Source organism: Pseudomonas sp. UBA6562 (genome assembly GCF_002434265.1).
Lineage (GTDB): Bacteria > Pseudomonadota > Gammaproteobacteria > Pseudomonadales > Pseudomonadaceae > Aquipseudomonas.
This window is the reverse complement of the sequence record NZ_DJJS01000006.1, coordinates 573,654-631,149: the sequence shown is the minus strand read 5'-3', so window position 1 is coordinate 631,149 and position 57,496 is coordinate 573,654. Positions and strand designations below refer to the sequence as shown.

General features: G+C 67.6%; 44 protein-coding genes (1 of these 44 running past the window's edge). 25 read left to right on the top strand and 19 right to left on the bottom strand.

Features of this window, described 5'->3' with window-relative positions; translation table 11 throughout:
• The first annotated feature begins 150 nt into the window (after nucleotides 1-150).
• From B4M43_RS10290 to B4M43_RS10275, 4 genes are all read left to right on the top strand, one after another.
• Nucleotides 151-1,548, top strand: a complete 1,398-nt coding sequence (locus tag B4M43_RS10290) for an FAD-binding oxidoreductase (protein ID WP_296266666.1) — start codon at nucleotides 151-153, stop codon at nucleotides 1,546-1,548.
• A gap of 22 nt (nucleotides 1,549-1,570) precedes the next feature.
• Nucleotides 1,571-2,236 (top strand): fumarylacetoacetate hydrolase family protein, encoded by a 666-nt coding sequence (locus B4M43_RS10285; RefSeq protein WP_296266664.1) that lies wholly within the window; start codon nucleotides 1,571-1,573, stop codon nucleotides 2,234-2,236.
• Between the two features lie 138 nt (nucleotides 2,237-2,374).
• Nucleotides 2,375-3,304: an SdiA-regulated domain-containing protein gene (locus B4M43_RS10280; RefSeq protein ID WP_296266662.1), complete on the top strand. Its 930-nt coding sequence runs from the start codon at nucleotides 2,375-2,377 to the stop codon at nucleotides 3,302-3,304.
• A gap of 91 nt (nucleotides 3,305-3,395) precedes the next feature.
• Nucleotides 3,396-4,307 carry an SdiA-regulated domain-containing protein gene (locus B4M43_RS10275; RefSeq protein ID WP_296266661.1) on the top strand — a complete coding sequence of 304 codons (912 nt, stop codon included), beginning with the start codon at nucleotides 3,396-3,398 and terminating at the stop codon, nucleotides 4,305-4,307.
• A 21-nt stretch (nucleotides 4,308-4,328) separates the two neighbouring features.
• Here B4M43_RS10275 and rpiA read toward each other — a convergent pair whose 3' ends face one another.
• A complete protein-coding gene (gene rpiA, locus B4M43_RS10270) occupies nucleotides 4,329-5,003 on the bottom strand; it encodes a ribose-5-phosphate isomerase RpiA (RefSeq protein ID WP_296266659.1) in 675 nt (224 codons plus the stop codon).
• A gap of 133 nt (nucleotides 5,004-5,136) precedes the next feature.
• Here rpiA and ilvA point away from each other — a divergent pair, with 133 nt between their 5' ends.
• From ilvA to ptsP, 4 genes are all read left to right on the top strand, one after another.
• The gene (ilvA, locus tag B4M43_RS10265) at nucleotides 5,137-6,651 is read left to right on the top strand and encodes a threonine ammonia-lyase, biosynthetic (RefSeq protein WP_296266657.1); all 1,515 of its coding nucleotides are present in this window, start codon (nucleotides 5,137-5,139) and stop codon (nucleotides 6,649-6,651) included.
• Nucleotides 6,652-6,665: 14 nt separating this feature from the next.
• The gene (locus B4M43_RS10260) at nucleotides 6,666-7,070 is read left to right on the top strand and encodes a DUF2269 family protein (RefSeq protein WP_296266655.1); all 405 of its coding nucleotides are present in this window, start codon (nucleotides 6,666-6,668) and stop codon (nucleotides 7,068-7,070) included.
• 205 nt (nucleotides 7,071-7,275) lie between these two features.
• The gene (locus B4M43_RS10255) at nucleotides 7,276-7,755 is read left to right on the top strand and encodes an RNA pyrophosphohydrolase (protein ID WP_296267315.1); all 480 of its coding nucleotides are present in this window, start codon (nucleotides 7,276-7,278) and stop codon (nucleotides 7,753-7,755) included.
• 22 nt (nucleotides 7,756-7,777) lie between these two features.
• A complete protein-coding gene (ptsP, locus tag B4M43_RS10250; RefSeq protein WP_296266653.1) occupies nucleotides 7,778-10,057 on the top strand; it encodes a phosphoenolpyruvate--protein phosphotransferase in 2,280 nt (759 codons plus the stop codon).
• 181 nt (nucleotides 10,058-10,238) lie between these two features.
• On the opposite strand, the gene B4M43_RS10245 is transcribed toward ptsP, so the two are convergent.
• Nucleotides 10,239-11,018: an NRDE family protein gene (locus tag B4M43_RS10245; protein WP_296266652.1), complete on the bottom strand. Its 780-nt coding sequence runs from the start codon at nucleotides 11,016-11,018 to the stop codon at nucleotides 10,239-10,241.
• A gap of 245 nt (nucleotides 11,019-11,263) precedes the next feature.
• On the opposite strand from B4M43_RS10245, the gene lgt reads away from it, so the two are divergent.
• Nucleotides 11,264-12,073 (top strand): prolipoprotein diacylglyceryl transferase, encoded by an 810-nt coding sequence (gene lgt / locus B4M43_RS10240; protein ID WP_296266651.1) that lies wholly within the window; start codon nucleotides 11,264-11,266, stop codon nucleotides 12,071-12,073.
• Between the two features lie 47 nt (nucleotides 12,074-12,120).
• Entirely contained in the window at nucleotides 12,121-13,092 is a 972-nt protein-coding gene (locus tag B4M43_RS10235) for a thymidylate synthase (protein ID WP_296266650.1), read from the top strand.
• Nucleotides 13,093-13,246: 154 nt separating this feature from the next.
• Here B4M43_RS10235 and cadR read toward each other — a convergent pair whose 3' ends face one another.
• The gene (cadR, locus tag B4M43_RS10230) at nucleotides 13,247-13,690 is read right to left on the bottom strand and encodes a Cd(II)/Pb(II)-responsive transcriptional regulator (RefSeq protein ID WP_296266649.1); all 444 of its coding nucleotides are present in this window, start codon (nucleotides 13,688-13,690) and stop codon (nucleotides 13,247-13,249) included.
• A 79-nt stretch (nucleotides 13,691-13,769) separates the two neighbouring features.
• Between cadR and B4M43_RS10225 the strand changes: the two genes are divergently transcribed.
• Nucleotides 13,770-16,073, top strand: coding sequence for a heavy metal translocating P-type ATPase (locus B4M43_RS10225; protein WP_296266647.1), 2,304 nt, complete (start codon nucleotides 13,770-13,772; stop codon nucleotides 16,071-16,073).
• Nucleotides 16,074-16,091: 18 nt separating this feature from the next.
• Here the strand turns inward: B4M43_RS10225 and yrfG are convergent, their stop codons facing one another.
• Complete coding sequence (gene yrfG / locus B4M43_RS10220; RefSeq protein ID WP_296266646.1) at nucleotides 16,092-16,754, bottom strand: GMP/IMP nucleotidase; 663 nt, start codon at nucleotides 16,752-16,754, stop codon at nucleotides 16,092-16,094.
• A gap of 63 nt (nucleotides 16,755-16,817) precedes the next feature.
• Here yrfG and nudE point away from each other — a divergent pair, with 63 nt between their 5' ends.
• On the top strand, nucleotides 16,818-17,384 hold the full coding sequence (gene nudE / locus B4M43_RS10215) for an ADP compounds hydrolase NudE (RefSeq protein WP_296266644.1): 567 nt from the start codon (nucleotides 16,818-16,820) through the stop codon (nucleotides 17,382-17,384).
• Nucleotides 17,381-18,208, top strand: coding sequence for a 3'(2'),5'-bisphosphate nucleotidase CysQ (gene cysQ, locus B4M43_RS10210; protein WP_296266642.1), 828 nt, complete (start codon nucleotides 17,381-17,383; stop codon nucleotides 18,206-18,208). Before nudE ends, cysQ begins: the two co-directional genes overlap by 4 nt.
• 99 nt (nucleotides 18,209-18,307) lie before the next feature.
• Here the strand turns inward: cysQ and B4M43_RS10205 are convergent, their stop codons facing one another.
• From B4M43_RS10205 to B4M43_RS10195, 3 genes are read right to left on the bottom strand one after another with little or no spacing between them, the layout of a single operon-like run.
• Nucleotides 18,308-18,763 (bottom strand): YiiD C-terminal domain-containing protein, encoded by a 456-nt coding sequence (locus B4M43_RS10205; protein WP_296266640.1) that lies wholly within the window; start codon nucleotides 18,761-18,763, stop codon nucleotides 18,308-18,310.
• Complete coding sequence (locus B4M43_RS10200; RefSeq protein WP_296266638.1) at nucleotides 18,760-20,160, bottom strand: sigma-54-dependent transcriptional regulator; 1,401 nt, start codon at nucleotides 20,158-20,160, stop codon at nucleotides 18,760-18,762. The genes B4M43_RS10205 and B4M43_RS10200 overlap by 4 nt, the downstream gene beginning before the upstream one ends.
• Complete coding sequence (locus B4M43_RS10195) at nucleotides 20,157-21,971, bottom strand: sensor histidine kinase (protein ID WP_296266636.1); 1,815 nt, start codon at nucleotides 21,969-21,971, stop codon at nucleotides 20,157-20,159. The genes B4M43_RS10200 and B4M43_RS10195 overlap by 4 nt, the downstream gene beginning before the upstream one ends.
• Before the next feature lie 328 nt (nucleotides 21,972-22,299).
• Here B4M43_RS10195 and aguA point away from each other — a divergent pair, with 328 nt between their 5' ends.
• Both aguA and B4M43_RS10185 read left to right on the top strand, forming a co-directional pair.
• The gene (gene aguA / locus B4M43_RS10190; protein WP_296266634.1) at nucleotides 22,300-23,406 is read left to right on the top strand and encodes an agmatine deiminase; all 1,107 of its coding nucleotides are present in this window, start codon (nucleotides 22,300-22,302) and stop codon (nucleotides 23,404-23,406) included.
• A 487-nt stretch (nucleotides 23,407-23,893) separates the two neighbouring features.
• Nucleotides 23,894-25,183 (top strand): OprD family porin, encoded by a 1,290-nt coding sequence (locus B4M43_RS10185; protein ID WP_296266633.1) that lies wholly within the window; start codon nucleotides 23,894-23,896, stop codon nucleotides 25,181-25,183.
• Nucleotides 25,184-25,256: 73 nt separating this feature from the next.
• Here B4M43_RS10185 and B4M43_RS10180 read toward each other — a convergent pair whose 3' ends face one another.
• The 12 genes from B4M43_RS10180 to tssA form a co-directional block, all read right to left on the bottom strand.
• Nucleotides 25,257-25,922 (bottom strand): hypothetical protein, encoded by a 666-nt coding sequence (locus tag B4M43_RS10180; protein WP_296266631.1) that lies wholly within the window; start codon nucleotides 25,920-25,922, stop codon nucleotides 25,257-25,259.
• Between the two features lie 2 nt (nucleotides 25,923-25,924).
• Nucleotides 25,925-30,304, bottom strand: a complete 4,380-nt coding sequence (locus tag B4M43_RS10175; RefSeq protein ID WP_296266629.1) for an RHS repeat-associated core domain-containing protein — start codon at nucleotides 30,302-30,304, stop codon at nucleotides 25,925-25,927.
• Nucleotides 30,305-30,316: 12 nt separating this feature from the next.
• On the bottom strand, nucleotides 30,317-30,751 hold the full coding sequence (locus B4M43_RS10170) for a DcrB-related protein (RefSeq protein ID WP_296266627.1): 435 nt from the start codon (nucleotides 30,749-30,751) through the stop codon (nucleotides 30,317-30,319).
• Between the two features lie 11 nt (nucleotides 30,752-30,762).
• Nucleotides 30,763-32,700 (bottom strand): type VI secretion system tip protein VgrG, encoded by a 1,938-nt coding sequence (locus B4M43_RS10165; protein ID WP_296266626.1) that lies wholly within the window; start codon nucleotides 32,698-32,700, stop codon nucleotides 30,763-30,765.
• 43 nt (nucleotides 32,701-32,743) lie between these two features.
• Nucleotides 32,744-35,401: a type VI secretion system ATPase TssH gene (tssH, locus tag B4M43_RS10160; protein WP_296266624.1), complete on the bottom strand. Its 2,658-nt coding sequence runs from the start codon at nucleotides 35,399-35,401 to the stop codon at nucleotides 32,744-32,746.
• The gene (gene tssG / locus B4M43_RS10155; protein ID WP_414707835.1) at nucleotides 35,394-36,470 is read right to left on the bottom strand and encodes a type VI secretion system baseplate subunit TssG; all 1,077 of its coding nucleotides are present in this window, start codon (nucleotides 36,468-36,470) and stop codon (nucleotides 35,394-35,396) included. Before tssG ends, tssH begins: the two co-directional genes overlap by 8 nt.
• On the bottom strand, nucleotides 36,434-38,296 hold the full coding sequence (tssF, locus tag B4M43_RS10150; protein WP_296266622.1) for a type VI secretion system baseplate subunit TssF: 1,863 nt from the start codon (nucleotides 38,294-38,296) through the stop codon (nucleotides 36,434-36,436). The genes tssG and tssF overlap by 37 nt, the downstream gene beginning before the upstream one ends.
• A complete protein-coding gene (gene tssE, locus B4M43_RS10145) occupies nucleotides 38,293-38,808 on the bottom strand; it encodes a type VI secretion system baseplate subunit TssE (RefSeq protein ID WP_296266620.1) in 516 nt (171 codons plus the stop codon). The genes tssF and tssE overlap by 4 nt, the downstream gene beginning before the upstream one ends.
• 108 nt (nucleotides 38,809-38,916) lie before the next feature.
• Nucleotides 38,917-39,405 carry an Hcp family type VI secretion system effector gene (locus B4M43_RS10140; RefSeq protein ID WP_296266619.1) on the bottom strand — a complete coding sequence of 163 codons (489 nt, stop codon included), beginning with the start codon at nucleotides 39,403-39,405 and terminating at the stop codon, nucleotides 38,917-38,919.
• A 72-nt stretch (nucleotides 39,406-39,477) separates the two neighbouring features.
• Entirely contained in the window at nucleotides 39,478-40,971 is a 1,494-nt protein-coding gene (gene tssC, locus B4M43_RS10135) for a type VI secretion system contractile sheath large subunit (protein WP_296266616.1), read from the bottom strand.
• An 11-nt stretch (nucleotides 40,972-40,982) separates the two neighbouring features.
• Complete coding sequence (gene tssB / locus B4M43_RS10130) at nucleotides 40,983-41,498, bottom strand: type VI secretion system contractile sheath small subunit (protein ID WP_296266614.1); 516 nt, start codon at nucleotides 41,496-41,498, stop codon at nucleotides 40,983-40,985.
• Nucleotides 41,499-41,569: 71 nt separating this feature from the next.
• Entirely contained in the window at nucleotides 41,570-42,604 is a 1,035-nt protein-coding gene (gene tssA / locus B4M43_RS10125) for a type VI secretion system protein TssA (RefSeq protein WP_296266612.1), read from the bottom strand.
• 382 nt (nucleotides 42,605-42,986) lie between these two features.
• Between tssA and tagH the strand changes: the two genes are divergently transcribed.
• The 10 genes in view from tagH to B4M43_RS10075 are tightly spaced (at most 47 nt apart) and all read left to right on the top strand, a layout consistent with a single transcriptional unit that may run on beyond the window.
• Entirely contained in the window at nucleotides 42,987-44,579 is a 1,593-nt protein-coding gene (gene tagH / locus B4M43_RS10120; protein WP_296266610.1) for a type VI secretion system-associated FHA domain protein TagH, read from the top strand.
• 47 nt (nucleotides 44,580-44,626) lie between these two features.
• A complete protein-coding gene (tssJ, locus tag B4M43_RS10115) occupies nucleotides 44,627-45,118 on the top strand; it encodes a type VI secretion system lipoprotein TssJ (RefSeq protein WP_296267311.1) in 492 nt (163 codons plus the stop codon).
• Between the two features lie 15 nt (nucleotides 45,119-45,133).
• Complete coding sequence (tssK, locus tag B4M43_RS10110) at nucleotides 45,134-46,468, top strand: type VI secretion system baseplate subunit TssK (protein WP_296266608.1); 1,335 nt, start codon at nucleotides 45,134-45,136, stop codon at nucleotides 46,466-46,468.
• A gap of 6 nt (nucleotides 46,469-46,474) precedes the next feature.
• Nucleotides 46,475-47,776, top strand: a complete 1,302-nt coding sequence (locus B4M43_RS10105; protein ID WP_296266606.1) for a DotU family type VI secretion system protein — start codon at nucleotides 46,475-46,477, stop codon at nucleotides 47,774-47,776.
• Entirely contained in the window at nucleotides 47,773-51,279 is a 3,507-nt protein-coding gene (gene tssM / locus B4M43_RS10100) for a type VI secretion system membrane subunit TssM (protein ID WP_296266605.1), read from the top strand. The genes B4M43_RS10105 and tssM overlap by 4 nt, the downstream gene beginning before the upstream one ends.
• Nucleotides 51,276-51,935 carry a type VI secretion system-associated protein TagF gene (gene tagF, locus B4M43_RS10095; RefSeq protein WP_296266603.1) on the top strand — a complete coding sequence of 220 codons (660 nt, stop codon included), beginning with the start codon at nucleotides 51,276-51,278 and terminating at the stop codon, nucleotides 51,933-51,935. Before tssM ends, tagF begins: the two co-directional genes overlap by 4 nt.
• On the top strand, nucleotides 51,932-52,660 hold the full coding sequence (locus tag B4M43_RS10090) for a PP2C family protein-serine/threonine phosphatase (protein ID WP_296266601.1): 729 nt from the start codon (nucleotides 51,932-51,934) through the stop codon (nucleotides 52,658-52,660). Before tagF ends, B4M43_RS10090 begins: the two co-directional genes overlap by 4 nt.
• On the top strand, nucleotides 52,657-55,815 hold the full coding sequence (locus tag B4M43_RS10085) for a serine/threonine-protein kinase (protein ID WP_296266599.1): 3,159 nt from the start codon (nucleotides 52,657-52,659) through the stop codon (nucleotides 55,813-55,815). Before B4M43_RS10090 ends, B4M43_RS10085 begins: the two co-directional genes overlap by 4 nt.
• Nucleotides 55,812-56,528 (top strand): ABC transporter ATP-binding protein, encoded by a 717-nt coding sequence (locus B4M43_RS10080; protein WP_296266597.1) that lies wholly within the window; start codon nucleotides 55,812-55,814, stop codon nucleotides 56,526-56,528. Before B4M43_RS10085 ends, B4M43_RS10080 begins: the two co-directional genes overlap by 4 nt.
• A protein-coding gene (locus B4M43_RS10075; protein WP_296266595.1) for an FtsX-like permease family protein crosses the window boundary here: on the top strand, nucleotides 56,525-57,496 show its 5' portion. Its footprint extends 234 nt past the window's final position; the window shows 972 of its 1,206 coding nt (coding positions 1-972); it begins with the start codon at nucleotides 56,525-56,527; its stop codon lies off the right edge, out of view. The genes B4M43_RS10080 and B4M43_RS10075 overlap by 4 nt, the downstream gene beginning before the upstream one ends.

Sequence of the window (57,496 nt, the reverse complement as noted above, 5' to 3'; positions counted from 1 at the left end):
GAGCGTTGCGGCGGCGCGGCGACGGGGCCCTTCAGGCGGTGCCTAGCACGGACAACGGGGGCCAGATGCTACCATACGCGACACGCTAGGAACTGAACGCGCCACATGAAGCGTGCTCAGGGTGACCATGAATAGTTCGAGTGATCCGCCATGACCGATGCCGCAGCCCTCACGGAACTGACCGCCCTGGTCGCTCCCGCCCACGTGCTCACCGACCCTGCCTCGCTACAGGCCTATGGCAAGGACTGGACCCACCATTACGCCCCCGCGCCCAGCGCCGTGGTGCTGCCCAGAACCGTCGAACAGGTGCAGGCCATCGTGCGCTGGGCCAACCGCCATCGGGTGGCGTTGGTGCCCTCGGGCGGGCGCACCGGCCTGTCGGCGGCTGCCGTGGCGGCCCGGGGCGAAGTGGTGGTGGCCTTCGACCAGATGAACCGGATCCTCGCCTTCGATGGCGTGGACCGCAGCGTGGTGTGCCAGCCCGGCGTCGTCACCCAGCAGTTGCAGCGCTTCGCCGAAGAGCAGGGGCTGTATTACCCGGTGGATTTCGCCTCGTCCGGCTCCAGCCAGCTGGGCGGCAACATCGGCACCAATGCCGGCGGCATCAAGGTGATCCGCTACGGCATGACGCGCAATTGGGTCGCCGGCCTGAAGGTGGTCACCGGCACGGGCGAACTGCTGGACCTGAACAAAGGCCTGGTGAAGAACGCCACCGGCTACGACCTGCGCCACCTGTTCATCGGTGCAGAGGGCACGCTGGGGTTCGTGGTCGAAGCGACCATGCGCCTGGAACGCGCGCCGCGCAACCTCACGGCCATGGTCCTGGGCACGCCGGACTTCGATTCCATCATGCCGGTGCTGCACGCCTTCCAAGGCCAACTCGACCTCACCGCGTTCGAGTTCTTTTCCGACAAAGGCCTGGCGCACATTCTTGCCCGTGGCGACGTACCGGCGCCGTTCGCCAGCAGTTGCCCCTTCTATGCCCTGCTGGAGTTCGAGGCCAGCACCGAGGCAGTGTCCGAACAGGCGCTGGCCACCTTCGAGCACTGCGTGGAGCAGGGTTGGGTGCTCGACGGGGTGATGAGCCAGAGCGAAACCCAGCTGCGCAACCTGTGGAAGCTGCGCGAGTACCTGTCGGAAACCATCTCGCATTTCACGCCCTACAAGAACGACGTCTCGGTGACGGTGGCCAAGGTGCCGGCCTTCCTGCGCGAGATCGACGCCGTGGTCGCGCAGCACTACCCCGATCTGGAAGTGGTCTGGTACGGGCACATCGGCGACGGCAACCTGCACCTGAACATCCTCAAGCCTGCGGCCATGGACAAGGACGCGTTCTTCGCCCGCTGCGCCAAGGTCAACCAGTGGGTGTTCGAGATCGTCGAACGCTTCCAGGGCTCGATTTCCGCCGAGCACGGCGTGGGCATGACCAAACGCGACTACCTGCACTACAGCCGTTCCCCCGAGGAGATCGCCTGCATGAAGGCCATCAAGGCGGTATTCGACCCGAACGGCATTCTGAATCCGGGTAAGATCTTCGCTCCCGAATGACAATCAGCAAACGGAGTCGGCCATGAGTTACCAGCATCAGTACGTAGACGGCACGCGCAGCCACTTTCCCCTGGGCAAGGTGGTGTGCGTGGGGCGCAATTACGCCGAGCACGCCAAGGAGCTGAACAACCCGATTCCCAGCGAACCATTGCTGTTCATCAAACCGGGCAGTTGCGTGGTGCCGGCCGAGGGCGGTTTCAAGATTCCCGAAGGCCGTGGCTCGGTGCATTACGAGGCGGAAATCGCCGTGCTGCTGGGTAAGCCTCTGTCGGCCGGGGCCAGCCCCGAGCAGGTACTCGATGCCATTTCCGGCTTCGCGCCGGCCCTCGACCTGACCTTGCGCGACCTGCAAGGCACGCTCAAGGACAAGGGCCTGCCCTGGGAACTGGCCAAGTGCTTCGACGGCGCCTGCGTGCTGCCGCCTTTCGTCTCGCCGGGCACCTTCGCCGACGTCAACGATATCCCGATCCGCCTGACCATCAACGGCGAAGTGCGCCAGGACGGCAACAGCGCCATGATGCTCAACCCCATCGTGGCGATCATCCAGCACATGGCCGCGCAGTTTTCCCTGCAAGCGGGCGACGTGATCCTGACCGGTACGCCGGCCGGTGTCGGGCCGTTCGAGTCGGGCGACGAGCTGGTACTGGAACTGCCGGGCGTCAGCCGCTTCGAAACCCGCGTGCTGTAAGCCGAGAGCGCTTTACCCTTTTTTCACAATCGTTGTGGATAATCGCCGAGTCCTTTCCCAGGCGCTCCATGGCAGTGCGGGGGCCGTCGTACGGCCTTCGCGTTCGCAGGAGTGCGCACGTTTCAGGTGATTGCAGCCATGCCCAGCGCTTCCTCCCTTCCGCATGCCCCGTCCCAACCCAGCCGCGCCCCCTGGCGCCGTTGGCCGTTCTGGCTGGCGGTGACGGTCGTGCTCGGCGCCGGCCTGGCCGTGGCCATGCACTGGGACGACCGCGCCCTGCTATGGATGCAGGAGAGCCTGCAAAGCTCGGCCGAGCGTCAGGAGAGCGTATGGTTGCCCGACTACGTGGCCGACATCGACGCCAAGGTGCTCGAGGGCATTGGCGACGACGAAGCTTCGGACCTGGCCTTCAATCCCACCACGCGCACGCTGTTTTCGGTGATGGGCAAGCACCCGTTCCTGGTCGAGCTCAGCCTCGACGGCGACGTGCTGCGCAAGATCCCCCTGCTTGGTTGGAGCAACCCCGAAGGCGTGGCGGTGATGGAAAACGGCCAGCTCGCCATCGTCGACGAGCGCCAGCACGACCTGGTGCTGGTCAAGGTCGATGCGCAGACCCGCGAGCTCGACCGTGCCAATTTCCCCGCCTACGACCTCGGCGTCTCGCCCGAGGGCAACAAAGGCTTCGAAGCCGTCGCCTGGGACGCCCAGCGCAAGCGCCTGGTGATCGGCGAGGAACGCCCGCCGCAGCTGTACGCCTGGGACACCGACGGGCACGGCCCATTGCGCGGGGCCAAATACCCATTGCCCAGCGACCAGCTGGATTTGCGCAACCTGTCGGCGGTCGGGGTGGACCCGCGTACGCAGCATCTGCTGGCCCTGTCGGCCGACTCGCACATGCTGCTGGAGCTGGACGAAGAGGGCGAGCAGGTCAGTTTCATGACCTTGCTGGGCGGCTTCAACGGCTTGGCGTCGCACATCCCGCGTGCCGAGGGCGTGGCGATGGACGACGAGGGCACGCTGTACATGGTCAGCGAACCGGATCTGTTCTACCGCTTCAAGAAGAACTGATCGCTTTTGTTGAGTTTTCCTACGCAATACTTAAGCCCTGCTTCAGCTGTTCGTGATTAGATTCGTCACCTTTTCCGTCGAGTCGTCGTTCATGCGTCGTTTTTTCTGTTTGCCTGTGCTGTTGTCGGTCGTCGGGCTGTGCCTGCTGCTGGGGTTGGGCGCGGCCGCCCAGGAGTTCCGCCTGTTCGAGCGTGGCTGGTTCAACGTCAAGACCTGGTGGCAGCCGGCCCCGGAAGGCATCGCCCTGCAGCGCTACCGCGCCACGGTCCAGGCGCAGCCCATCGAAGGTCTGGAAGACGACGTCTCGGCGTTGACCTACGACCCCGAGCGCAAGACCCTCTTCACCGTCACCAATGCCCGCTCCGAGCTCATCGAATTGTCGCTCGACGGCCGCATCCTGCGGCGCGTGGCATTGGTCGGCTTCGGCGACCCGGAAGCGGTCGAGTACGTCGGCCCCGACCGTTTCGTCATCACCGACGAGCGCCAGCAGCGGCTGATCCTGGTGCATCTGGACGCGCACACCACCACGCTCGACGCCGCCAACGCCGAACAACTGACCCTGGGCATCGGCCTCAACGGCAATAAAGGTTTCGAAGGCCTGGCCTACGATTCGCTGGGCAAGCGCCTGTTCGTGGCCAAGGAACGCGACCCGATGGTGATCTACGAGGTGCGCGGCTTCCCCAACCAGAACCCTGAGCAGCCTTACGCGGTGCACGTGGTGCAGGACCGCGAGCGCGATTCGCGGCTGTTCGTGCGCGACCTGTCGAGCTTGCAGTTCGACGAGCGCAGCGGCCACTTGTTGGCGCTGTCGGACGAGTCGCGTCTGGTGCTGGAGCTGAGCGTCGAAGGAAAGCCGCTCAGCACGCTGTCGCTGCGCAAGGGCTATAACGGCTTGAAACGCACCGTGCCGCAGGCAGAAGGCCTGGCGATGGATGCGGCGGGGACGATCTACCTGGTCAGCGAGCCCAACCTGTTCTACGTGTTCGAGCCGCAGGCGGACTGAGCGCGGCTCGAAACGTCGGGCTTACTCGGCCTTGAGGGTCTGCACGCCGTGCTCGGTGCCGAGCAGCAGCACATCGGCCGGGCGGGCAGCGAACAGGCCGTTGGTGACGACGCCGACGATGGCGTTGATCTGGGTTTCCAGCAGGCGCGGGTCGGTGATCTCGAAGTTGTGCACATCGAGGATCAGGTTGCCGTTGTCGGTCACCACGCCTTCGCGGTAGACCGGGTCGCCGCCCAGCTTGACCAGCTCGCGCGCCACATGGCTGCGAGCCATGGGAATGACTTCGACCGGCAGCGGGAAGGCGCCCAGTACCGGCACCAGCTTGCTGGCGTCGGCAATGCAGACGAAGGTGCGCGCCACAGCGGCGACGATCTTCTCGCGGGTCAGGGCCGCGCCACCGCCCTTGATCAGGTTCAGGTGCCGGTCGCTCTCGTCGGCGCCGTCGACGTAGAACTCCAGGGCATCGACGCTGTTGAGCTCGTACACCGGGATGCCATGGTTCTTCAGGCGCACGGCGGTGGCTTCGGAGCTGGCCACGGCGCCGTCGAAGGCGGTCTTGTGCTGAGCCAGGGCATCGATGAAGAAGTTGGCCGTGGAACCGGTGCCGACACCGACTACGCTGCGCGCGTCCAGTTTGGGCAGGATGAGGTCGACGGCGGCCTGGGCGACGGCCTGTTTGAGTTGGTCCTGGGTCATGCGGGCTCCGTGAGGGGCGGGGGTGGGTTCGAAGGCCGGCAGTATAACGACTTGCCGACCGTTGCTGTGGTCGCCCGACAGGACGCTGCGGTAGACTCCTAGGCCCCGCCCCGCCGACCAGTGTGCTTCCCCGATGCTCGAACAGTACGTCAAGAAGATCCTCACCTCGCGCGTCTACGACGTTGCGGTCGAAACCCCGCTGCACAGCGCCGGGCAGCTCAGCCGCCGCTTGGGCAACCAGATTCTGCTCAAGCGCGAAGACTTGCAGCCGGTGTTCTCCTTCAAGATTCGCGGCGCCTACAACAAGCTGGCGCAGCTGGCCCCCGAAGAACTGGCGCGTGGCGTGGTCACAGCTTCGGCCGGCAACCATGCCCAAGGCCTGGCCCTGGCGGCGCGCGAGCTGGGCATCAAAGCCACCATCGTCATGCCCAAGACCACCCCGGAGATCAAGATCGAAGGCGTGCGCTCGCGCGGCGGCAAAGTCGTGCTGCACGGCGACTCGTTTCCCGAGGCGCTGGCCTTCTCGCTGAAACTGGTCGAAGAAAAGGGCTTCGTCTACATCCATCCCTACGACGACCCGCACACCATCGCCGGGCAGGGCACCGTGGCCATGGAAATCCTGCGCCAACACCCGGGCCGGCTCGATGCGATCTTCGTGCCGGTCGGCGGCGGCGGGCTGATCGCCGGCATCGCCGCGTACGTGAAGTACCTGCGCCCGGAGATCAAGATCATTGGCGTCGAGCCGGACGACTCCAACTGCCTGCAAGCGGCCATGGCCGCCGGCGAGCGCGTGGTGCTGCCGCAGGTGGGGCTGTTCGCCGACGGCGTGGCAGTGGCGCAGATCGGCCAACACACCTTCGACATCTGCCGGCTGCACGTCGACGAAGTGCTGACGGTGAGCACCGACGAGATCTGTGCGGCGATCAAGGACATCTACGACGATACCCGCTCGATCACCGAACCCGCCGGCGCCTTGGGCGTGGCAGGGATCAAGAAGTACGTCGAGACCATGGGCCTCACCGGCCACACCTTCGTGGCCATCGATTCGGGCGCCAACGTCAACTTCGACCGCTTGCGCCACGTGGCCGAACGCGCCGAGCTGGGCGAGAAGCGCGAGGCGATCATCGCCGTCACCATTCCCGAACGGCCGGGCAGCTTCAGGGCGTTCTGCGAGGCGGTCGGCAAACGCCAGATCACCGAGTTCAACTACCGCAAGCACACCGCGGACGAGGCGCACATCTTCGTCGGCGTGCAGACCCATCCCGACACCGACCCCCGTGCGGCGCTGGTTCAGCACCTGCGCGACCAGGGCTTCCCGGTCACCGACCTGACCGACAACGAACTGGCCAAGCTGCACATCCGCCATATGGTCGGCGGGCATTCGGCCAAGGCCCACGATGAAATCGTGCTGCGCTTCGAATTCCCCGAGCGGCCGGGCGCGCTGTTCAACTTCCTCACCAAACTGGGCGGGCGCTGGAACATTTCCATGTTCCACTACCGCAACCATGGCGCGGCCGACGGCCGGGTGGTCGCCGGCCTGCAGGTGCCCGAAGACGAGCGCCACCTGGTGCCTGCGGCGCTGGCCAAGATCGGCTACCCGTACTGGGACGAGACCGACAACCCGGCCTACCGGCTGTTCCTGGGCTAGAGGGCGGGCTTGCCATGGAGCACCTGAGCACGATCAAGGCCCTGCACTTGCTGGCCGCGCTGCTGACCCTGGGCATCGCCTTGGGCCTGGCGGTGTGGGCCTGGCGCGTCCCTGTGCCGGCACCCGCCCCGGCACTGCGCAGGCCGCAGTGGTGGGCAGGCTTGGGGATGGGGCTGTGCCTGCTCAGCCTGCCGGTCAGCGGCTGGTGGCTGGTGCACTTGATCGGCTGGCCACTGGGGCAGACCTGGTTGCTGGCTTCCAGCGTGCTCTATGGCCTGGCCCTGGTCGCCTTGGCCTGGCTCGTGCTGCGTCTGCGCCGCGTCCAAGCCCGCCGGTCGCGCCTGACCGTGGCGCTGGCCGTCTTCGGCGGCGCCTGCCTATTGGGCATCGCCGCACTGATGGGCATCAAGCCGCTCTGAGGCGTTGTCATCGGGCGTTCATCGTCAGGGGCTATAGATGTACCGCAGCCCCGCTCGACGGGTTGCCGCCCGACGCGCGCAAGCCGGCGCACAGGCCTCCAATCGCTTGCCATCGAGCTTGCCGCAGATAAGCGCAGCGGGCGCGTTGCTGCGCTCGCAAGCTTTGTGGAACAATGCGGCGACATGCGTTTTCGAGGTTGCGGCCGTGATCGACCCGGATGGTTTTCGTCCCAATGTCGGGATCATTCTTACGAATGATGTCGGACAGGTGTTATGGGCTCGGCGGATCAACCAGGATGCCTGGCAATTTCCTCAGGGCGGCATCAACCCTGACGAAACGCCGGAAGATGCCCTGTACCGCGAGCTGAATGAAGAAGTCGGCCTGGACCGTGATGACGTGGAAATCCTTGCCTGCACGCGCGGCTGGCTGCGTTATCGTCTACCGCAACGTCTGGTGCGGACCCACAGCCAACCGCTGTGCATCGGCCAGAAGCAGAAATGGTTCCTGCTGCGCTTGGTCACCAACGAGCAGCGGGTGCGCATGGACCTGACCGGAAAACCGGAGTTCGACGGCTGGCGCTGGGTCAGCTACTGGTATCCGCTGGGCCAGGTGGTGACATTCAAGCGCGAGGTCTACCGCCGCGCGTTAAAAGAGCTTGCCCCGCGCTTGCTGATGCGCGACTGACCACGGAGTCCGACCCCGAGCCATGCTCAATACGCTGCGCAAGATCGTCCAGGAAGTGAACTCCGCCAAAGATCTCAAGACGGCGCTGGGTATCATCGTCTTGCGCGTCAAGGAAGCCATGGCCAGCCAGGTCTGCTCGGTGTACCTGCTCGACCCGGATAGCAACCGTTTCGTGCTGATGGCCACCGAGGGCCTGAACAAGCGCTCCATCGGCAAGGTCAGCATGGCGCCCAACGAGGGCCTGGTCGGCCTGGTCGGCACCCGCGAGGAGCCGCTCAACCTCGAAGACGCCGCCGCACATCCGCGCTACCGCTATTTCGCCGAAACCGGCGAAGAGCGTTTCGCCTCCTTCCTCGGTACGCCGATCATCCACCATCGCCGGGTGGTCGGCGTGCTGGTCATCCAGCAGAAGGAGCGCCGCCAGTTCGACGAGGGCGAAGAGGCCTTCCTGGTCACCATGAGCGCGCAACTGGCCGGGGTCATCGCCCATGCCGAGGCCACCGGTTCGATCCGCGGCCTGGGGCGCCAGGGCAAGGGCATCCAGGAAGCGCGCTTCGTCGGCGTGCCGGGCTCGCCCGGTGCCGCGGTCGGCCGCGCTGTGGTGATGCTGCCGCCAGCGGACCTGGACGTCGTGCCGGACAAAACCGTCGAAGACATCGACGCCGAGCTGGCCCTGTTCAGCAACGCGCTCGAAGGTGTGCGCGCCGACATGCGCAAGCTCTCGGCCAAGCTCGCCACCCAGTTGCGCCCCGAAGAGCGGGCGCTGTTCGACGTGTACCTGATGATGCTCGAAGACGCCGCCCTCGGCGGCGAAGTGGTCGCCGTCATCAAGTCAGGGCAGTGGGCCCAGGGCGCGCTGCGCCAGGTGGTCACCGAGCACGTCAACCGCTTCGAACTGATGGACGACGACTACCTGCGCGAGCGCGCCTCCGACGTCAAGGACCTCGGTCGACGCCTGCTGGCCTATCTGCAGGAGGCGCGTTCGCTGTCGCTGGTGTACGCCGACAACACCATCCTGGTCAGCGAGGAGCTGACCCCGGCCATGCTCGGCGAGGTGCCCGAGGGCAAGCTGGTCGGGCTGGTGTCGGTGCTGGGCTCGGGCAACTCCCATGTGGCGATCCTGGCGCGGGCCATGGGCATCCCAACGGTCATGGGCCTGGTCGACCTGCCGTACTCGAAGGTCGACGGCATCGAGCTGATCGTCGACGGCTACAAGGGCGAAGTCTTCACCAACCCCAGCGAAGTGCTGCGCAAGCAGTACAGCGAGGTGGTGGAGGAGGAGCGGCAACTGGCCCAGGGCCTCGACGCCCTGCGCGAACTGCCCTGCGTGACCCCTGACGGCCACCGCATGCCGCTGTGGGTCAACACCGGCCTGCTGGCCGACGTGGCCCGCGCCCAGCAGCGCGGCGCCGAAGGGGTGGGGCTGTACCGCACCGAAGTGCCGTTCATGATCAACCAGCGCTTCCCCAGCGAGAAGGAGCAACTGGCGATCTACCGCGAGCAGCTGCAGGCCTTCCACCCGCTGCCGGTGACCATGCGCACCCTCGACATCGGCGGTGACAAGGCGCTGTCGTACTTCCCCATCAAGGAAGAGAACCCCTTCCTCGGCTGGCGCGGCATCCGCGTCACCCTCGACCACCCGGAAATCTTCCTGGTGCAGACCCGCGCCATGCTCAAGGCCAGCGAAGGCCTGAACAACCTGCGCATCCTGCTGCCGATGATCTCCGGCATCCACGAGCTGGAAGAGGCGCTGCACCTTATCCACAGGGCTTGGGGCGAGGTGCGCGACGAAGGCACCGACGTGCCGATGCCGCCGGTAGGCGTGATGGTCGAGATTCCGGCCGCCGTGTACCAGACCCGCGAGCTGGCGCGCCAGGTCGATTTCCTCTCGGTCGGTTCCAACGATCTGACCCAGTACCTGCTGGCGGTGGACCGCAACAACCCGCGCGTCGCCGACCTCTACGACTACCTGCACCCGGCGGTGTTGCAGGCCTTGCAGACGGTGGTGCGCGACGCCCACGGCGAAGGCCGCCCGGTGAGCATCTGCGGCGAGATGGCGGGCGACCCGGCGGCGGCCATCCTGCTCATGGCCATGGGCTTCGACAGCCTGTCGATGAACGCCACCAACCTGCCCAAGGTGAAGTGGATGCTGCGCCAGGTCAGCCTGGAAAAGGCCCGCGAACTGCTGGCCGACGCCATGAGCCACGACAACCCGCAGCTGACCCACAGCGCCTTGCAACTGGCGCTGAAGAACCTGGGCCTGTCACGCATGATCGGGCCGGGGGCGAAGACGCCGCTGTAGGCGCCCCCTATCGATCGCCGGTCAGAAGGTTGGGCGCAGGCTAATGCCGGTCAAACAAGCAGTCGGGGCCGCTGGGCCGCCCCAACAGAGTGTGGGAGCGGCTTCAGCCGCGATGGGCTGCAAAGCAGCCCCAATCAACGCTGCCTCGGTTTAACTGATAGGCACCGTGACGCAGAGCGTCTTAGTCGCTGCGCCCAGCCAAACTCAAGCCCCCGCCCAGCTCCAATACGACATCCCCCAAATGCCCGCCACAAGGCCCGAAACTGCGCTCGACCATGCGCCGGTTGCCCTGCGCGTCGACGATCAGCACGGTGCTGGCGCGGGTGCCGTAATGCGCGCTGGCGATGAACACGCTCGACAGCAGGCGCTCGGTGTCCAACCCCACGCCCGTTTCCGGCAATTCCCCGTCGCTCGCCACCCGCGCGTCCGCCAGCAGCGCCAGTAGTTGCGCCGGGTCGGGGGCGTGCAGTTGAGCGCGTAAACGTTCGCGCGCTTTGGTCAGCTTGGGCCAGGGCGTGTCCAGGCGCGCGTTGGACAGGCCATATACGCCCGGTTCCAATAGTTGCGGCTGCGCCTGCTGCGCGTTGAGGTAGCCCAGATGCTGCCCATCGCCCAGTAGCAGGTTGAACCCCGCATATTCACGGTGCTGTTCGGCCGACCGCGCCAGGGCGTTGGGCACCGGGTCATGGCCACGCAGAAAGCCCGCCACCAGTTCGCCCCGCGAGCGCAGCCCGGGAGGCTGGTCAGGGTCGCGGATGTTGGTCAGCGCGGCGAAGCGGCCACCGGGCCCCACGCCCAGCCAACTGCCGCCGGCTTGCAGGTCGCGCCCGGCGTACACCCCCGGCGCGTCGCGCCAGGCGGCCAGCGGTTGGGTAGGGCGGGCGTAGAATTCGTCGCGGTTGGCCGCCACGATCAACGGTAGGGCATGGCCCGGCCGCCAGGCGAATACGATCAGGCACATGGGTCGCCTCCAGGGTTTGCGCCACTCTACCCAGCCTGCCGCCCGCCGACCATCTCGCACGCCGACACATTTCCCCCCAGGCTGGAGCGGCAGGCCCGCCTTCCGCTACCATGCCGCACTGACTCAACCCAGGGAACGCCGTTTGGCGTTCGTACTCTACGTGCTGTGCTGTCCAGTGGCGGCCTTGCCGCCATGCCGAGCCTTCGTCGGCGTCGGCTTTCCGATTTGAATCAAGAGGAATCACCATGCTGCCTTACCCGCAGATCGACCCCGTGGCCCTGGCCATCGGGCCGCTGAAAATCCACTGGTACGGCTTGATGTACCTGGTGGGCATCGGCGGCGCCTGGCTACTGGCCGCGAGCCGACTGAACCGCTTCGACCCCACCTGGAGCCGCGAAAAGCTTTCCGACCTGGTGTTCTGGCTGTCGATGGGCGTGATCGTCGGTGGGCGGCTCGGCTATGTGCTGTTCTACGACCTGGAAGCCTACATTGCCAATCCGCTGTTGATCTTCGAGGTGTGGAAGGGCGGCATGTCGTTCCACGGTGGTTTCATCGGCGTGATGCTCGCCGCGCTGTGGTTCGGCAAACGGCACAACAAGTCGTTCTTCGAACTGATGGACTTCGTCGCGCCCATGGTGCCGATCGGTCTGGGCGCCGGGCGCATCGGCAACTTCATCAACGCCGAGCTGTGGGGCAAACCCAGCGACGTGCCATGGGCCATGGTCTTCCCGCCCTACAGCGACCCGGCGCAATTGCCGCGCCACCCTTCGCAGCTGTACCAGTTCGCCCTCGAAGGCGTGGCGCTGTTCGCCATCCTCTGGCTGTATTCGCGCAAGCCGCGCCCGACCATGGCCGTCTCCGGCATGTTCGCGCTGTTCTACGGCATCTTCCGCTTCATCGTCGAATTCGTGCGCGTGCCCGACGCCCAGCTCGGCTACCTCGCATTCGGTTGGCTGACCATGGGTCAGGTGCTGTGCGTGCCGATGATCGTCGGCGGCCTGGGGCTGATCTGGTGGGCGTATAATCGCCAGCCCACGGCAACGGCCGTCAAATGATTCCCGCGGCCGGGGCCATGTCTCGGCCGCCTTGTTACAGGTAAGCCATGAAACAGTACCTAGACCTGGTGCGTGACGTCATCGACAACGGCACGCTGCAGGAAAACCGCACCGGCACCCGCACCATCAGCCGCCCCGGCGCCATGCTGCGCTTCGATCTGCAGCAAGGTTTCCCCGCCATCACCACCCGCCGCCTGGCCTTCAAATCGGCCATCGGCGAGATGGTCGGCTTTCTGCGCGGCGTGAAGAACGCCGGTCAGTTCCGCGACCTGGGCTGCAAGGTCTGGGACCAGAACGCCAACGAGAACGCGCAATGGTTGGCCAATCCGTTCCGTCAGGGCGAAGACGACCTTGGGGAGATCTACGGCGTGCAATGGCGGCAATGGCCGGGTTACAAGCGCATCGCGCTGGGCAACCCCGAGGCCATCGCCATGGCCGAGCAGCAAGGCTACCGCCGGATCGCCCAGGACGAAGAAGACGGCCAGGCGTTCGTCATCCTCTACAAGGCCATCGACCAGGTGCGCCAATGCCTGGACACCATCGTCAACGACCCCGGCAGCCGGCGCATTCTGTTCCACGGCTGGAACTGCGCGCAGCTCGACGAGATGGCTCTGCCGCCATGCCACCTGCTGTACCAGTTCCACCCGGACGTGGCGAAGCGCGAGCTCTCGCTGACCTTGTACATCCGCTCGAACGATCTGGGCCTGGGCACACCCTTCAACCTCACCGAAGGCGCGGCGCTGCTGTCGCTGTTCGGTCGCCTGACCGGTTACACGCCGCGCTGGTTCACCTATTTCATCGGCGATGCGCACGTCTATGAAAACCACCTGGACATGCTCAACGAGCAGTTCACCCGCGAACCGCTGCCGGCCCCGACGCTACGCATCAGCGACCGCGTGCCGGCGTTCGCCGAGACGGGCAAGTACGAGCCTGAGTGGCTGGAGAAGATCGAGCCGAGCGACTTCACCCTCGAAGGCTACGAGCACCATCCGCCGCTGACGGCGCCGATGGCGGTCTGACCCATACCCTGTACCTCAGTCAGGAGCGCCCCCGTCGGCGCTCCGACGAGTCCCAAAGGGCGCTGACCCGATAGCTTTTCGCTCTTCCCACGACGCCCCATGGCATACGTTGCAGCGCAGACAGCCACCTTACCCGAGGTCGTTGATCCGGCCCTCAATGCCCATGGCTACGGCCCACATGGGAAGGCTCCCCCTCCGGCGCCGTCACCGCGCCGGTGACCTCCAAGCGCTGCAGGATCGCGCATTCCGCCCCTTGCTCGCGACAGCGCTGGCGCAGTTCCACCAACTGCCGCTGTAGCGCCTGCAACCCATCGATGCGCGCCTGCACATGCTCGATGTGCTCGTCGATCAGCGCATTGACGCTGCCGCACTGGCCCTCGGGGCTGTCACGCAGGTTCAGCAGGCTGCGGATTTCGTCGAGGGTCATGTCCAGGGTGCGGCAGTTGCGGATGAAGGTCAGGCGCTCGGCGTGGGCCTGGGTGTATTGCCGGTAGTTGCCTTCGCTGCGCGCGGGTTCGGGGAGCAGACGCTCGCGCTCGTAGTAGCGGATGGTTTCGACCGCGCACTCGGTCAGCTTGGCCAGTTCACCGATCTTCATCGTCATTCTCCAGGAAAGCTTGACCCTATAGTGGCTACAGGGTGTTCACTTGGCAACAAGCGCCCTCGAGGACCCTTGAATGAACCTGCCCACCCAGCCCCAGCATCGCCACGATCACGATCACGATCACGATCACGATCACGATCACGATCACGATCACGATCACGATCACGATCACGAGCATGCCGAATCCAACCATGGCCATGCCCACCAAGCAGACACCTGCTGCAGTGCCCAGCCAGCCCCCGCCCAGGTTCGCTTCACCGAGCGCGCCAGCAGCGACGCCCAGCTCAGCCGTTTCCGCATCGAAGCCATGGACTGCCCCACCGAACAGACCCTGATCCAGGACAAGCTCGCCAAGCTGCCCGGCGTCGAACAACTGGAGTTCAACCTGATCAACCGCATCCTCGGCGTGCGCCACACCCTGGCCGGAACGGCCGCCATCGAGAGCGTCATCGCCAGCCTGGGCATGCACGCCGAACCCCTGGCGGACAGCGACGACAGCGCCGCCGTGAGCCCGGCGTCGCGCACCCGCTGGTGGCCGCTGGCGCTGTCGGGCATAGCGGCCCTGGCGGCGGAGCTGGTGCACTTCAGCGGTGCCGGTCCCGAATGGTTGGTGGCACTGCTGGCGTTGGCGGCGATCCTCGGCTGTGGTCTGGGCACTTACAAGAAGGGCTGGATCGCCCTGAAGAACCGCAACCTGAACATCAACGCGCTGATGAGCATCGCCGTCACCGGCGCGGTGCTGATCGGGCAATGGCCGGAAGCGGCCATGGTCATGGTGCTGTTCAGCGTCGCCGAGCTGATCGAGGCGCGCTCGCTGGACCGCGCGCGCAACGCCATCGGCGGTTTGATGCAACTGAGCCCCGACCGCGCTACGGTGCAGCAGGCCGACGGCCAATGGCGCGAGGTGGACGTGCGTGAGGTGGCGCTCGAGGCGCGGGTGCGGGTCAAGCCCGGCGAGCGCATCGGCCTGGACGGCCAGGTGCTCAGCGGTCAGTCGAGCGTCGACCAGGCGCCGATCACCGGCGAAAGCCTGCCGGTGGAGAAGGGCGTGGGCGATGCGCTGTTCGCCGGCACCATCAACCAGGCCGGCGCGCTGGAGTACCGGGTCACGGCACTGGCTGGGCAGTCGACCCTGGCGCGCATCATCAAGGCGGTCGAGCAGGCCCAGGGCAGCCGTGCGCCGACCCAGCGCTTCGTCGACCGCTTCTCGCGGGTATACACCCCGGTGGTGTTTGCCTTGGCGCTGGCAATCGCCGTGCTGCCGCCGCTGTTCACCGGCGCGGCCTGGTTCGACTGGGTCTACCGCGCGCTGGTGCTGTTGGTGGTGGCCTGCCCGTGCGCCCTGGTGATCTCCACCCCGGTGACCATCGTCAGCGGCCTGGCCGCGGCGGCGCGCAAGGGCATCCTGATCAAGGGCGGGGTCTACCTCGAAGGCGGGCGCACGCTCGATGTGCTGGCGCTGGACAAGACCGGAACGCTGACCCATGGCAAGCCGGTGCAGACCGACTTCCAAGTGCTCGACCCGGCCTTCGAACACCAGGCCCAGGCACTCGCGGCCAGTCTCGGCGCACGTTCCGACCACCCGGTGTCGCGCGCCATCGCCCAGTTCGGCGCGCAGCAGGGCCTGGCCGTGCAGGACGTGGCGCAGTTCGAAGCCTTGGGCGGGCGCGGTGTACGCGGCGAGATCGGCGGCCGGCGCTACCACCTGGGCAACCATCGCCTGGTGGAAGAGCTGGGCCTGTGCTCGCCGGCGCTGGAGGCGACCCTCGACGGCCTGGAGCGCCAGGGCAAGACCGTGGTGCTGCTGCTCGACGAGCGCGGCCCGCTGGCCCTGTTCGCCGTGGCCGACACGGTCAAGCCCAGCAGCCGCGAGGCGATCGCCGAGCTGCATGCGCTGGGCATCAAGACCCTCATGCTGACCGGCGACAACCCGCACACCGCCGAGGCCATCGCCGCCCAGGTGGGCATCGACCGTGCCGAGGGCAACCTGCTGCCGGAAGACAAATTGAAGGCCATCGAAGGGCTGTACGCCCAAGGGCATCGCGTCGGTATGGTCGGCGACGGCATCAACGATGCCCCGGCCCTGGCCCGCGCCGAAATCGGCTTCGCCATGGCCGCGGCGGGCAGCGACAGCGCCATCGAAACCGCCGACGTGGCGCTGATGGACGACGACCTGCGCAAGATTCCGGCGTTCGTGCGGCTGTCGCGCCAGGCCCGTGCGATCCTGGTGCAGAACATCGTCCTGGCCCTGGGCATCAAGGCGATCTTCCTGGCGATCACCTTCGCCGGGCTGGCGACCTTGTGGATGGCGGTGTTCGCCGACATGGGCGTGAGTTTGCTGGTGGTGTTCAACGGCTTGCGCTTGTTGCGCAAGTAGGCGCGCGGGCCTGCGCGGTCACAGACCCTGCAACAGGGTGTGGTAATCGTCCACCGCAGCGAATTCCTGGGTGTCGCGCACCGCCGCTTTGCTGTCGGGCCTGAGCACCGCCAGCAGGTGCGCCACGCCGAAGCGCCGCGCGCTGCGCAGGATTGCCAGGGTGTCGTCGATGAACAGGCTGCGCGCCGGGTCGAAATTCAAATCGGCGCGCAGCGCGTCCCAGAACTGCGGGCTTTCCTTGGGGAAGCCATAGTCGTGGGAGCTGATCAGCCGCTCGAAATACGGCGCCAGCTCGACCCGCTCCAGTTTCAACGACAGCGAATCGCGGTGCGCGTTGGTGATCAGCACCACGCGCTTGCCGGCGTCGCGGATCGCCGTCAGGAACGCCGGAGCATCGGGGCGCAGGGCGATCAGCTCGGCCAGTTCCTGCTTCAGCTCGCGGATCGGCAGCTTCAGTTCGCGGCTCCAGAAGTCCAGGCAGTACCAGTTCAAGGTGCCGGCATTGCGCTCGAACAACGGTTGCAGCTCCAGTTCGGCCATCGCCCGGCTCACCCCGTGCAGCTCGGCATAGCGTTGCGGCAGGTGCTGCAACCAGAAGTGGTTGTCGTAGTGCAGGTCGAGCAGGGTGCCGTCCATGTCGAGCAGCACGGTGTCGATGTCGGACCAGGGAAGAAGTGCCATGGGAAACTCTCGTAGGGTAGGCCAGCCACGGTATAGTAACCCGTTCATGTCAAGGAGCCTCCCATGCGCCAGAAACCCACCGTCCTGAGCCGCGAGATCGTCGCCAGCAGCCGCCTGTTCCGTGTCGAATCCGTAGAGTTGCGTTTCAGCAACGGCGTCGAGCGCACATATGAGCGCTTGGTCGGCAGCGGCACCGGCCGTGGCGCGGTGATGATCGTGGCCATGCTCGACGCCGAGCGGGCGCTGCTGGTGGAGGAGTACTGCGGCGGCACCGACGCCTACGAGCTGTCGCTGCCCAAGGGCCTGATCGAGCCGGGCGAAGACGTGCTGGCCGCCGCCAATCGCGAGCTCAAGGAAGAGGCCGGCTACGGTGCCCGCGAGCTGGAACACCTCACCGAGCTGTCGCTGTCGCCGGGCTACATGAGCCAGAAGATCCAGGTGGTGCTGGCCACCGACCTCTTCGAGGAGCGGCTGGAGGGCGACGAGCCCGAGCCGATGCGCGTCGACACCGTCAACCTGCGCGAGCTGTCCGCACTCGCCGTCCACCCGCAGTTCTCCGAAGGCCGCGCCCTGGCGGCGCTGTACCTGGTGCGTGACCTGCTCACCCAACGAGGGCTGTTCAGCGCATGAACGATACCCAACTGATGCACAAAGTCGTGGTGCTGGCCCGCGTGGCCGGCGAGGCGATCCTACCTTTCTGGCGCACCGAGGTGGCGGTCAGCGCCAAGGCCGACGATTCGCCGGTGACCGCGGCGGACCTCGCCGCCCACCACGTCATCCTCGACGGCCTCAAGGCCTTGGCGCCGGACATTCCGGTGCTGTCGGAGGAAGACTGCGGCATCGCTTTGGAAGAGCGCGCGCGTTGGCAGCGCTGGTGGCTGGTCGATCCGTTGGACGGCACCAAGGAATTCATCGCCGGCAGCGAAGAGTTCACCGTCAACATCGCGTTGATCGAGCGCGGCGAAGTGGTGTTCGGCGTGGTCGCGATGCCCACCAGCGGCCGGTGCTATTTCGGCGGCCAGGCCTTCGGCGCCTGGCGCGCCGAGGCCGGTGAGCAAGCGCAGCCCATCGCCGTGCGTAGCATGCCGGACGTGGGCGAGCGCTTCACCGTGGTCGCCAGCCGCCGCCACAGCAGCCCGCAGCAGCAGATCCTGCTCGATGGCTTGTCCGAAGCGGTCGGCAAGCTGACCTTGGCCAACATCGGCAGCTCGCTGAAATTCTGCCTGCTGGCCGAAGGCAGCGCCGATTGCTACCCGCGCCTGGCGCCCACTTCGCAGTGGGACACAGCGGCAGCGCAGGGCGTGGTGGAAGGGGCCGGCGGCGTGGTGCTGGGGCTGGAGGGCCTGCCCTTGACCTACCCCGCACGCGAATCGCTACTCAACCCGTTCTTCCTGGCCTTGCCGGCGGCGGCGGGTTGGCGCGAGGCGCTGGTCAGGTTGGCGTCGACGGTATGAGGGGCGCCGGCCTGTCGTTGCGGCCAGGCGCGCTACTTCGCAACGCCGGCCCAACGGCGCCCCTCATCCGACCTGCACAGGCCGTGGCTCGGTTCGGCCTCAACGGTGCAGCACATACTGCCCGGTGAAGTTCACCGCCGCCGCTTCGCTGCCGGCATTGGCGACGCTGGTGTGCAGCGTCAGCCGCGCCCGTCCACGGCGTCGGTACATCGCCAGAAAGCGCTGCCACGAAGCCTCGTCCGGCGCCTCGCAGCGGGCCACCGCTGCTGTGGTCACCGGCAAGGGGTAGTCGATCTGCCCTTGCTGGATGACGATGTGCCCATCGTCGATGCCCGCTTCGCGCAGCTTCAGGTGCAACCACCCCCAGCCCACCAGCACCGCCGCGCAATACAGGCTGCCGCCGAACATGGTGTGCTTGTGGTTGACGTTGGCCGCCAGCGGCAGCCGCAAGCGCAGGGCGCCGGCCTGCCAGTCGAGCACCTCCAGGCCCATCTCGCGGGTCAGCGGAATGTCGTGGTGCAGCACCTGCTGCAAGTCGTGCGCGGGCTGGCTCATGGGCGCGGCTCCTCGTGGTCGTCGTGGCCACTGCTGCCTTCGAAGCTCAAGCCGTGTTTGCGCAGCTTGTCGTGCAAGGTCTTGCGCGGCATGCCCAAGGCTTCGGCCAGGCTGCGCATGGAGCTGTGCGGCTGGCCCAGTTCGGCGGCGATCAGCGAGCGCTCGAACTGCTCGACCTGCTCGCTGAGCGGGCCGCTGCGCAGCACCGGGGCGGCGCTGGCGGGCGCGGCGGGCGGATTGTCCAGGGCCAGCTCCAGGCCCAGGGCGAAGCGCTCGGCGGCGTTCTGCAACTCGCGCACGTTGCCTGGCCAGTCGTGGCGCAGCAGCATCGCCCGTTGTGCCGGTTGCAGGCTGTGGGCGGGCAGGCCGTGGCGCTGGCTGGCGGCGTCGGCGAAGTGCTGAAACAGCAGCAGGATGTCGTCGCCGCGCTCGCGCAGGGGCGCGATGCGCAGCGACGCCACGTTCAGCCGGTAGTACAGGTCGGCGCGGAAACGGCCCTGGTCGGCGGCTTGGCGCAAGTCTTCCTTGGTCGCGGCGACGATGCGGATGTCCAGCGGGATCAACTGGTTGCCGCCCAGGCGCTCGACCACCCGTTCCTGCAACAGGCGCAGCAGCTTGACCTGCACGTCCAGGCTCATGCTCTCGATCTCGTCGAGGAACAGCGTGCCGCCATTGGCGAACTCGAACTTGCCGATGCGCCGTTTCTGCGCGCCGGTGAAGGCGCCCGGCTCATGGCCGAACAGCTCGCTCTCGACCACCGACTCGGCCAGGGCGCCGGCGTTGATCGCCACGAACGGCCCGTCGCGCCGGCTCGACAGGTCGTGCAGCGCGCGCGCCACCACCTCCTTGCCCGCGCCGGTCTCGCCGAGGATCAGCACGTCGGCGCGGGTGCCGGCCAGGGCGCCGATCTGCTCGTGCAGGCGCAGCATGGTCGGCGACTGCCCGAGCAGGCGCGTCGCCAGGCGCTGGCGGTCGCTCAGAGCCAGGCGCAGGCTGCGGTTGTCGAGCACCAGGCGGCGCAGGGCCAGGGCGCGGCGCACGCTGTCGAGCAGGGCGTCGCTGGCGAAGGGCTTTTCCAGAAAGTCGTAGGCCCCGGCGCGCATGGCCTGCACCGCCAGCGGCACGTCGCCGTGGCCGGTGATCAGCAGCACCGGCAGCTCCGGGTCGCTGGCGTGCAGCTGTTCCAGCAGTTGCAGGCCATCGATGCCCGGCATGCGGATGTCGCTGACCACCACCCCCGGCCAGTCGGCGGCGATGCGCTCGGCCAGGCCTTGGGCATCGCTCAGCGCGGTGACCTTGAGCCCGGCCAGGTCCAGGGTCTGGCTCAGGGCCTGGCGCAGGTGAGGGTCGTCGTCGACCAGGATCACCTGGGTCTGGCTGTCGATCGGGTCGGTCATGCCGAAGGGTCCTCCGAAGATTGCAGGTTCACGCCCGCCGGGGCCACGCGCAGGCGCAGGGTCAGCAGCGCGCCGCCCTCGGGGTGGTTGGCCAGCAGCAGCTCGCCGCCCAGGGTGCGCATCAGGCTGTCGCAGATCGCCAGGCCCAGGCCTAGGCCCTGGGTGCGGGTCTTGGTGGTGAAGAAGGGTTCGCGCGCGTGGGCCAGAGCCTGGCTGCTGAAGCCCGGGCCGTTGTCGCGGATCAGCAGGTGGACGTGCTCTTCGCGGGTTTCGGCACTCAGCCACAGCGTGCGCGGGTTGGCCTTTTCGGTGAGCGCGTCCAGCGCGTTGGCCAGCAGGTTGCCCAGCACCTGGCGCAGGCGCGTTTCCCCGGCCTGCACCCACAGCGTGGCGTCGGGCAGGTCGCGCACCAGTTCCACCGCCATCGCCCGACGGCGCTTGGCCAGCAGCGCCAGGGCATCGTCCAGGGCCGGTTGCAGGGCCACGCTTTCCGGCGCGTGGCGGTCGCGCCGGGCGAAGGCGCGCAGGTGGGCGATGATCGAGGCCATGCGCCCGGTCAGTTCGCCGATCAGCTTGAGGTTGCCGCGCGCATCTTCGGTGCGTTGGTGGTCGAGCAGCACTTCGGCATTTTCGGCATAGCTGCGGATCGCCGCCAGCGGCTGGTTGAGCTCGTGGCTGATGCTCGCCGACATGGTGCCGAGCACCGACAGCTTGCCGGCCTGGACCAGTTCGTCCTGGGCCTGCACCAGCTCCTGCTGGGCGTTCTCGCGCTCCAGCACCGCGCTCTTGAGCCGGGTGTTGAGCCCTTCGAGGGCGGCGGTACGTTCGATCACGCGCTTTTCCAGCTCCTGCCGGGCGTGTGCTTCGAAGCCGATGCGGTCGATGTAGTGGCGCCGCCGCTGCATCACCAGCCCGGCCAGCAGCATCAGCACCAGCAAGGTTGCGGCACCGATGGCCATCACCGTCTGCACCGAGCGGTCGACCAATTGCTGCGGCGCCAGGATGCTGACCTGCCAGCCGGTCTCGCGGATGTCGCGGGTCTGGCTGATCCAGGTGCCGGGGCCGAGCACCAGCGGCTGCGGTGCCTGGGTCGGGTAGGGCTGGATGGCGACGATGGCCTGCCGCTCGGCCTCGCTCAAGGGGCGCGTGGCGCGGAAGCGCCAGTCCGGACGCGAGGTCAGCACCACCACGCCGTTCTGGTCGGTCAGCAGCAGTTGTTCGGGTGTGCGGCCCCACAGGGTTTCGGTGTGGTCCAGATCGACCTTGACCACCAGCACGCCGGCCACCCGGCCGTGTTCACGCACGGCAGCGGCGAAGAAATAGCCACGCTTGGCCGAGGTGGTGCCCTGGCCGAAGAAGCGCCCGAGTTTGCCCTGCATGGCTTCGATGAAATACGGGCGGAAGGCGAAGTTGCGGCCCACGAAGGTGTCGCGCTTGTCCCAGTTGGAAGCGGCCAGGGTGTTGCCGCTGACGTCCATCAGGTACATCACCTCGGCGCCGGTCTGCTGGGCGATCTCCTTGAGCAGGCGGTTGGCGTTGGTCACCGATTCGAGGCGGAAGGGGTCGTCGAGCACCCCGCGCAGCGCCGGCAGTTCGCTGAGGATCTGCGGCAGGGTTTCGTAGCGGTGCAGGGTGCCGAGCAGGTTGGCGACGTAGAGGTCGAGGGTCTGGCGGTTCTGCGAGGCGAGCTGGTCCTGGTAGTAGCGCTCGGCCAAGTGGTGCAGGGGCCACAGCAGCGGCGCCAGGCACAGGGCCAGCAGGGCCAGGCTGCGCCAGCGTGGGCGACGGGGAGGGGTAGAGGTGGAAATCATCGCCAGGTTTGCCAGTCAGAGAGGCGGCCATTATGCGCCACTTCGTTGCGCACCTCGAACCTCGCCTGGCGCGGCGGTGGTATCGCTGCTGGCGGTACGCAGGCCAGGGAAGAGGGTGTTCGTCGACCGAATGGAGCGAATGCTGGAGGAAACCGCTCTAGCCCACTAGATACGACATCACTACCGCTCGATAAAAATCGGACATGGCTCCGGACCCACTCATCAGTAATCGATATGCCAGCTTTAAAAGCGGATATTTATCGACTATAAAGTGGCTCACTTCACTCATCGTTCCGGGGCCTAGGCGCCGGCATTGCAGAGGTCACCCATGAAAACCCGCACCACAACGCCGCGCGCCGATGGTTTCCACATGCCTGCCGAGTGGGCGCCGCAAACCCAGGTCTGGATGGTCTGGCCTGAGCGCCCCGACAACTGGCGTCTGGGCGGCAAGCCGGCGCAGGCCGCCCACGTCACCCTGGCCAAGGCCATCGCCCGCTTCGAGCCGGTGACCGTGGCCGTGTCGGCCGCGCAGTACCGCAATGCCCAGCGCCAGCTCGACCTGCCCAACATCCGTGTGGTGGAAATGAGCAGCGACGACGCCTGGGTGCGTGACTCCGGCCCGACCTTCGTCATCGACGACCACGGCGAAGTGCGCGGTGTGGACTGGGATTTCAACGCTTGGGGCGGCTTCGACGGCGGCCTCTACGCGCCGTGGAACCGCGATTCGGAACTGGCCACCAAGGTGCTGGAAATGGAGCGCTGCCAGCGCTACCACACCGAAGGCTTCGTGCTCGAAGGCGGCTCGATCCACGTCGACGGCGAAGGGACGCTGATCACCACCGAAGAGTGCCTGCTCAACCGCAACCGCAACCCGCACCTGACCCGCGAGCAGATCGAAGCGGTGCTCGCCGAACAGTTGGCGGTGGAACGGGTGATCTGGCTGCCCGACGGCCTGTACAACGACGAAACCGACGGCCATGTGGACAACTTCTGCTGCTACGTACGCCCCGGCGAGGTGCTGCTGGCCTGGACCGACGATCCCGAGAATCCCAACTACCCACGTTGCCAGGCCGCCCTGCAGGTGCTGGAGGACAGCCGCGACGCCAAGGGCCGGCCGTTCATCGTGCACAAGATGCCGATTCCGGGGCCGCTGTTCGCCACCGAGGAAGAGTGCGCCGGGGTCGATCACGTGGTCGGCAGCCAGGAGCGCGATCCGTCGGTGCGACTGGCCGGCTCCTACGTGAACTTCCTGATCGTCAACGGCGGCATCATCGCCCCACGCTTCGACGACCCGGCCGATGACGAGGCGCTGGAGATCCTCACCGCGCTGTTCCCGGACCACGAAGTGGTGATGATTCCGGGGCGTGAGTTGCTGCTGGGCGGCGGCAACATCCACTGCCTGACGCAGCAGCAGCCGGCGCCGGTGAAGCGCTGAGCCGCTAGCCGTTTCGCCACCTGCAACGCCGGCTGCCCGTAGCGATGGGTCGCCGGCGTTGTGCTTTCCACGTTTACGCCGCGAAAACGCCTACCGCAGGCAGGGCGGTTTCACCTGCACTACTGTCGCTGCCCGAGGACGCCGCTGTGCGGATCATCGGCGGGTGAATGCGAGCGTCGCTCCCTAAATCCTGCATCTTGTTCCGAATATTCCTACCCCGCCCTCAGAATCTTCAGCTTGAGAAAAATCACCCTTTCCAAGCGTTTTCCCATTCAAATCCACTGCCCGCATAACGCTATCTGGTTATAAAGTTATGCTTTTCACGATTTTTTGACATTCCCGACAACCCTGGCCTAGGATGCCACCCCTCATGGATGGCCGAGTCGGTCCAGCCTGTCGTTCGTTGCGCTGTCACGCTTTCGCGCAGGTCTCGATGCCGGCCTGCCTGGCGCAGCCTGTCTTGAGTTCGTGATTAAGGAAAAACACCATGTTCAACACCCGGATCAGCCTTCTCGCCCTGGCCCTGTTCGGCGCCACCCAGGCCCAGGCCAACGACCAGGCCAACAGCGCCGGCTTCGTCGAAGACAGCCACGCCAAGGTGCTGCTGCGCAACGCCTACATCAACCGCGACAAGAAGCACGGCAGCTCCGACCAGGCCGAGTGGGGCCAGGCGTTCATCGGTACCTTCTCCTCCGGGTTCACCCAAGGCACCGTCGGCGTCGGCGTCGATGCGTTCGGCCTGTATGCGCTGCGCCTGGACGGCGGCCGCGGCCGCAACGGCGGCGCCGGCATCGATTTCTTCAAGCCCAGCGAAGACGGCTCGGGCCGCTCGCCGCACAACCTGGCGCGCGGTGGCGCCGCGGTGAAGTTCCGCGTTTCCAACACCGTGCTCAAGTACGGCGACCAGATGCCGTCGCTGCCGGTGCTGCAACACGACGACGCCCGCCTGCTGCCGGAAAGCTTCACCGGCACGCTGATCACTTCCAAGGAAATCGAAGGCCTGGAAGTCAACGCCGGCCACTTCACCCAGGAAGCGCGCAAGAGCATGGAAGGCCGTGACAGCGGTGGCCTGAAGTCGATCGACGTGCTCGGCGGCACCTACCACTTCAACGATCGCCTGACCGGTTCGCTGTACACCTCGCAAGTCGAAGACGTGCTGCGCAAGCACTACCTGGGCCTGAACTACGTGCACCCCCTGGCCGACGACCAGTCCCTGACCCTGGACTTCAACGGCTACAAGAGCGACATCAACAACCGCTACGTCAACGCCGCCGGCCTGACCGGCGACCGCAACACCATCTGGAGCCTGGCCGCCACCTGGGCCTTCGGCCCGCACGCCCTGACCCTGGCGCACCAGCGCAGCACCGGCAGCACCGGCTACAACTACGGCTGGTACCAGAACCGCGGCGGCGTCGGCGACGGCGGCTCGAGCATCTACCTGGCCAACTCCTACTGGTCGGACTTCAACGCCGAAGACGAGCGCTCCTGGCAGGTGGCCTACGACCTGAACTTCGCCGAGCTGGGCGTCCCCGGCCTGACCTACAAAGTGGCCTACGTGCGTGGCGACAACATCAACACCCACGGCTTCGGCGAAGGCAAGGAGCGCGAAATCTTCAACCAGGTGCGCTACGTGGTCCAGGAAGGCCCGGCCAAGGACCTCTCGGTGAAACTGCGCAGCTCGATCCTGCGTACGTCCGAGAGCGTGCGCCAGAACGGCTACAACGACGACGGCAACGAAGTGCGCGTGTTCGTCGAGTATCCGATCAGCATTTTCTGATAGGCATCTAGGCGATACGTGAACAGCCCCGGTATAGACCGGGGCTGTTTCGTTTCAAGCGCAGAGCAGGCGCTCAGGTGAACTGAATGAAGAAGTAGCCGCCTTCATCGCCTTGCTTGCCCCTTCGAGCCTGCTTGTCGAGGTAGACATAACCGATGCCTTCGGCGAAAAGCCCCTCGTGCTCGGGGCTCCAGGCAACGATGTCGGCCTCCAGGAGCTGCATGAGAAACACATGGCGGGCCGAGCCATGGATCGGGTCTTGCAGCCATGACGGCCGCCCCAGCGGCTTGCTCAGTTCGATGCCGCTGTCTTCGTCCTCGAGTTCCTCGTCCACTTCCTCTTCGCTCATCGCTTGGAAATTGATGAACTTACGGGGCAACAAGGGCGTGCCCGGCGTCGGCCACAACGCTCGTTCGCTCAGCGTGTGCAGGACCACACGGGCATAACCGCTTTTACAGGCGGTCCCAAGCTCACTGTTCTGATTGACCGTGTAGTGGCGCTGCGTGGCCCGGTTGAAATGGCCCGCCTGTTGGCGGACGACGATGAAGACGGTCAATGCCATGCCTTCGGGAACGAACTTGACGGGTAGGAAACGCTCGGTGAGGGTCATCAGTGGCGTCATCGGTTCGCCGGAGTCAGGCGCTTTTGGCCATAGCGCACTATCCTCCAGAAACGCACCGCCGCCGACCTGGCCCAACCCCTCGTCGTGATCGGAAAAGATGATCTTGTTGTCGCTCATGGTCAGTAACACCCTTTGCTTTTGGCGAACGATTTTGCGTAGCGCCTGGCGGTTCTCAGTTGCTGGATGGTCATTTTGTTTTTCTGGACCATGGAGTTATAGATGGCTTGGGACATCAGCCGAATTTCCAGTTTGCCCCTGCGCAGCATTTGATTGGGTTTCAGGCCCATCTGTTTGCGTAGGGCATTTTCTTCCAAGTGGACGGCGTCGTGGTTCTTGGGGCTAAGGGCGATGGAGGGGTTGCCGCGCATACGGCGGTTGGGCTTGGCCAGCCCCTTGTCCTGCAAGAACTTATTACGCAGCACCTCATGCGCCTCGCGGCCATCGTTCCTGTGCGCCTTGGCCCCATACCCCGCCGTCTCCCCCTCGTTGAGCAACCCCCATGGATCGATCCAGGTGAAGGGGTTCGGCGCATACGCATACAGGTTCAGCCCACCCGCCAGGCCGATCGGATCGGGCTGCGTGAACCTGCCCACATCCGGATCGTAGTAGCGGAACAGGTTGTAATGCAGCCCGCTTTCCCGATCCAGGTACTGCCCCTGGAAGCGCAGGTTCTGCTCGTCGGCGAAGCCCACCGCGCAATGTTCTTCGCGGGTACGGCCCCAGGTGGCGTAGCTGGCGCGCCATTGCTGCTCGCCCTGGTCGTCGGTGAGTTGCTCGGGCAGACCGTTGAGGTCGGTGTGGTAGTGGCGCAGGCGTTGGTGGGCGCCCGAGCCATCGATGCGTGCCAAAGGCGCGTGACCGTCGTCGACGTACAGGTACAGCGTGAAATGGCCGTTGCGCCGCTCGGCGATCAGCCGCAGCCCGTCCCAGACGAAGTCGGTGTGCCCGAGCACCAGCCCATCGAGGGTCGTTTCGGTCTTGGCGATGCGCCGGCCCATGGGGTCGTAGCGCAGGTGCAGCAGCCGCTCGCGGCCCGGTTGCAGGGTGCGTATGCGAATCAGCCGATGTTCGGCGTCGTACTCGAAGTGCTGGGTGCCGTACTGGCGGCTGCGCTTTTCCCTGAGCCGGCCGAAGCCATCGTAGCGGTAGCCTTTGTCTTCGAAGGTCAGCAGGCGATCGTCCTGCACCCGGCCCGCGCCCGGTTGCGCAGGGTCGAGCAGGTTGCCGGCCGGATCGTAACGCAGGTGTTCGGCGCGGCCTCGGCGGGTCTCTTCGCAGGCGACGATACGGCCGGTGGCATCGTGGTTGAGGGTTTTCCAAGCGTCGCCGGCGCCCTCGCGGGTGTAGCGCGAGGCCAGATTGTCCAGCAGGTCGTAGGCCCAGCGCTGTTCGGCCACCGGCAGGCGCTGCACCGGCTGCCCGGCGGTGCGCCGTAGCCGTGCGCGCAGGCGGCCTGCGCTGTCGTACTCGCTGTGGGTGGCCAGGCCACCCTGGGTACGCAGCGTTTCGCGGTGCAAGCGGTCGCGCTCGAAGTCGCTGACCAGCCTGCCGTCGACGTTCACCTGGTGCAGGTGCCCGCTGCCGTAGTACAGCCGATTGATCCAGCGCCCGTCCGACAGCCCGGTGCGGGCCAGGTTGCCCACCGCGTCGTATTCGTGAACGAGGGTGCCGGAGGCGGCCTGCTCTTCGAGTACCCGGCCCAGGGCGTCGTAGCTGAACGCCAACGGCTGGCTGACGCCATGCTTGTCGGTGAAGCGCAGGCGCAACAGGTTGTCGAGGGGGTCGTAGGTGTATTCGGTACAGCCATCGGATGTGGTGCGCGCCAACAATCGGCCTGCGGCATCGAAACGCATCTCGTGCACGATGGGCGCGTCGGGGCTGCCGGGGGCGGGCAGGAAGTCGACGCGCACCAGGTTGTCTTGCAGGTCGTAGGCGTAGCGCCGGCAACTGGCGTCGAGGTTGTGCTCGGCGATCAACCGATCGGCGGCGTCCCACTCGAAGCGATAGGCCTGGCCGTTTTCGTTGCGGGTGGCGATCAGGCGACCGTAGTCGTCGTAGCGATGCTCCACGCGATGCCCGAACGCATCGCGCGAGGTCAGCAACTGCCCACGGCGGTCATAGGTGTTGGCGGTGACGTGCCCGGCGGGGTCGACGTAGCGCAGCCGATGGTCGGCCGCATCGTGCTGGTACTGCTCGATGCGCCCATCCGCTTGGGTGATCTGCAACAGCCGGCCCGAGGGGTCGTGCTGGTAGAGGGTCGTTTCGCCGAGGGCATTGGTGATGCTCAGCAAGTGCCCGTTGGCGTCGTGGCGCAGCCGCGTGGCATGGCCGGAGCAATCGGTCTGGCGCAGCAGCAGGCCGCGCAGGTCCCATTCCAGGGTCTGCCGCGCGCCCAGGGCATCGGTGATCTGGGTGACGCAGCCTTGGGCGTCGAAGCGGTACAGCGTCTTGCCGCCCAGTGGGTCGGTGTGCGCGATGCAGTTGCCGCGCTGGTCGTAGGCGAAGCGCTGGACGTTGCCGGCCGCATCGGTCTGCGTGCGCGGCAACGACCAGTGTTCCAGCCAGGTCGTGGCGTCGCTGCGCCCGAGCGGGTCGAGACGTTCGAGCAGGTTGCCCGCCGCGTCGTAGGCGAAACGCCACGTACCTTCGCCCGGGTCGATGGCGCCGAGCAACTGGCGCTCTTCGTCCCATTCGAAGCGCCAGCACTGGCCGAGCGCGTTGGTGTGCGAGGTGATCTGGTACTGCGCGTTCCAGGTGTGCACGCTGGTGCGTTGCAGGCCGTCGGTGACCCTGGTGGTGCCGGCCTGCGTGTCGTACTCGATCCGGTAGCTGTCGCCAGCATCGGTCCAGTGCCGCACCACTCGCGCACCGTCGCCACACGGTACCCATTCGTAGAAGCAGCGCAGGCCGCTGCGGGTGCGGTGTTCGCTCAGGCGTTGCGCGGCGTCGTAGGCGAACGTGCGCAGCACCTGGCCTTGGCCATCGACCACCTGGGCCAGGTTGCCGGTCTGGTCGTAGGCGTAGCCGACCAACTGCCGCGGCACCTGCGAGGCCACGCACTCGACCACCTCCGCGACCCGGCGTGGCCATTGCGCGCTGTAGTGCAACCGCACGCAGACGGTGTCGAAGCGGTCGCGCAGTTGGCTCAGGCGCTGTTGGTCGTCGTAGTCGAGGTGGATGCGGTTGTCGTTGCGGTCGCCCATCTGGCTCAGGCGCAGGACGTTCGGCTGGCCGGGCGTGGGCTGGAACAGCTGGTACAGGCCGTCGCGGCTTTCGGTCAGCACGTCGCCGCTGACGTCGCGCCGCACGCTCAGGCCTTCGCCGGCGCTGAACACCGCTTCGCCCGGCGCGATGGCGCCCATGTCGACCACACGGCCCTGTTCGTCGTGCAGGGTCAGCAGCTCGTTCCCGTCCGCGTCGTGGGCGATGACGATGCCGACTTCATAGGCCGTGCTCCAGCCTTTGCCGAACAGGGTGTCCGCACGCTCGTCCAGGCTGTTGTACAGGCGCTGCCAGTCGATGGGCATCAGCGCTTGCACGCTGAAGTCCAGGTCGTCGTCGCCACACAGCACCTTGGCCCCGGTGGCGGCGTGCACCGGATTGGGCGAAGCGCTCATGGCGCGGGTCAGCGCGCCGCTGACCTGCCCGGTGACGTAACTGGTCGCGCCGCCGATCACCATGCAACCGAAGCGGCTGAAGAACTTGCTCCCGCGCCCGCGCAGCAGCATCAACGCCGACACCGCCAACCCCACCCCCGGCGTCTTGCCGCTGCGGATCTCGCGCACCACGATCGGCTCACCGCCGATGCGCACGTTGTCCGAGACCAGCCCGCCGTCCGCCACCACCGCCTCGCAGGTGCTGCGGTCGCCGCTGCGCACGGCGGGGTGGCCGTTGATCATGACCTTGCTCGAACCTTCGGCCAGGTATTGCGGCGGCATGGGCGGGTGCTTGCTGCACAGGACCTTGTCGTCGTTGGCTTCCTGGGTGTTGGGCGCGGGGCTGGCGACGGTGGGGCGCCACAGCTGCGAGAAGAACCCCTTGGCCATGTCGAGGAAGGTTTCTTCCTCTGCGTTGGCCTGGGCCTGGTCGGCGACCTGCTCGTTCTCCAGCGGCGCGAGCGGCGCCAGCACGATGCCGGCGGCGCGCGCGGCGGGCTTGCCGTTGATGTGGGTGTCGCGCGAGCCGGTGGCGATGGTGGCCTGGACAGTCGGCGGGGACAGGGCATTGCCGATGCCCTCGCACAATCGACTGAGCCCGGTGTCGGCGCCGGTCTTGGCCATCGCCACACCGACCACCACGCCCACCACCGCGCCGAGCACGAAACAGCCCAGCCCGCCGGTGGCCACGGTCAGGCCGAAGGCGGCGGCCACGGCGGCGGTGGCCAGAGCGCCGATGGCGGCGGTGGCGGCGATCTCCAGGACGCCGCCGACGATATCGGCCAGCATCGAAGTGTGCAGCAGCGCATCGCCTTCGCGGGCGGCCCAGAATGCGTCAGACATCGGCGCGGCCCGTCAGCCCAGGTTGTCGAAGTCGAGCGAACCCTTGACCTGCGCCCACTGCGCGGCCTCGGCGTCGCCCAACGGCTGGGCCTTGACGTAGCTCAAGGCGAACAGCTTGCGCGTGCCGGGCAGCAGCAGGGCCAGCTGGTATTGGTAGACCTTGTCCGCGCCTTTGCTGAACTGGCTGCTCAGTTCCAGGGCGTCGATGTCCTGGGCCTGGCCAACCTTGATCGCGGTGACGGGCTGCAAACGCAGGTCCTTGACCTGTTGCTGCAGGCGCTGCAGCTGGCCTTCGAAATTGCTTTGCAGGGTTTCGCCTTCGCCCAACAGGCTGCGGCTGACGATCAACGACGTGCCCAGGGCGTCGAAACGCAGGATGTTGATGCTGGTGTCATGGCACGCGGCATCGGGCAAGGCGAAGCGGAATTCGTTGAGGCGGTAGGTCATGGGGGGTCTCGTCACTGGCCGCTGTCGGGGAACAAGCTTTTGACTGCGGCTTCGATGTCTTTCTGGACGCCCTGGCCTTCGGCGCTGGTCTGCGCCTCGCCGCCGAGGTTGAGGTCCAGGGTGCCGCCGGTATTGATCTCGGCGTCCTGCTTGGCGTGGAAGCTGAACTGCTCGCAACTGATGTTGATCTGCCCGCTGGCGTTGAGCTCGATGACGCTCTTGCCGCACACCAGGCGCAGCACGTTGCCGACTTCCAGCAGGTAGCTGACGCCGACGCTGTCGGACTTGCTCGCACCGACCAGCGTCACGTCGTCGAAGCGCACCGCGCGCAGACGGCTGGCGCCGATGGTGATCTGCTCCATCTGGCCCACCGACTGGGTGCGGTTGGCGCCCACCGACAGGGTTTCGTTCTGCTCCACCACGCTGTCCATGTTGCGTTCGGCGTGCACGTAGAGCTGCTCTTCGCCCTTTTTGTCTTCCATGCGGATTTCGTTGAAGTTGGCCGGCGAGCCGCCTTTGCTCGAACGGCTCTTCATGCCGCTCTGGGTGGCGCTGCCGGGCAGGTCGTAGGGCACGGTCTGCTCGGCGTTGTACACCCGGCCGGTGACGATCGGCCGGTCGGGGTCGCCTTCGAGGAAGCTGACGATCACTTCCTGGCCGATGCGCGGAATCTGCATCGAACCCCAGTTCTTGCCGGCCCAAGCCTGCGAGACGCGAATCCAGCACGAACTGTTCTCGTTCGACTGGTCGTGGCGGTCCCAATAGAAATGCACCTTGATCCGCCCGTACTGGTCGGTCCAGATCTCTTCGCCGGCCGGCCCCACCACGATCGCCGTCTGTGGCCCGCGCACCTGCGGCCGGTGGGTGCTGGCCAGAGGGCGGAAGCTCTGCTGCGCGTCGATGCAGCTGAGGTTGCTGTGGAACTGCGCGCTGCCATTGCCGCCCCCGGTCTCCAGACGTTCCTGGAGCACGTGGTAGCGCGCGGCCAGGATCAGGTATTCGCGGTTCTGGTCGGCGCGGGTGAAACCGCTGAGGTTGAACAGGTGGCCGCTGCCCAGGCCGCGGGCGTTGCCGCTGAGCTCGACCCGTTCGTGCTGGGTCTGCAAGGCCTCCAGGCGCGTGCGTGCGTAGTGCTCGCCGTGCTCGGCCTGTTCGTATTCGCCGGGGTAGTCGAACAGCGGGTAGTCGCCGGCTTCGTGGGGCCGCGGCATGGCCGACCGCACGTTGATGCGCGCGCTGGGGCGCTGGAAGTCGTAGTCGTTCAGCTCCAGCGAACCCGACTGGACTTCCTGGGCCAGGTACCAGTCGTTGATGTGGTCGCGCTCGCGGTGCTGGCCGTCGGGCGGGAAGAACGGCACCGTTTCATAGCCCGGCACGCGTTGGTGGGCGCCGTAGGCGTCGGCCAGCACCAGCACGTGGCGGTCCTGTTCGTGGCGGAAGAAGTAATAGATGCCTTCTTCTTCGAGCAGGCGGCTGACGAAGTCGAAGCTGGTCTCGCGGTACTGCACGCAGTACTCGCGCTCGCGGTAGCTGCGGCTCAGTTGCTCTTCGAAGTCCGAGAAGCCGAGGTCGCGAAACACCTGTTTGACGATGGCCGGGGCGCTCTGCTTCTGGAAGATGCGGCAGTCGCTGGTGCGCGTGAGCAGCCACAGCCAGGGGCGCAGGGTAACGCGGTAGCTGGCGAACTGCCCGCGGTCGACCGACTGGCTGCAACGCGCCACCAGGCCATGGAAGTAGCGCTGCGCGCCCACGCCCAGCTGCACGCTCAGGCACATGGGCTTGCCGAGCAGTTGGTTGAGGTCGATGGCCGGGTCGTCGCTGGTCAGTTGCAGCTCGAACTCGAACAGCCGGCCCAGCTCTTCGCTGCCGGTCATCTCGGCGAGGATCAGCGCATCGGGCCCCAGGGGGCTGGTGACCTGCGCCAGGCGGGTGATTTGCGTGAACAGCATGTCAGTTCCTGTCAGGCGGCACGGAAGTCATAGCGCGCGGCACTCATAGTGCACGGAAATCGTAGTGCAGCGCGTTGTCGCGGCAGCCGATGTGCACGCTGCCCAGCGGCTGGCCGTCGAGCAGGCGCGTGAGGAATTCGCGGCTCATGTCCGGCAGCAGGCCATTGGTGAGGATGGCGTCGATCATCCGTCCGCCGCTCTCGGTTTCGGTGCAGCGCGAGACGATCAAGTCGACCACGGCCTCGTCGTAGCTGAGCGCCACCTTGTGCGTGTGCTCGACCCGTGCGCGGATGCGTTCGAGCTGCAGGCGGGTGATGGCCTTGAGCATGGCGTCGCTGAGCGGGTAGTAGGGGATGGTCACCAGGCGGCCGAGCAAGGCGGGCGGGAAGATCTCCAGCAGCGGGCCGCGCAGCTGGCGCGCCACGCTGTCGGGGTCGGGCAAGGCGGCCGGGTCCTTGCACAGCTGGGCGAGCAAATCGGTGCCGGCGTTGGTGGTGAGCAGAATCAGCGTGTTGCGGAAATCGATCTGGCGGCCTTCGCCGTCTTCCATCACGCCTTTGTCGAACACTTGGAAGAACAGCTCGTGCACGTCGGGATGGGCCTTTTCCACCTCGTCGAGCAGCACCACGCTGTAAGGGCGCCGACGTACCGCTTCGGTCAGCACCCCGCCCTGGCCGTAACCCACGTAGCCGGGTGGCGCGCCCTTGAGGGTGGAAACGGTGTGCGGTTCCTGGAATTCGCTCATGTTGATGGTGATCAGGTTCTGCTCGCCGCCGTACAGGGCTTCGGCCAGGGCCAGGGCGGTTTCGGTCTTGCCCACGCCGGAGGTGCCGGCGAGCATGAACACGCCGATGGGCTTGTTGGGGTTGTCGAGCCCGGCGCGCGAAGTCTGGATGCGTTTGGCGATCATTTGCAGGGCATGGTCCTGGCCGATGATGCGCTGGGCCAAGTGGCGGTCGAGGTTGAGCACGGTCTCGATCTCGTTGCGCGCCATGCGCCCCACCGGGATGCCGGTCCAGTCGGCCACCACCGAGGCCACGGCCTGGTAGTCGACGGTGGGCAGGATCAGCGGCGTTTCGCCTTGCAGCGCGCTCAGGCGCCGTTGCAGGTCGGTCAAGGTGTCGCGCAGGGCGTCGTCGGCCTGCTCGACCTCGCCGCAGCGCTCGCGCAGTTGGGCGCGGGTGGCGAGCAGCTGCTCGACCAGGGCTTTCTCGTCGGCCCAGCGCTGTTCCAGCTGCTGCAGACGCGTTCGCTCATCGGCCAGGGCCTGCTCGGTGTGCACCTGACGCTGGCCGATGGCGACGCCGATGCTGTGTTCACGAGCGATGATCTGCAACTCCACCTGCAAGGCTTCGATGCGCCGGCGGCTGTCGTCGACCTCGGCCGGCACGGCATGCAGGCTGATGGCCACGCGGGCGCAGGCGGTGTCGAGCAGGCTGACCGACTTGTCGGGCAACTGGCGCGCCGGAATGTAGCGGTGCGACAGCTTGACCGCCGCCTCAAGCGCCTCGTCGAGGATCTGCACCTGGTGGTGCCGCTCCATGGTCGAGGCCACGCCGCGCATCATCAGCAAGGCCTTGGCTTCGCTCGGCTCGGCCACTTGCACCACCTGGAAACGGCGGGTCAGGGCCGGATCCTTCTCGATGTGCTGCTTGTACTCGGCCCAGGTGGTGGCGGCCACCGTGCGCAGGCTGCCGCGCGCCAAGGCCGGCTTGAGCAGGTTGGCGGCATCGCCCGTGCCGGCCGCGCCGCCGGCGCCGACCAGGGTGTGGGCTTCGTCGATGAACAGGATGATCGGCTTGGGCGAAGCCTGCACATCCTCGATCACCTGGCGCAGGCGCTGTTCGAACTCGCCCTTCATGCTGGCCCCGGCCTGCAACAGGCCTACATCCAGGCTGCGCAGCTCGACGTCCTTGAGCGCCGGCGGCACGTCCCCGGCGACGATGCGCAGGGCGAAACCTTCCACCACGGCGGTCTTGCCCACGCCGGCCTCGCCGGTGAGGATCGGATTGTTCTGCCGGCGGCGCATGAGGATGTCGACCAGCTGGCGGATTTCTTCGTCGCGCCCGACGATGGGGTCGAGCTTGCCGCTGCGCGCCTGCTCGGTCAGATCGACCGTGTAGCGCTGCAAGGCTTCCCGCTTGCCCAGGGCGGCCGGCGCCACGGCGCCGCTGGCTTCGCCCGGCGCACCGGCGCTGAAGCCGTCGCTGGCGGCCAGGTGGTTTTCCGGCGAGTCGCCCACGTATTCGGCGAAGCGCTCGCTCAGGGCCTCGACCTTGAGCTTGGCGAACTCGCCGGAAAGGCCCAGCAGGGCATTGCGCAGGCTGGGCGTCTTCAGCACGCCGAGCAGCAGGTAGCCGCTGCGCACCTGGCTTTCGCCGAACATCAGGCTGCCGTACACCCAGCCGCGCTCGACCGCTTCTTCGACCTGCGAAGACAGGTCGGTGATCGAGGTAGAACCGCGCGGCAGGCGGTCCAGGGCGGCGGTGAGGTCGGCGGCCAGGCGCGCAGGCGCCAGGTCGAACTGGCGGATCAGCCGGTGCAGGTCGCTGTCTTGCAATTGCAGCAGCTGGTGCAGCCAATGCACCAATTCCACATAGGGGTTGCCGCGCAGTTTGCAGAATACCGTGGCGGCCTCGATGGCCTTGTAGGCGAGCGGGTTGAGTTTGCCGAACAGCGCGGCGCGACTGATTTCACCCATGGTGTGGACTCCTTGTGTCGGGGGCAGGCAGCGTGGCGTAGTGGTGGGCGAGCTTGAGGTCGCTGGCGTCGCGGCGGACCTCGCCGAGCCAGGTGTCGAAACCCAGGCGCCGACCGCTGCCCAATCGCAGTGCCGGCACCTGTTCGCGTTGCAGGGTCAGTTCGACGTCCCAGTCCAGTTCCTGGCCGACGTATTCGGCGACCCAGGCCACCAGCTCGACGAAGGCCTGGCCGCCGGGCAGCAGCGCGTGGTACTGGGCCAGGGTCAGCGGGCCGAGGCACAGGCGGAACTTGTGCTGGCGGTCCCACACGTGGCGGCCCAGGCACAGGTCGGTGCCCAGGCGGCTGGCGCGCACGCCGAGCTGGCTGCGTTCGGGCAGCGCCAGCCACTGGCCGACGTATTCTTCCAGGCGCACCGGTACGCCGAAGTAGTTCGACAGGATGCCGCACAGGCCGTCGGGGTAGCGCGTCTGCGCGGCCAGGTGCCCGGAATAGTGCAGCTTGGCGGTGTCCGGCAGCGGGCCCTGGCCTTGCAGCGCAGGTTGGCCGCGACCGCTGAGGGCGGCCAGACGCGTGGCCCAATAGTCGTCTTCGGGGCGGTCGTGGCTGACGGTCGGCCGGGCCTCGGCCCAGGCGCGGTAGAACAGGCTCAGCAGGCGGTGGTGGAACACGTCCATGAAAGCCTTGCTGGTGGCGTCGGCATGGTTGCGCTGGCGCTCGCGGGCGTATTCGGTGAGGTGCAGCGGCAGCGGGCCGTTGGGGCCGCCGAGGCCGAAGAAGAACTGTTCCAGGCGCGCCGGCGCATGTTCGCCGGCCGGCGTCACCGCCGCCAGGGTGGCCGGGGCGAAGGCGCAGTCCAGGCGCTGCCCGAGGCGCACCGGCTCGTCGGCCAGGCGCCGCGAATGGCCGAAGCGCGGCAGGTGGCGGTGCTCGCTCTCCAAACGGCGCAGGGCCTGGAAGAAATCGTACTGCCAGGGCTCGGCCTGCATGGCCTCCAGCGTGCCCGCCGCGTCGGCACGCTCGGTTTGGCCGCTCACAGGGTGGGCCTGCGGCCGGGCTTTGCCGTCCAGCGCATGATCTCGCCGCGCTCGGTGGTGCGCAGCACGGTTTCGGTGAAGCTGTTGATCGACACGTAGCGGGTCAGGAAACGCTCGAACACCGCGCCCAGCAGGAACACGCCGGTGCCGCGGAAGGCGTTCTCGTCGAAGGTCAGGGTGATTTCCAGGCCGCGGCCGAAGACGATCGGCCCGGGCATCGGCAGGCGCCGTGTGCAGGGCGTGCAGCTCACCTCGCGCAGGCCTTCGATCTGCAATTGCAGCGCGCTGTCCTGGCTGTCGCCGTACAGGCGCAGCAGTTCGCGCAGCGCCGCCGCGCCCTGGCCTTGCTCGGTCAGCGACAGGTAGTTGAGCGACAGCTGGCTGATCAGGCGCCAGGCGCGGTTGTCGTGGGCATGGCTGGCGCGCGGCCGGCTGGGCCCGGCCAGGCAGCGGACGGCGCTGACCGGCGCGCTGTCGGCCAGGCTGAAGTCGCTGCGCGCATCGCCCACGGCCATGAACAGCGGCAGGTCGCGGTTGCTGCACAGCGCGCTCAGGCCCAGTTGGCGCAGGTCGTGCCGGTAGGGCGCCTGCTGGCCATCGACCAGGCTGATGAAGGTTTCGCTGCCCACGTAGCTGGAGCGCGTGCCGTTGCGCCGCTGCTCGCTCGACAGCACCCGCGGCTCGCGGCGCACCACGTAATAGGCTTGGTCGCGGCCGTAGCGCGACGGGTCGCGTACGGCATAGAAGGGCAGGAACGGTTGCTGCGGGCCGGTGCCGTGGCCGGTGACCTCTTGCAGGGAATGGATCTCGAAGTCCACCGGCCGGGTACGGTCGGCGACCACGTGGTGCTCGTTGACCTTGTCGCTCAGGTGGATGCGGTCCAGGCGCCGCGGGAACAGGTTGATCGCCGGGGTGCAGAAGGGCACGAACTGCTGGCTGCCGACGCCGCTTTCCAGGCTGGCGTCGAAGCGCTCGAACAGCACCAGCACTTCCAGCTCATGGCCGTCGCAGCGCTGCACGGCAGGGCCCAGGCCGGCGAAGTCGACGAACAGGAAGCGCTGCGGCAGGGCGAAGTATTCCTGCAACAGCCGGTAGCCCTGGAACGCCTGCGGCACCACCGGCAGCGCCGCTTCGCGGTCGTCGAAGCCGCACGGGCGCAGGGCCTGCTGCGGGTCGAGGCGCTCCACCCACTCGGCGCCCGGCTGGCGCACGAACACCGCGCAGGCGTTGCCCAGCAGTTGCTCGTAGAGGCGGTAGGGGGTCTCGTCGTTGCCGTGCAGGTACAGCGGCAAATGCGTGAGCGGCAGGCTGGCGAACGGCATTTCGGCGCCGCTGCGCAGGGTCAGGCGCAGGCCGGCGCGGGCCGTGGGCGCGCTGCTGGCCAGGCGGCCGAGCACCGCGCCCGGGTTGCCGAAGTACTGCGCGCGGGCCACTTCCAGTGGCCACAGGGTGACGTCCTGGGTGCTGCGAAATTCGCACGGGGTCTGCGAGTCGCGGCCCAGGTTGGCGCGCAGGGTGCTGCCGCGTGGCAACGGGAAACCTTCGCCGAGCGAGCCTTCGTTGGGGTCGGTCTGCAACTGCACCACGGTCATCGACGGGGTCGGGGCCAGGTAGTGCGGGTAGGCGATTTCCAGCAGGTTGTGGGTGAAGGTCGGGTACTCGGCGTCGAGCTTGAGCTGCACCCGCGCTGTGAGGTAGGCGAAGCCTTCGAGCAACCGCTCCACATAAGGGTCGGCGCAGTCGATGCCCGACAGGGTCAGGCGCCCGGCGATCTTGGGGTATTCCTTGGCGAACTCCGCCGCGCCCTCGCGGATGTGCTGCAACTCCTGGTTGTACAGCTCCAGCAGACGTGGATTCATGCGCGCCTCCTGCGCAGCAGCGGCGCCACCCGGACCTGCCCTGACTCCAGGTCGAGGTCGGTCTGCAACAGCAAAGGCAAGGCGGCGGGTTGCGCCCACAGGTCGCCTTCGATTTCGAAGCTCAGGGCGTTGGCGTTCATCTCGCCGGGCGCGGCCTGGGCGCGCACGCGCAGGGTATTGGCGAGGATGCGCGGTTCGTAGGTGACGATGGCCTGGTGGATGATCTGCTCCAGCAGGCCGATGTCGATGTTCGAGGCACTGTTGCCGGCCAGCGCCGGCAGGCCGTAGTTGAGCACCGAAGCGCCTGCGGGCGTGCCGAGGGTAGCGTCGGCGTCGAGCAGGGCGGTGGTGTTGAGCAGCCAGGTCAGGTCGCGCAGCACCGAAGCCTTGAGCTGCTGCAGCGACAGCACGCGCTTGTCGGGGGCTTCCTGCGGGTTGCCGGGGTCGTCGTCGGTCAGACGGTCGAGCAGCGAGGGTTGCAGGCGGTCGCGCGCGGCGAGGTCGGTGAGCACGGAGGGGGTCCTTTGGCGGGGCGGCGGTGTGCGTGGGGCCCTTCGCGGGTGGATCGGGGCGCCGGCCGCCCGTGCCTACGCAGGCAGGGCGAGCGGCGAACCGGAAGGTCAGATCTTCACGTTCTGGCGTACGTTCCAGCCGTACTTGATCGCGCCGCCGTCTTTGCTGCCATCGGCTTTCTGCGGCTGGTAGTCGACCGTGACCTTGGCGAAGTTCAGGCTGATGTTCTCGGTCAGACGATCGTCGCCGCCCGAACCACCGGTGCTCAGCGAGCTGATCAGCACTTCTTCGAGGTTGATGATCAGGTACTCGACCTGGCTTTCGCCGCCTGCCTTGCGCACGGTCAGCTTGACCTTGTCGATGTGCTTGCCGCTGGAGCAGTGCGCCATCAGGTTGGGGCTGGACTTGTCGACGTACTTGGTCAGCGACAGGTCCTGGATGTTCACCTTGCCGGCACCGCCGCCGCCGCCCAGGTGCATGTTGCCGGACTGGGCCATGCCCCAGTGCCAGTTCAGCACGTCGATCTCGTCCTTGTGGGTCTTGTCCATGGACTCGCCCTTGATGTCACCGATCTTGATGAAAATGTCTACTGCCATGATCTCTCCAGCGTTTCGTCTCGGGGTGCGTTAGGCCGGCACGGGTTCGTCCGCGCCGGCCGGGGGAATGCCTCAGGCGCCCTTGGCCGAAGGCAGCTTCGATACCAGGCGCAGCGACACGGTCAGCCCTTCGAGCTGGTAGTGCGGGCGCAGGTAGAAGCGCGAGTTGTAGTAACCGGGGTTGTTCTCGACTTCCTCGACCACGACCTCGGCGGCGGCCAGCGGGTGCTGGGCCTTGGTGGTTTCGGTGGAGTGCGCCGGATCGCCGTCGACATAGTTGAGGATCCAGTCCTGCAACCAGCGCTGCATCTCGTCCTTTTCCTTGAACGAGCCGACCTTGTCGCGAACGATGCACTTGAGGTAGTGGGCGAAGCGGCAGGTGGCGAACAGGTACGGCAGGCGCGCCGCCAGGTTGGCGTTGGCGGTGGCGTCGGCATCGTCGTATTCGGCGGGCTTTTGCAGCGACTGCGCACCGATGAACGCGGCGAAGTCGGTGTTTTTCTTGTGCAGCAGCGGCATGAAGCCGTTCTTCGCCAGCTCTGCCTCGCGACGGTCGGAAATGGCGATTTCGGTCGGGCACTTCATGTCCACGCCACCGTCGTCGGTGGGGAAGGTGTGCGCCGGCAGGCCCTGCACTTCACCACCCGATTCCACGCCGCGGATGCGCGAGCACCAGCCGTAGTGCTTGAACGAACGGTTGATGTTCACGGCCATGGCGTAGGCGGCGTTGGCCCAGGTGTACTTGCTGCTGTCGGCGCCGTCGGTGTCTTCCTCGAAGTCGAAGGCCTCCACCGGATCGGTCTTGGCGCCGTAGGGCAGACGGGCGAGGAAACGCGGCATGGTTAGGCCGATGTAACGGGCGTCTTCCGATTCGCGCAGCGAACGCCAGCCGGCGTATTCGGGGGTGGTGAAGATCTTGCTGAGGTCGCGCGGGTTGGACAGCTCCTGCCACGAGCCCATGCCCAGCACGGTCGGCGCGGCGGCCGAGATGAACGGCGCGTGCATCGAGGCGCAGACCTTGGCCATCTCGCCGAGCAGTTCGACGTCGGGCGGCGACTGGTCGAAGTAGTAGTCGCCCACCAGGCAGCCATAGGGCTCGCCGCCGAACTGGCCGTACTCTTCCTCGTAGAGCTTCTTGAACACCGGGCTCTGGTCCCAGGCGGTGCCCTTGAATTTCTTCAGGGTGCGGTGCAGGTCTTTCTTCGATACGTTGAGCACGCGGATCTTCAGCTGCTCGTCGCTCTCGGTGTTGTTGACCAGGTAGTGCAGGCCGCGCCAGGCGCTTTCCAGCTGCTGGAAGTCGGGGTGATGGATGACCTGGTTGACCTGGGCGGTGAGCTTGGCGTCGATGGCGGCGATGATCTGCTCGATCGAACCGATGGCATCGTCCGAGACCAGGTTGGTCTGCGCCAGGGCCTGTTCGGCGAGGGTGCGCACGGCGCTCTCGACGGCTTCCTTGGCGCGTTCGGTCTTGGGTTTGAACTCCTGCAGCAGCAGGGCGGCGAAGTCGCTGGTCTGTTCGGTGCTGGCCGGCTGGGCCTGGTTGTCGCGCTGGGCGTCGTTCATGGCGGGGCTCCTCAGGCCTTGGGCTCGGTGTCAGCGGGCTTGGGCGCGCTGGCCAGGGCCTGCAGCAGGGCAGGGTCCTTGATGGCTTTGAGAATGATGTCTTCGGCGCCGGTCTTGCCGTCCATGTAGGTCAGCAGGTTGGCCAGTTGGGTGCGTGCCTCGAGCAGCTGGTTCAGCGCGTCGACCTTGCGCGCCACGGCGGCGGGGCTGAAGTCGTCCATGCTCTCGAAGGTCAGGTCCAGGCTCAGGTTGCCTTCGCCGGTCAGCGCGTTGGGCACGTTGAAGGCGACCCGGGGCTGCATGGCCTTGAGGCGCGCGTCGAAGTTGTCGACGTCGATCTCCAGGAACTTGCGTTCCTCGATCGCCGGCAGCGGCTCGGCCGGCTTGCCAGCGAGGTCGGCCAGCACGCCCATGACGAACGGCAGCTGGACCTTCTTCTCGGCGCCGTACAGTTCGACGTCGTATTCGATCTGCACCCGCGGCGCACGGTTGCGCGCGATGAACTTCTGGGAGCTGTCTTTCGCCACGTTGTTCCTCCTGGTCGCCTTCGAGGCGGTGTGGTGTGGGTGCGGGCGTTACGCAATGGGATTGGCGGGTATTAGTCGGGCTCTGGGCCACGAAGGTTCTCGAACTGCGACAGGCCATCGGGAATCAGGTCGCGCACGATGGTGGCGAAATCGGCGTCCACCAGGTTCTGCGCGCGGCGCAACAGCACCGGCAGCGGGCTCGAGGGTTCGTGGCGGGCGTAGTACTGCAGCAACTTGTCGAGGCTGGCGCGCACGTCCTGGCGGCTGTTGATCTCGCCGGCGCGGGCGGCGGGGCGGGCAGCGACCGCGCCGGCTGGGGCATCGGCGCCAGGCGCGTCGGCCGCTTGGGCGTCGGCCGGGGCGTGGTCGGGGCCGGTGGCGTCGAGGTTGGCGTAGTCGAGCAGCACCTGGCGGCCTTGGCGCAGCAACTGGCTGAGCGGGGTGAGGTCGACGCCGCTGGCCGAACCCACCTGCTCGTTGACCCCTCGCTCGATGGCCTCGCAGGCGTTCAGGGCCGTGTCCAGGGCTTCGTGGGTCTGCGCCAGCAGGGCCGGGTCGGTGTCGCGCAGGGCGGCGCTCAGCTCTTCGACGCTCAGGGGCGCTTGCGCGCCGGCCTGGAAGCCGGCGGCCTGCACGGCGCCACGCAAGCTGACCTGGCCGAAGGTGCGCGAACGGGCCAGCACGGCGTCGCGCAGCAGGCTCAGGGTGTTGTCGCTGGTCAGGCCGGCCAACGCATTGATGCGCACGGTGGGGTCGTTGCCGTCGTCGGCATCGAGCTGCGGGTGCAGGTGCAGCCAGTAGTCGGCGAGCAGCGCGCGGATCAGTTCCAGACTGGCGGCCAGGCCCGGCACGCCGTGCAGGGCCAGGCGCGCTTGGGTCAGGAAGTGGGTGATGCGCAGGTCTTTGCTGCGTTCGAGCAGCGCCTGGCAGGCCTGCTCGATCTGACGCCAGTCGGGCGGTTCGGCAGGCTGCACGGCATCGCCCATGACGCGTTCGGGGCGGCCTTGCGCATCCCGTTCGAGCTGAAGGAATTGTGCGTCGTATTCGAGGTCTGTTCCGCACGGGAAGTCATCGGAAACAGGCGCCAAGAGCTGCGAGTTATTCACCGAAGAACGCCGTCCTTGTCAGTTCGTGATGAAGGTTTGTTGAAGCGCCAGGCTGTTTTGTGAGCGAATGCACAAACCTGTTAATTAAAAATTGGGTGATATCACAGTGATATCATTGAGCGATTACGAAGTTGCGCATTTATGGTTTATTTCGTAAATGCTGTCAAGGTAAGCTAGCGCGGCCCGACGCCGCGTTAAAAGCTCGGAAATACTTGTAACAGGCATCACAGAACACGCTGGATAATCACTTTCGAGACCTGTACGAAACGGCATAAGTTGTCGTTTTGTAAAACGTTCAATGTCTTGATCGAGTATTCATGCGGCTCCGAGGCCAAGGCGCAAGCGGGCGCGGGCGACGATCGAACCATACGCAGGAGGCGCGATGGCACTTTGCCTTACCATCACCAGTTACCACAAAATAACCCCGGGGCAAGCCTCGGAGTTTACGGTGGGTGAGGGTGCGATCACCATCGGCAGAAATGCAGAGAACGATTGGGTTTTGCCCGACCCGGAGCGTTTAGTGTCCTCGCGGCATTGCACCATTCAGTACCGCGACGGGCGTTATTACTTGACCGACAACAGCACCAACGGCAGCGAGCTGGTAAACGCCGGCGTCAAATTGCGACGCGGAAACAGCGAGCCGTTGCAGCACGGTGAAGTTATTCGTATCGGTGATTACGAGATACAGGCCAGAATCGATTCAGCCCCGGCCGGGGCGCTGCCCGGGCAGGCCGAGCCGGCGAGTTTCGAGGCCCTCATGGCCAACCAGGTCAGTGCGGCTGCGGCGCCCGCCGCCGCGTTCGCGCCAGGCGCCCGCAGCCACCAGACCTTGCCCGACCTGTTCGATTTCCTTGGACCTTCCAGCGTGCCTGCGCCCAGCCAGCCCGACCACGTGCCGGCCCAACAGCACGATTTCCGGCCGCCCACGCCGATTCCTGCACCTGCACCTGCACCTGCACCTGCACCTGCACCTGCACCTGCACCTGCACAGATTGCCGAGCCGCCGGCACCTGTCGCCCCCGCGCCAGGCCCGCTTGGTTTGATTCCGGCAGACTGGGATGCGCTGGCGCCTGCCGCCGCGCCCGTCATACCCGTAACCGCGCCCGATATTGCACCAGCGCCCATGCCCGAAATCGCGCCGCCCGACGTCGCCACGCCGCCCGCATCGGGCGCCGCTGCCCCCGCGCCGTGGACGGCACCGATGCCACAGCCGCCGTCCTTCCCTGAAGCGCCGCCCGAACCAGCGCCGGTCGATGTGTTGAGTCCACAGCCACAGCCACAGCCACAGCCAGAGCCAGAGCCAGAGCCAGAGCCAGCGCCAGCGCCGGTCGCCGTGTCGCACCCACAGCCGGCTTCCGTACCGGCCGCGCCGGCCACCGCCCATCCTGACGACCTGCTCACCGCCTTCCTGCGCGGCGCAGGCATCGAGCACCTGCGCATCGACGCCGCCCAGGCCCAGGCGCAGATGGAAGCGCTGGGCCGCAGCTACCGGCTGATGGTCGAAGGCCTGATCGACGTGCTGCGCGCGCGCAGCAGCCTGAAAGGCGAGTTCCGCCTGCAACAGACCAGCATCGCCCCGGTGCAGAACAACCCGCTGAAGTTCGCCCCCAACGCCGACGAAGCGCTGCTGTTGCTACTGCGCCACGGCAATGCCGCGTTCATGGCCCCGGACCAGGCGGTGCGCGACAGTTTCGACGACCTGCGCGCCCACCAATTGGCGGTCATGGCCGGCATGCAGGCGGCCATCGAGCATCTGTTGGCGCGCTTCGAGCCCGGCCAGCTGGAGGCACGCCTGGCCCCGGCCTCGGGCCTGGCCAAAGTGTTCGGTGGCTCGCGCCAGGCCCACTGCTGGCAGCAGTTCACCGCGCTGTACGGGCAGATGTCCCGTGAAGCCGAAGACGATTTCCACGATTTGTTCGGTCGCGAATTCAGTCGCGCCTACGAAGCCCATGCCACTCGCCCAGCGCGCGATTGAACGAGCCTGCCGATCAGGATGATCCCCACCCCGTGACCACCACCAAGATGCACCTCACCCGCTGGGCCGCCATTGCGGCCCTGTCGCTGCTCGCCGCGTGCAGCAAGGACGCCCCGCCCGCCGAGGTGGCGGCGCCCGCCGCGCCTGAGGTGAGCCTGTACTTCAGCGCCGCCGCCGGGCTCAACCCCGGCGCTGGCGGCGAAGCGGCCCCGGTGCGCGTGCGTCTGTTCGAGCTGAAGAACGCCGCCGCCTTCGAGCGCGCCGACTATTTCGCCCTGGCCGAACGCGCCCAGGCCACCCTCGGCGCCGACCTCCTCGACCAGGACGAAGTGCTGCTGCGTCCCGGCCAGCAACTGCACCTGCACCGCCCGCTGGACCCGGCCACGCGTCAGGTCGGGCTGGTGGTGGGCTACCGCGAGATCGACCGCGCCCAATGGCGCAGCGTCTTGCCCGTGCCGCCGCGCGACTATCAGATCAGCCTCGATGTGCGCGCCGTGCGCAGCGCCGAAGCCGCCCCCCAACCTGCGCCTGCCCGTTAGGCCATCGGAGCTCTCATGTCCTGGAACAATCGTGTCGTCTGGTCGGAAGGCATGTTCGTCACCACCCAGCATTTCCAGCAGCAGGACCGCTACCTGGAGAACCTCGTCGATGCCCGCAGCCGGCCCTTGCAGGCGGCGGCCTGGGGCTTTTCCGAGCTGCTCGTCGACCAGGGCCTGCTGAGCCAGGGCAAGCTGGCCATCCTCAGCGCCCGCGGCCTGCTGCCCGATGGCACGCCCTTCGACATCCCCCGCGACGACCTGCCGCCGCCGCCCCTGGAGATTCCCGAAGACCTGCGCGACGGCGTGGTGTACCTGGGCCTGGCGCTCAAGCGCGCCGGCGCGCGCGACACCGTCGAGGCCGGCGAGCCGGTGGAAGGCGCGCGTTACGTCAGCCGTGTCAGCGAAGTGCGCGACGACAACGCGCCGTTCGAGAATCGCGCCGCCCTGGCCCTGGGCAGCCGCGCCCTGCGCCTGCTGCGCGAGGAAGACGGCCTGAGCGACCACGCCGCGCTCGGCGTGGTGCGCATCCGCGAACGCCGCGCCGACCGTGCCCTGGTGCTCGACGAGCGCTACATCCCGCCGTTGCTCGACGTGGCCGCCAACGCCCAGTTGTCGGGCTTTCGCAGCGAGCTGCTGGGCTTGCTGCACCAGCGCGGCGAGGCCCTGGCCGGCCGCGTGGTGGCCTCGGCCAATGGCGGCGCCTCGGAAATTGCCGACTTCATGCTGCTGCAACTGGTCAACCGCGCCCAACCGCTGCTCGAGCACCTCAACCAGTTGAGCCCGGTGCACCCGGAGCGGCTGTATAGCGAACTGCTGGCGCTGGCCGGCGAGTTCGCCACCTTCACCCGCGATGCGCGGCGCCCGGACAGCTTCCCGATGTACCAGCACGACGACCTGCTGGCCACCTTCACGCCGGTCATGACCGCGCTGCGCGAAGCCCTGTCGATGCTGATCGACAGCAAGGCCGTGGCCATCCCCATCGTCGAGAAGGCCTACGGCATCCACGTGGCGATGCTGGCCGACCGCAGCCTGCTCGACAGCGCCAGCTTCATTCTCGTGGTGCGTGCCGACGTGCCCAGCGAAACCCTGCGCAGCCGCTTCGGCCAGCAGAGCAAGATCGGTGCGGTGGAAAGCATCCGCGACCTGGTCAACCTGCAACTGCCGGGCATCGGCCTGCTGCCGCTGCCAGTGGCGCCGCGGCAGATTCCGTTCCATGCCGGCTCCACCTACTTCGAACTCGACCGCGGCAGCGAACACTGGCAGATGCTGCAGAACAGCGGCGGCTTCGCCTTCTATGTGGCAGGCGATTTCCCTGGTTTGAGCCTGGCCTTCTGGGCCATCCGAGGATAAGCACCGATGCAGCCCGACGAGCCGAGCGGCAACGACCGCACACAGTTCATGCCGCGCCCCGGTGGCCGCACGCCGCAACCGGCCAGTGCCGCGCCGGCCGCGCCTCTGAGCATGCCCGGCGAACCCCTGGCGCCCGGCCAGGGCCAAGGCCTCAACCCGCTGGAGCAGGCGGCCGGCCCGCTGCTGAGCCTGCTCACGCGGCTGCGCAACACCCTGGCCCATCCGGCCCCGGCCAGCCTGCGCGCGCAGTTGCTGGCCTACCTGCGCGAGTTCGAAGCCCGCGCCGAAGCGGCCGGGGTGCCGCGCAACGAAGTGCTGCTGGCGCGCTATGCGCTGTGCACCGCGCTCGACGAAGCGGTGCTGAGCACGCCGTGGGGCAGCGGCAGCGACTGGGGCAAGCAGAGCCTGCTGATCACCGTACACAACGAGGCCTGGGGCGGCGAAAAGGTGTTCCAGTTGCTCGAACACTGCCTGCAAAGCCCACGCGAGCGACTCAACCTGCTCGAATTGCTCTACCTGTGCACCAGCCTCGGCTTCGAAGGCCGTTATCGGGTCATGCCCGGTGGCCGCGCCCAGCTCGACGCCCTGCGCGAGCGCACCGCCGCGGCGATCCGCGGTGCCCGCGGCGAGGCCGAGCGCGAGCTGTCGCCGCATTGGCGCGGCGTGGTGGCCAAGCGCGACCGGCTGGCGCAGTTCGTGCCGGCCTGGGTCGCCCTGGCCGTCGCCCTGGCCGTGCTGCTGTTGGCGCTGCTCGGTCTGCGCCTGATGCTGGCCTCCGACGCAGAGCCGGTGTTCCGTGGCATCCACGCCTTGGGCGAGATTCCGGTGCAGGCCATGGACCGCCCGGTGACTCAGCCCAAGCCGATCGAACGGCCGCGCCTGGCGGGCTTCCTGGCCGAGGACATCAAGGCTGGACGGGTGGCCGTGGAAGACGCGGTCGACCGCTCGGTGGTGACCCTCCGTGGCGACGAACTCTTCGCCAGCGCCAGCGCCAGCATCAAAGGCGACTACCAGGCCTTGCTGACACGCATCGCCGCTGCGGTGGACAAGGTCAAAGGCGACGTGCGCATCACCGGGCACAGCGACAACCAGCCCATCGCCACACTGCGCTTCCCATCCAACTGGGCACTGTCCCAGGCCCGCGCCGAAGAGGTGCGGGCCATGCTCGCCGCGCGCACCGGGCAGCCCGAACGCTTCACCGCGAAGGGTTTGAGCGACACCGAACCTTTGGCCTCCAACGCTACCGCGCAAGGGCGGGCGAAGAACCGCCGGGTCGAAATCACTGTTCTGGCGGAGGGTGTGGAGTGAAGGCGTTGCTTGGATTCGTGGTGCGTTGGATCGTGCCCCTGTTGGGCCTGGTGGCGCTGAGCCTGATCATCTGGTTCGTCGGCCCGCTGTTCGATGTGCTGGCCAGCCCTGCGGCGCGCTGGACGCTGATCGGCCTGCTGTTCGCCGTCTGGCTGGCCTGGCGCGTCTACGCCCTCGTCAAGGCCCGGCGGCAGGCGGCCAAGGTATTGCAGAGCCTGGCCGCCGAGACCCCGCCGGACCCTGCCAGCGTGGCCACCGCCCAAGAGCTGAGTAGCCTGCGCCAGCGCATGGACGAGGCCCTGGCGCTGCTGAAGAAAGCGCGTCTGGGCGGCGACGAGCGGCGCAACCTGTACGAGCTGCCGTGGTACGTGATCATCGGCCCACCTGGCTCGGGCAAGACCACCGCGTTGGTCAATTCCGGGCTGCATTTTCCCCTCGCTGCGCAACTGGGCGAAGGCGCCATTCGCGGCGTGGGCGGCACCCGCAACTGCGACTGGTGGTTCACCGACCAGGCCGTGCTGCTCGACACCGCCGGGCGCTACACCACCCAGGACAGCCATGCCCAGGTCGACAAGGCGGCCTGGCTGGGCTTTCTCGACCTGCTGCGCCAGCAGCGCTCGCGCCGGCCCATCGACGGCGCGTTCATCGCCATCAGCCTGGCCGACCTGCTGTTGGCCAGCGAGGCCGAGCGCGCCGCCCATGCCGCGGCGATCCGCGCCCGCATTCAGGAGCTGTACGAACGGCTGGGCGTGCGTTTCCCCATCTACCTGATGCTGACCAAGCTCGACCTGGTGCCCGGCTTCATGGAGTTCTTCGACAACCTGGGCAAGGAAGAGCGCGCCCAGGTCTGGGGCATGACCTTCGCCCTCGACGACGACGGGCAGGGCGAAGGCCCGCTGGGGCAGTTCGCCGGCGAGTTCGCCTTGCTCGAACAGCGCCTCAACCAGCGCCTGGTCGAGCGCTTGCAGCAGGAGCGCGACCCCAGCCGACGCGACCTGGTGTACGGCTTCGCCCAGCAGTTCGCGGCCTTGCGCGGCAGCCTGGAAAGCTTCCTCGACGGCGTGTTCAAACCCAACGCCTTCGAAACCCGCGCGCTGTTGCGCGGCGTGTACTTCACCAGCGGCACCCAGGAAGGCAGCCCCATCGACCGGCTGATCGGCAGCATGGCGCAGAGCATGGGCCTGGACCGCGCGCAACTGGCGCGCCAGAGCGGCAGCGGACGCAGCTATTTCATCCAGCGCCTGTTCAGCGACGTCGCCTTCGCCGAGCGCGGCCTGGCCGGCAGCAACCCCAAAGTCGAGCGCAGACGGCGTTGGCTGACCCGTGGCGCGCTGGCCCTGAGCGTGCTGCTGGTGTTGGTGGTCGGCACTTTGTGGGCCTTGAGCTACCGCGCCAACCAGGCCTACATCGCCCAGGTCGAACAGCGCCTGCAACCGGTGGGGCAGAGCGTGCAGGCCCTGAGCCCGGCGCAGCGCAGCGTGCTCGACGTGTTGCCGCTGCTCAACGCCGTGCGACACCTGGCCGACGATCCGCCGGCCTGGGCCGAAGGGCTGGGCCTGTACCAGGGCGACATGCTCGAAAGCGAGTCGGCCAGCGTCTACCGCAAGCTGCTGATCGCGGTGTTCGCGCCGCGTCTGGTGACGCGCATCGAAGAGCAGCTGTATGGCGCGCAGTCGTCCGACTACCTCTACGAAGGCCTCAAGGCCTACCTGATGCTCGCCGACGGCGACCACTACGACGCCGACTTCATCAAGGCCTGGGTGCTGCTGGACTGGGAGCGCGCCTTGCCGCGCGACCTGGCCCCCGAGCAACGCCAGGACCTGCAACGGCACCTCGACGCGCTGTTCGAGCGGCGTCCGCCCAATGCCCGGCTCGACCAGCACCTGATCGACGACGTGCGTCGGCAGTTGCAGCAATTGCCGGTGGCCCAGCGCGTATACGACCGGGTCAAGCGCCAGCCGTTGCCGCCTGGGGTGAGCGATGTGCGCCTGAGCGAAGCGGCCGGGCGCGATGCCGCCCTGGTGCTGCGGCGCAAGAGCGGCAAGCCCTTGGGTGAGCCGCTGCCTGGACTGTTCACGGTCAAGGGCTACCGCCAGGCGTTTCTCGCCGCCAGCCTGGCGCAGAGCGCCACCTTGGCCGAAGAGCGCTGGGTGCTGGGCCGCGAGATCAACGACGCCGGCGATGCCAAACGCCTGGCCGACGACGTGCGCCAACTGTATTTCCAGGACTACATCCGCCAGTGGGACGCCCTGCTGGCCGACCTCGACGTGGTGCCGGTGACCAGCGTCGGGCAGGCCGCCGACGTGCTGCGCGTGCTCTCCGGCCCGGCCTCGCCGCTGAAGAAGCTGTTGCAGACGGTGGCCGTGGAAACCAACCTGCAACAGCCCGACACCCTCGACCACGCCAAGGCCAAGGTCGAACAGGCCGGGGTCGATCAGTTGCGCCAGCGCCTCGGCGGGCTGCTCGGCGAGGCACCGGCTGCCGATGCGGCCACCCAGGTGGCGCCCCGCGATCCGGTCACCGAACACTTCGCGCCGCTGGCGGCACTGGTCGAGGGCGGCGAAGGCGGGGCGGTGCCCATCGACGGTCTGCTCACCGACCTCAACGCCTTGTACGTGCAGGTCAGCGCCATGGTCGGCGCCAGCGGCGACGCGCTGCTGGGCGAGGCCAAGAACCAGGCCCAGGCTGCGGCGCAGCGCGTCTCGCTGGGCGCGGCGCGGCAGCCGCAAGTGGTCCAGGACATGGTCGGCTCGGTGGTCGGCTCGACCAACGCGGTGGTCATGGGCGGCGTGCGCAACCAGCTCAACGCGGCCTGGAAGAGCGAGGTGGTCAACGTCTACCGGCAGTCGCTGGGCGGCCGTTATCCGCTGGCGCCCGGCAGCAGCCAGGACGCGACCCTGGAAGACTTCGGCCTGTTCTTCGGGGTCGGCGGGGTGATGGACAACTACTTCCGCAAATACCTGCAACCCTACGTCAACACCAGCACCTCGCCGTGGAGCTGGCAGCCGGGTGCGGCGCAGAAGCTGGGCATCAACGCCAACGTGCTGGGCACCTTCCAGCGTGCGGCGAACATCCGCGACGCGTTCTTCCGCAACACCGGCAGCACCCAGCCGCTGGTGCGCTTCGAGCTCAAGCCGGTGGCCATGGACGCGTCCATCACCCAGTTCCTGCTCGACCTCGACGGCCAGCAGGTCAGCTACGACCACGGCCCTAGCCGGCCGGTCGCGGTGCAATGGCCGAACAACAACGGTATCGGTGTGGTGCGCCTGTCGATCACGCCGCCTGCGGCCAGCGGCCGCTCGGGCAAGACCCTGGAGGGGCCATGGGCCTGGTTCCGCTTGCTGGAGCAGTCCGACCTGGTCGGCGCCGGCTCCCCGGAGCGCTTCAACCTGCGCTTGCGGGTCGACGGCCTGAGTGTGTCCTACGAGCTGCGTGCGAGCAGCGCCTTCAACCCGTTCCGCGCTCGTGTGCTGAACGGCTTCAGCCTGCCGGAGCGTTTGTGAGCGAAGTCGGTTTCTACGGCAAGCTGGCCTGCCGCGGCGATTTCGTCAGCCGCGGCCTGAGTGCGAGCTTCATCGAGCCCTGGGACCAGTGGTTGGCCGCGGGGCTACAGACCTGCCGCCGCCAGTTGGGCGAAGCCTGGCTGGAGGCCTACTTGGTCAGCCCCTTGTGGCGTTTCGCCCTGGCGCCTGGCGTGTGTGGGCCGCAGGCGATGGTGGGCGTGGTGATGCCGAGCATCGACCGAGTAGGACGCTACTTTCCCCTGACCGTGGCGCAATCGCTGGCGCCGCAGGCCTCGTTGGCCGCCGTGGTCGGAGGCCATGACGACTGGTTCGAGCGGGCCGAGGCCCTGTTGCTCGCCAGCCTCGAAGCCGACGCGGGCTTCGAAGCCTTCCTCGCGGCGGTGGATGCCCTGGGCGGGTTCGACGTGCCGGCGCGCATCGCCGCGCAGACGGTACCGGGCGGCCTCGAACGGCTGCCGGCCGAGTGGCCGCAGGCGCGCACCCTGGCCCTGGCCGACGCCGCCTGTGTCGGCATGAGCCTGTGGTGGGGGCAGGGCTCGGCGCGCATCGCGCCGGGGTTGATGCGTTGCGCGGGGTTGCCGCGCAGCGAAGATTTCGCCGGGTTCATCCTGGGTAAAGAGGCAGCGTGCACATGACCGCCCTGCAGTACACCGCGGCCAGCTACAGCCACACCGGCATGGTTCGCCAGATCAACGAAGACGCCTGTCTGGAGCTGACCGCCGAAGGCCTGTGGGCCGTGGCCGACGGCATGGGCGGGCATGCGGCGGGCGACTACGTCAGCAGCCTGACCGTCGACAGCCTGCGCCACCTGCCCGCCGGGCACGACCTGGGCGCGCGCGCCCAGGCGCTGCGCGACAGCCTGGCCCAGGTCAACCGCGCGGTACGCGCCGAAACCCTGCGCCGCGGCGTGCGCATGATGGGCAGCACTGTGGTGGTGCTGAGCGTGCAAGGCGACCAGGGCGTGGCCTTGTGGGCCGGCGACAGCCGCCTGTACCGCCTGCGCGATGGCCGCTTGCAGCGCCTGACCCACGACCACAGCTACGTGCAGGAATTGCAGGACAGCGGCCTGCTGAGCGAGGCCGAGGCCCGCGAGCACCCGCGCGGCAACATCATCACCCGTGCCATCGGCGTGCAGGAGCGGTTGGAGTTGCAGAGCGTGGAGTTGCACATCGAGCGCGACGACACCTACCTGCTGTGCAGCGACGGCCTGACCCGCACCGCCGAAGACGACGAGATCGCCGGCGTGCTCGGCCACCCCGATCCTTACCAGGTGGTACGCAGCCTGGTGCACCTGGGCCTGACCCGCGGCGCGCCCGACAACATCACCGCCATCGTGATCAAGGCAGGCACCGGCCGATGACCCCCGACATGCACATCCCCGGCTTCGACATCGAGGGCGAGATCGGCCAAGGCGCCATGGCCAGCGTGTACCTGGCGACCCAGCGTTCCTTGCAGCGCAAGGTCGCGCTCAAGGTCATGGCGGCGAGCCTCGCCCAGGACCCGACCTTCTGCGAGCGCTTCCTGCGCGAGGGCCGCACCCTGGCGCGCCTGTCCCACCCGCACATCGCCACCATCCACGACATCGGCAACGTCGGCGACCTGTACTACATGGCCATGGAGTTCCTGCCCAACGGCACGCTCAAGGAGCGTCTGGACGCCGGCCTGGCCCCCGAAGAAGGGCTGCTGTACGTGCGCCAGATCGCCCAGGCGCTGGGCTATGCCCACAGCGAAGGGCTGGTGCACCGCGACGTCAAGCCGGCCAACATCCTGTTCCGCGCCGATGGCACGGCGGTGCTGTCGGACTTCGGTATCGCCAAGTCGCTCGACGACCGTACCCAGTTCACCCAGGCCGGCTTCGCCGTCGGCACGCCGAGCTACATGAGCCCCGAGCAGGCCCGGGGCCTGGACATCGACGGCCGCGCCGACCTCTATGCGTTGGGGGTGGTGCTCTACGAACTGCTGGCCGGCGAGCTGCCCTATGCCGGCGTGGACGCCTTGTCCACCGCGCTGGCGCACCTGACCGAGCCGCTGCCCGAGCTGCCCGTGCGCCATGGCCGTTACCAGCCGATCCTCAGCCGCCTGCTGGCCAAGGCGCCCGACGAACGCTTCAGCGACGCCGCCGCCCTGCTGGCGGCGCTCGACCGCCTGCCGGTGCAGGACGACGGCGCCACGGTGTTCCGCCCGCTGACCGCCCACGAAGCGCTGGCGCCATTGACGCCGGAAGGCCTGGCGCCGCAGGTGGCGGCAGCTTCGGCGGGTATGGCCGCGAACCCGGCCCGGGCCGATGCGGCTGCGCCGGTGACGCCCGCATACAGCCTGGACAAGCCGGCCGCGGCCACGCCGCCTGGGCCGGCCGCCAACGCGCCGGCCACGCACAAGCCCGCATCCCTCGCGTCCGAGGTGGGCAAGCCCAGTCCGTCCGGCTGGCGCACCCCTCCGCCGCCCGGCGCCGCACCTGCCAGCCCCGCGCCCAAGCCTGCGCGCAAGGCGCTGCTGGGGCTGGCCATCGCCGCCGCGCTGGGCCTGGCCGCCGGCGGCTACTGGCTGCTGCGCGACACGTCCGAACCCGCGCCACGAGCCGACGCCCAGCCCGCCCAGAGCACCGTCGCGCCCTTGGCCGACGCCAATGCCGAAGGCGACCGCCCCTTGCTGATGCCCGGCAAGAAAACCCTGTTCCAGCGCGTGCTGAGCAAGCCCGACGCGCGCCTGGTCGATGCGCCCGGTGCCCGCGACGGTAGCGCCGTGCCAGCGTTTTCCGTGCTGTACGTCTACCAGCGCAAGACCGTCGACGGCCAGCCCTGGGTGCAGGTGGGCGCGGCCAGCGACGGGCAGCGCGAAGGCTGGATCGCCGCCGACCGGCTGAGCGACTGGAAGCAGAGCCTGGTGCTGACCTTCACCGAGCGCTCCGGGCGCGCGCCGTCGCTGTTCCTGCGCCAGGCCGACGACGTGCAGCGCCTGCTCGACGCGCCGGAGCAGGCCAAAGCCGTGCTGGCCAAGGCGCAAAGCACGCCCGAGCAAGTGCCCGAGGTCATGGCCCTGGAGCCTGTGGCCAGCGCGGTGGCGGCCAGCCAGTTCTACCTGATGCCGATCTTCGACTTCCGCGAGAGCTTCGACGCCAACGGCCAGCCCGTGCAACTGCTCAACATCGCCTCCATCGACCCCGGCAGCGCCGCCAGCGACACGCGTCAAGCCGCGCCAGCTGCCATGACGAACGCTGCCGGCGCCACACCGGCCGGCGACAACGCCTTCCGCACCGGCATCGTCCTGGTGGTCGACACCTCGGTGTCGATGCAGCCCTACATCGACCGGGTCCGCCAGGTGGTCAGCGAACTGCAAGGGCAACTGGCCGCCCGTGGCGAGCTGGACAACGTCAGCTTCGGCCTGGTGGGCTTTCGCAACAGCGTCGAGCGCACACCGGGCCTGGAATACCTGAGCAAGACCCTGGTCAGCCTGGAGCAGGGCCGCGACCCGGCGCGCTTCCTGCGCGCGGCCAGTGCGGTCAAGGCCACCACGGTGTCCAGCCAGGCCTTCAACGAAGACGCCTTCGCCGGCGTCATGCAGGCCGTCGAGGGCATGGACTGGTCCGGCTACGGCGGACGCATCGTGCTGCTGGTCAGCGACGCCGGAGCGCTGCGCAAGAACGACCCGTTCAGCAGCACGCACATGAACGAAGCCGAAGTGCGCCAGGCGGCGCTGAGCAAGCAGATCAAGGTCTATGCCCTGCACCTGCGTACTCCGGCCGGCGCCAACAACCATGCCAGCGCGGAAACCCAGTACCGGGTGCTGACCGCCGACGCCAACCCGCAGATCGGCGACCTCTACGTGTCGGTGCCTGGGGGCGACGTGACGCAGTTCGGCGAGCGCGTGCGCGAGATCGGCTCGACCTTCGCCGAGCTGGCCCACCAGGTGCGCGAGCGCCAGGCGCAGGCCGCGCCGCAACTGGGTGCCGCGCCGAGCCTGGCGGCCAAGACCCAGGCCATCGGCTATGCCATGCACATGGATTTTCTCGGCCGCCAGCACGCCAGCCAGGCGCCGCAACTGGTCAGCGCCTGGACCGCCGACCGCGACCTGAGCAACCCGGCGCTACCGGCCCTGCAAGTGTGCGTGATGCTGACCAAGCTGCAGCTCAACGACCTGCAGCAGTCGCTCAAGCTGATCGTCGACGCCGCGCGCAAGACGCGCAGCTCGCCCGGCGACTTCTTCAACGAGATCGCCAGCGCCAGCGCTTACATGAGCCGCGACCCCGGCGCCCTGAAAAAAGGCGCCAACCTGGCCGCCAGCGGCGTGCTGGGCGAGTACCTGGAGGGCCTGCCGTACCGCAGCAAGTCGTTGAGCATGACCCAGGAGCTGTGGCTGTCGCTGTCGGTGGCCGAACAGGAAGACTTCATCGACGAGCTCGATTCGAAGATCCGCCTGTACGAGACCTTCCACAACGACCTCGGCAACTGGGTCCGTTTCGGTAACGCGGCACCGGGCGATGCCCTGTATCGCGTGCCGCTGTCGACCTTGCCATGATCGTCGTGCGCCAGTTGGGCAAGCGCCGCGGCGACGGCGAGCAACGCTTCACCTTGCAGGTCGAGCGGTTGCACCTGAGCGCAGGCCAGGCGCTGGCCATAGTCGGCCCCAGTGGCTGCGGCAAGAGCACTTTGCTCGACCTGCTGGCCCTGACCCTGGCGCCCGACACGGCGGCCACCTTCGACTTCACCCCGGCAGGCGCCGCGCACGACGTGGCGGCGCACTGGCGGCAGGGCCGGCGCGACCGGCTGACGCAGTTGCGCAGCCGCCACATCGGCTACGTGCTGCAAGCGGGCGGGCTGCTCGGGTTTCTCGATGTGCGCGGCAACATCGCGCTGCCGCGGCGCCTGTCGGGACTGCCTGCCGACGGCGGCGTCGAGCGGCTGGCCCAGGACCTGGACATCCACGGGCTGCTGGGGCGCTACCCCGACACGTTGTCGGTTGGGCAGCGCCAGCGCGTCGGCTGCGCCCGCGCCTTGGCCCACGGGCCACAGCTGCTGCTGGCCGACGAGCCGACCGCAGCGCTGGACCCGGTCAACGCCCAGCGCGTCATGCACCTGTTGCTGCGCCAGGTGCGTGCGCAGGGCATCGCCTGCGTGGTCGCCAGCCACGACGAAGCCTTGATGCGCGAAGCGGGGCTGACGGTGGTGCGCATCGGCTGCCAGCGCGATGCCGACGGCGGCGTCACCGCGCGCCTGGAGCCGGTGCCATGAGGCGCTTGGGGCTGATCGCCGGCCTGGCCTGGCAGGACTACCGCCGCGAAGCGCGGCTGTCGGCCTGCCAGGTGCTGGCCCTGGTGGCGGTGGTCGCGCCGCTGCTGGTGCTGTTCGGGCTCAAGTTCGGCCTGGTCGGCAGCCTCACCGAACGTTTGCAGCGCGAGCCGTCGGTGCGCGAAATCATCCCCTTGGGCGGTGGCCGCTTCGACGCCGAGTTCATCGCCCGGCTCGCCGAGCGCCGCGAAGTGGCCTTCGCCATCGTGCGCACCCGGCAGATCGCCGCCACCGCCGATTTGCTGGTGCCGGGGGCCAAGCGCGGAGTAACCGCCGAAATGCTGCCCACCGCCAAGGGCGATCCACTGTTGCAGGGCCTGGCCGCGCCCACCGAGCTGCACCAAGTGGTGCTCAGCTTCACCGCCGCGCAAACCCTGGGTGCCCAGGCCGGTACCGCCCTGCGCGCCAGTTTCGGCCGCCAGCGCAACGGCGAGGTACAGTGGCAGGCGCTGACCTTGCAGGTGCAGGCGGTGCTGCCCTTGAGCGCCTTCGAGCGCGACGCGCTGTTCGCGCCTCTGGCGCTGCTCGAAGCGGTCGAAGACTACCGCGACGGGCGCGCCGTGCCGGCCCTCGGCTGGCCGGGGCAGGAGCAGGACGCCGATGCGCCGCGGGTGTACCCGGCGTTTCGTCTGTATGCGCGCCAGCTCGACGACGTCGAGCCGCTGCGCCAGTGGTTCGCCGCCCGGCAGTTGCTGGTCTCGACCCAGGCCGCGCAGATCGCCCAGGTGCAGTCGCTCAGCCGTAACCTCGACCTGGTGTTCTGGCTGGTGGCCGCCTTGGCCGTGGCCGGTGCCGTGGCGGCGGTGGCGGCCGGCGCGGTGGCGGCGGTGCAGCGCAAGCGCCGTGAGCTGGCGGTGCTGCGTTTGCTGGGCCTGGGCACCGCGGCCCTGCTGCTGTTCGTGGTGGCGCAG

What these genes read in the sequence shown, in the direction of transcription:
- B4M43_RS10290 (WP_296266666.1), top strand. Translation starts at nt 151, where the DNA reads ATGACCGATGCCGCAGCCCTCACGGAACTGACCGCCCTGGTCGCTCCC.
- B4M43_RS10285 (WP_296266664.1), top strand. Translation starts at nt 1,571, where the DNA reads ATGAGTTACCAGCATCAGTACGTAGACGGCACGCGCAGCCACTTTCCC.
- B4M43_RS10280 (WP_296266662.1), top strand. Translation starts at nt 2,375, where the DNA reads ATGCCCAGCGCTTCCTCCCTTCCGCATGCCCCGTCCCAACCCAGCCGC.
- B4M43_RS10275 (WP_296266661.1), top strand. Translation starts at nt 3,396, where the DNA reads ATGCGTCGTTTTTTCTGTTTGCCTGTGCTGTTGTCGGTCGTCGGGCTG.
- rpiA (WP_296266659.1), bottom strand. Translation starts at nt 5,003, where the DNA reads ATGACCCAGGACCAACTCAAACAGGCCGTCGCCCAGGCCGCCGTCGAC.
- ilvA (WP_296266657.1), top strand. Translation starts at nt 5,137, where the DNA reads ATGCTCGAACAGTACGTCAAGAAGATCCTCACCTCGCGCGTCTACGAC.
- B4M43_RS10260 (WP_296266655.1), top strand. Translation starts at nt 6,666, where the DNA reads ATGGAGCACCTGAGCACGATCAAGGCCCTGCACTTGCTGGCCGCGCTG.
- ptsP (WP_296266653.1), top strand. Translation starts at nt 7,778, where the DNA reads ATGCTCAATACGCTGCGCAAGATCGTCCAGGAAGTGAACTCCGCCAAA.
- B4M43_RS10245 (WP_296266652.1), bottom strand. Translation starts at nt 11,018, where the DNA reads ATGTGCCTGATCGTATTCGCCTGGCGGCCGGGCCATGCCCTACCGTTG.
- lgt (WP_296266651.1), top strand. Translation starts at nt 11,264, where the DNA reads ATGCTGCCTTACCCGCAGATCGACCCCGTGGCCCTGGCCATCGGGCCG.
- B4M43_RS10235 (WP_296266650.1), top strand. Translation starts at nt 12,121, where the DNA reads ATGAAACAGTACCTAGACCTGGTGCGTGACGTCATCGACAACGGCACG.
- cadR (WP_296266649.1), bottom strand. Translation starts at nt 13,690, where the DNA reads ATGAAGATCGGTGAACTGGCCAAGCTGACCGAGTGCGCGGTCGAAACC.
- B4M43_RS10225 (WP_296266647.1), top strand. Translation starts at nt 13,770, where the DNA reads ATGAACCTGCCCACCCAGCCCCAGCATCGCCACGATCACGATCACGAT.
- yrfG (WP_296266646.1), bottom strand. Translation starts at nt 16,754, where the DNA reads ATGGCACTTCTTCCCTGGTCCGACATCGACACCGTGCTGCTCGACATG.
- nudE (WP_296266644.1), top strand. Translation starts at nt 16,818, where the DNA reads ATGCGCCAGAAACCCACCGTCCTGAGCCGCGAGATCGTCGCCAGCAGC.
- cysQ (WP_296266642.1), top strand. Translation starts at nt 17,381, where the DNA reads ATGAACGATACCCAACTGATGCACAAAGTCGTGGTGCTGGCCCGCGTG.
- B4M43_RS10205 (WP_296266640.1), bottom strand. Translation starts at nt 18,763, where the DNA reads ATGAGCCAGCCCGCGCACGACTTGCAGCAGGTGCTGCACCACGACATT.
- B4M43_RS10200 (WP_296266638.1), bottom strand. Translation starts at nt 20,160, where the DNA reads ATGACCGACCCGATCGACAGCCAGACCCAGGTGATCCTGGTCGACGAC.
- B4M43_RS10195 (WP_296266636.1), bottom strand. Translation starts at nt 21,971, where the DNA reads ATGATTTCCACCTCTACCCCTCCCCGTCGCCCACGCTGGCGCAGCCTG.
- aguA (WP_296266634.1), top strand. Translation starts at nt 22,300, where the DNA reads ATGAAAACCCGCACCACAACGCCGCGCGCCGATGGTTTCCACATGCCT.
- B4M43_RS10185 (WP_296266633.1), top strand. Translation starts at nt 23,894, where the DNA reads ATGTTCAACACCCGGATCAGCCTTCTCGCCCTGGCCCTGTTCGGCGCC.
- B4M43_RS10180 (WP_296266631.1), bottom strand. Translation starts at nt 25,922, where the DNA reads ATGAGCGACAACAAGATCATCTTTTCCGATCACGACGAGGGGTTGGGC.
- B4M43_RS10175 (WP_296266629.1), bottom strand. Translation starts at nt 30,304, where the DNA reads ATGTCTGACGCATTCTGGGCCGCCCGCGAAGGCGATGCGCTGCTGCAC.
- B4M43_RS10170 (WP_296266627.1), bottom strand. Translation starts at nt 30,751, where the DNA reads ATGACCTACCGCCTCAACGAATTCCGCTTCGCCTTGCCCGATGCCGCG.
- B4M43_RS10165 (WP_296266626.1), bottom strand. Translation starts at nt 32,700, where the DNA reads ATGCTGTTCACGCAAATCACCCGCCTGGCGCAGGTCACCAGCCCCCTG.
- tssH (WP_296266624.1), bottom strand. Translation starts at nt 35,401, where the DNA reads ATGGGTGAAATCAGTCGCGCCGCGCTGTTCGGCAAACTCAACCCGCTC.
- tssF (WP_296266622.1), bottom strand. Translation starts at nt 38,296, where the DNA reads ATGAATCCACGTCTGCTGGAGCTGTACAACCAGGAGTTGCAGCACATC.
- B4M43_RS10140 (WP_296266619.1), bottom strand. Translation starts at nt 39,405, where the DNA reads ATGGCAGTAGACATTTTCATCAAGATCGGTGACATCAAGGGCGAGTCC.
- tssC (WP_296266616.1), bottom strand. Translation starts at nt 40,971, where the DNA reads ATGAACGACGCCCAGCGCGACAACCAGGCCCAGCCGGCCAGCACCGAA.
- tagH (WP_296266610.1), top strand. Translation starts at nt 42,987, where the DNA reads ATGGCACTTTGCCTTACCATCACCAGTTACCACAAAATAACCCCGGGG.
- tssJ (WP_296267311.1), top strand. Translation starts at nt 44,627, where the DNA reads ATGCACCTCACCCGCTGGGCCGCCATTGCGGCCCTGTCGCTGCTCGCC.
- tssK (WP_296266608.1), top strand. Translation starts at nt 45,134, where the DNA reads ATGTCCTGGAACAATCGTGTCGTCTGGTCGGAAGGCATGTTCGTCACC.
- B4M43_RS10105 (WP_296266606.1), top strand. Translation starts at nt 46,475, where the DNA reads ATGCAGCCCGACGAGCCGAGCGGCAACGACCGCACACAGTTCATGCCG.
- B4M43_RS10090 (WP_296266601.1), top strand. Translation starts at nt 51,932, where the DNA reads ATGACCGCCCTGCAGTACACCGCGGCCAGCTACAGCCACACCGGCATG.
- B4M43_RS10085 (WP_296266599.1), top strand. Translation starts at nt 52,657, where the DNA reads ATGACCCCCGACATGCACATCCCCGGCTTCGACATCGAGGGCGAGATC.
- B4M43_RS10080 (WP_296266597.1), top strand. Translation starts at nt 55,812, where the DNA reads ATGATCGTCGTGCGCCAGTTGGGCAAGCGCCGCGGCGACGGCGAGCAA.